The 55,631-nt window shown below is 63.1% G+C and carries 56 protein-coding genes and 2 pseudogenes (1 of these 58 running past the window's edge); 30 read left to right on the top strand and 28 right to left on the bottom strand.

Annotated features, from left to right (window positions below):
• The 8 genes from J7U37_RS11730 to J7U37_RS11695 all read left to right on the top strand — a co-directional run.
• On the top strand, positions 1-538 hold the 3' portion of the coding sequence (locus tag J7U37_RS11730; RefSeq protein ID WP_056181774.1) for a D-alanine--D-alanine ligase. 386 nt of this gene lie to the left of the window's left edge; the window shows 538 of its 924 coding nt (coding positions 387-924); its start codon lies off the left edge, out of view; the stop codon is at positions 536-538.
• Positions 505-1,491 carry a cell division protein FtsQ/DivIB gene (locus J7U37_RS11725; RefSeq protein WP_247635843.1) on the top strand — a complete coding sequence of 329 codons (987 nt, stop codon included), beginning with the start codon at positions 505-507 and terminating at the stop codon, positions 1,489-1,491. The genes J7U37_RS11730 and J7U37_RS11725 overlap by 34 nt, the downstream gene beginning before the upstream one ends.
• A 66-nt stretch (positions 1,492-1,557) precedes the next feature.
• Complete coding sequence (ftsA, locus tag J7U37_RS11720) at positions 1,558-2,880, top strand: cell division protein FtsA (protein WP_056181771.1); 1,323 nt, start codon at positions 1,558-1,560, stop codon at positions 2,878-2,880.
• A 124-nt stretch (positions 2,881-3,004) separates the two neighbouring features.
• A complete protein-coding gene (gene ftsZ, locus J7U37_RS11715) occupies positions 3,005-4,789 on the top strand; it encodes a cell division protein FtsZ (protein ID WP_247635842.1) in 1,785 nt (594 codons plus the stop codon).
• Positions 4,790-5,116: 327 nt separating this feature from the next.
• The gene (lpxC, locus tag J7U37_RS11710; protein ID WP_247635841.1) at positions 5,117-6,064 is read left to right on the top strand and encodes a UDP-3-O-acyl-N-acetylglucosamine deacetylase; all 948 of its coding nucleotides are present in this window, start codon (positions 5,117-5,119) and stop codon (positions 6,062-6,064) included.
• Positions 6,065-6,284: 220 nt separating this feature from the next.
• Positions 6,285-7,163, top strand: a complete 879-nt coding sequence (locus tag J7U37_RS11705; protein WP_056181763.1) for an outer membrane protein assembly factor BamD — start codon at positions 6,285-6,287, stop codon at positions 7,161-7,163.
• A 142-nt stretch (positions 7,164-7,305) separates the two neighbouring features.
• Positions 7,306-8,973 carry a DNA repair protein RecN gene (gene recN / locus J7U37_RS11700; protein WP_247635840.1) on the top strand — a complete coding sequence of 556 codons (1,668 nt, stop codon included), beginning with the start codon at positions 7,306-7,308 and terminating at the stop codon, positions 8,971-8,973.
• 146 nt (positions 8,974-9,119) lie between these two features.
• Positions 9,120-9,329: a hypothetical protein gene (locus J7U37_RS11695; protein ID WP_244477027.1), complete on the top strand. Its 210-nt coding sequence runs from the start codon at positions 9,120-9,122 to the stop codon at positions 9,327-9,329.
• A gap of 6 nt (positions 9,330-9,335) precedes the next feature.
• On the opposite strand, the gene J7U37_RS11690 is transcribed toward J7U37_RS11695, so the two are convergent.
• Both J7U37_RS11690 and J7U37_RS11685 read right to left on the bottom strand, forming a co-directional pair.
• On the bottom strand, positions 9,336-9,578 hold the full coding sequence (locus J7U37_RS11690; protein WP_056181753.1) for a hypothetical protein: 243 nt from the start codon (positions 9,576-9,578) through the stop codon (positions 9,336-9,338).
• Between the two features lie 133 nt (positions 9,579-9,711).
• Complete coding sequence (locus J7U37_RS11685; protein ID WP_247635839.1) at positions 9,712-10,233, bottom strand: GcrA family cell cycle regulator; 522 nt, start codon at positions 10,231-10,233, stop codon at positions 9,712-9,714.
• Positions 10,234-10,627: 394 nt separating this feature from the next.
• Here J7U37_RS11685 and J7U37_RS11680 point away from each other — a divergent pair, with 394 nt between their 5' ends.
• Complete coding sequence (locus J7U37_RS11680) at positions 10,628-11,308, top strand: HAD family hydrolase (RefSeq protein WP_247635838.1); 681 nt, start codon at positions 10,628-10,630, stop codon at positions 11,306-11,308.
• A gap of 99 nt (positions 11,309-11,407) precedes the next feature.
• On the opposite strand, the gene J7U37_RS11675 is transcribed toward J7U37_RS11680, so the two are convergent.
• The 7 genes from J7U37_RS11675 to J7U37_RS11645 form a co-directional block, all read right to left on the bottom strand.
• A complete protein-coding gene (locus tag J7U37_RS11675) occupies positions 11,408-12,124 on the bottom strand; it encodes a DUF4142 domain-containing protein (RefSeq protein WP_247635837.1) in 717 nt (238 codons plus the stop codon).
• Between the two features lie 265 nt (positions 12,125-12,389).
• A complete protein-coding gene (locus J7U37_RS11670; protein ID WP_247635836.1) occupies positions 12,390-12,803 on the bottom strand; it encodes a hypothetical protein in 414 nt (137 codons plus the stop codon).
• The gene (locus tag J7U37_RS11665) at positions 12,794-13,678 is read right to left on the bottom strand and encodes a ParA family protein (protein WP_247635835.1); all 885 of its coding nucleotides are present in this window, start codon (positions 13,676-13,678) and stop codon (positions 12,794-12,796) included. The genes J7U37_RS11670 and J7U37_RS11665 overlap by 10 nt, the downstream gene beginning before the upstream one ends.
• 104 nt (positions 13,679-13,782) lie before the next feature.
• A complete protein-coding gene (polA, locus tag J7U37_RS11660; protein WP_247635834.1) occupies positions 13,783-16,872 on the bottom strand; it encodes a DNA polymerase I in 3,090 nt (1,029 codons plus the stop codon).
• 48 nt (positions 16,873-16,920) lie between these two features.
• Entirely contained in the window at positions 16,921-17,265 is a 345-nt protein-coding gene (locus J7U37_RS11655) for a HepT-like ribonuclease domain-containing protein (RefSeq protein WP_056181738.1), read from the bottom strand.
• Positions 17,255-17,551: a nucleotidyltransferase domain-containing protein gene (locus J7U37_RS11650; protein WP_056181735.1), complete on the bottom strand. Its 297-nt coding sequence runs from the start codon at positions 17,549-17,551 to the stop codon at positions 17,255-17,257. Before J7U37_RS11650 ends, J7U37_RS11655 begins: the two co-directional genes overlap by 11 nt.
• A 44-nt stretch (positions 17,552-17,595) precedes the next feature.
• The gene (locus tag J7U37_RS11645) at positions 17,596-18,729 is read right to left on the bottom strand and encodes a YihY/virulence factor BrkB family protein (protein ID WP_247635833.1); all 1,134 of its coding nucleotides are present in this window, start codon (positions 18,727-18,729) and stop codon (positions 17,596-17,598) included.
• A gap of 370 nt (positions 18,730-19,099) precedes the next feature.
• Here J7U37_RS11645 and ybaL point away from each other — a divergent pair, with 370 nt between their 5' ends.
• On the top strand, positions 19,100-20,914 hold the full coding sequence (gene ybaL, locus J7U37_RS11640) for a YbaL family putative K(+) efflux transporter (RefSeq protein WP_247635832.1): 1,815 nt from the start codon (positions 19,100-19,102) through the stop codon (positions 20,912-20,914).
• Between the two features lie 127 nt (positions 20,915-21,041).
• Here the strand turns inward: ybaL and J7U37_RS11635 are convergent, their stop codons facing one another.
• The 3 genes from J7U37_RS11635 to J7U37_RS11625 form a co-directional block, all read right to left on the bottom strand.
• Positions 21,042-22,598, bottom strand: coding sequence for a UdgX family uracil-DNA binding protein (locus tag J7U37_RS11635; protein WP_247635831.1), 1,557 nt, complete (start codon positions 22,596-22,598; stop codon positions 21,042-21,044).
• Between the two features lie 2 nt (positions 22,599-22,600).
• The gene (locus J7U37_RS11630) at positions 22,601-23,815 is read right to left on the bottom strand and encodes a putative DNA modification/repair radical SAM protein (protein WP_056181727.1); all 1,215 of its coding nucleotides are present in this window, start codon (positions 23,813-23,815) and stop codon (positions 22,601-22,603) included.
• Between the two features lie 84 nt (positions 23,816-23,899).
• Positions 23,900-24,499, bottom strand: a complete 600-nt coding sequence (locus J7U37_RS11625; RefSeq protein WP_056181724.1) for a regulatory protein RecX — start codon at positions 24,497-24,499, stop codon at positions 23,900-23,902.
• A gap of 81 nt (positions 24,500-24,580) precedes the next feature.
• Between J7U37_RS11625 and J7U37_RS11620 the strand changes: the two genes are divergently transcribed.
• A complete protein-coding gene (locus J7U37_RS11620; RefSeq protein WP_056181722.1) occupies positions 24,581-26,011 on the top strand; it encodes a TAXI family TRAP transporter solute-binding subunit in 1,431 nt (476 codons plus the stop codon).
• A 3-nt stretch (positions 26,012-26,014) separates the two neighbouring features.
• Here the strand turns inward: J7U37_RS11620 and J7U37_RS11615 are convergent, their stop codons facing one another.
• From J7U37_RS11615 to J7U37_RS11600, 4 genes are all read right to left on the bottom strand, one after another.
• Positions 26,015-27,505, bottom strand: coding sequence for a carbohydrate porin (locus tag J7U37_RS11615; protein WP_247635830.1), 1,491 nt, complete (start codon positions 27,503-27,505; stop codon positions 26,015-26,017).
• A gap of 128 nt (positions 27,506-27,633) precedes the next feature.
• Positions 27,634-28,944: a Gfo/Idh/MocA family oxidoreductase gene (locus J7U37_RS11610; RefSeq protein WP_247635829.1), complete on the bottom strand. Its 1,311-nt coding sequence runs from the start codon at positions 28,942-28,944 to the stop codon at positions 27,634-27,636.
• Between the two features lie 157 nt (positions 28,945-29,101).
• On the bottom strand, positions 29,102-29,875 hold the full coding sequence (locus J7U37_RS11605) for a phosphatase PAP2 family protein (RefSeq protein ID WP_056181716.1): 774 nt from the start codon (positions 29,873-29,875) through the stop codon (positions 29,102-29,104).
• Positions 29,876-30,085: 210 nt separating this feature from the next.
• Positions 30,086-30,616: a 2'-5' RNA ligase family protein gene (locus tag J7U37_RS11600; protein WP_247635828.1), complete on the bottom strand. Its 531-nt coding sequence runs from the start codon at positions 30,614-30,616 to the stop codon at positions 30,086-30,088.
• Between the two features lie 244 nt (positions 30,617-30,860).
• Between J7U37_RS11600 and J7U37_RS11595 the strand changes: the two genes are divergently transcribed.
• Entirely contained in the window at positions 30,861-31,844 is a 984-nt protein-coding gene (locus J7U37_RS11595; RefSeq protein WP_247635827.1) for a hypothetical protein, read from the top strand.
• Positions 31,845-31,885: 41 nt separating this feature from the next.
• A pseudogene (locus J7U37_RS11590) lies at positions 31,886-32,422 on the top strand (glutathione S-transferase family protein); the annotation flags it as partial.
• 442 nt (positions 32,423-32,864) lie between these two features.
• Here J7U37_RS11590 and J7U37_RS11585 read toward each other — a convergent pair.
• Entirely contained in the window at positions 32,865-33,968 is a 1,104-nt protein-coding gene (locus tag J7U37_RS11585) for a hypothetical protein (protein ID WP_247635826.1), read from the bottom strand.
• Positions 33,969-34,449: 481 nt separating this feature from the next.
• On the opposite strand from J7U37_RS11585, the gene J7U37_RS11580 reads away from it, so the two are divergent.
• Both J7U37_RS11580 and J7U37_RS11575 read left to right on the top strand, forming a co-directional pair.
• Complete coding sequence (locus tag J7U37_RS11580) at positions 34,450-35,253, top strand: hypothetical protein (RefSeq protein ID WP_247635825.1); 804 nt, start codon at positions 34,450-34,452, stop codon at positions 35,251-35,253.
• 69 nt (positions 35,254-35,322) lie between these two features.
• The gene (locus J7U37_RS11575; protein WP_247635824.1) at positions 35,323-35,904 is read left to right on the top strand and encodes a hypothetical protein; all 582 of its coding nucleotides are present in this window, start codon (positions 35,323-35,325) and stop codon (positions 35,902-35,904) included.
• A gap of 17 nt (positions 35,905-35,921) precedes the next feature.
• Here J7U37_RS11575 and J7U37_RS11570 read toward each other — a convergent pair whose 3' ends face one another.
• Genes J7U37_RS11570 through J7U37_RS11560 form a run of 3 tightly spaced genes read right to left on the bottom strand, consistent with a single transcriptional unit; the run spans position 35,922 to position 37,655 of the window.
• A complete protein-coding gene (locus J7U37_RS11570) occupies positions 35,922-36,362 on the bottom strand; it encodes a hypothetical protein (RefSeq protein WP_247635823.1) in 441 nt (146 codons plus the stop codon).
• 31 nt (positions 36,363-36,393) lie between these two features.
• Entirely contained in the window at positions 36,394-36,633 is a 240-nt protein-coding gene (locus J7U37_RS11565; protein ID WP_247635822.1) for an NUMOD3 domain-containing DNA-binding protein, read from the bottom strand.
• Between the two features lie 44 nt (positions 36,634-36,677).
• On the bottom strand, positions 36,678-37,655 hold the full coding sequence (locus J7U37_RS11560) for a hypothetical protein (protein WP_247635821.1): 978 nt from the start codon (positions 37,653-37,655) through the stop codon (positions 36,678-36,680).
• A 125-nt stretch (positions 37,656-37,780) separates the two neighbouring features.
• Between J7U37_RS11560 and J7U37_RS11555 the strand changes: the two genes are divergently transcribed.
• The 7 genes from J7U37_RS11555 (at position 37,781) to J7U37_RS11525 (ending at position 42,144) form a co-directional block, all read left to right on the top strand.
• The gene (locus J7U37_RS11555) at positions 37,781-38,212 is read left to right on the top strand and encodes a lysozyme (protein ID WP_247635820.1); all 432 of its coding nucleotides are present in this window, start codon (positions 37,781-37,783) and stop codon (positions 38,210-38,212) included.
• A 29-nt stretch (positions 38,213-38,241) separates the two neighbouring features.
• Positions 38,242-38,532 (top strand): endodeoxyribonuclease, encoded by a 291-nt coding sequence (locus J7U37_RS11550; protein ID WP_247635819.1) that lies wholly within the window; start codon positions 38,242-38,244, stop codon positions 38,530-38,532.
• Entirely contained in the window at positions 38,532-38,834 is a 303-nt protein-coding gene (locus J7U37_RS11545) for a hypothetical protein (protein ID WP_247635818.1), read from the top strand. The genes J7U37_RS11550 and J7U37_RS11545 overlap by 1 nt, the downstream gene beginning before the upstream one ends.
• Before the next feature lie 123 nt (positions 38,835-38,957).
• Positions 38,958-39,284 carry a hypothetical protein gene (locus J7U37_RS11540; protein WP_247635817.1) on the top strand — a complete coding sequence of 109 codons (327 nt, stop codon included), beginning with the start codon at positions 38,958-38,960 and terminating at the stop codon, positions 39,282-39,284.
• A 121-nt stretch (positions 39,285-39,405) separates the two neighbouring features.
• Positions 39,406-40,542, top strand: coding sequence for a hypothetical protein (locus J7U37_RS11535; RefSeq protein ID WP_247635816.1), 1,137 nt, complete (start codon positions 39,406-39,408; stop codon positions 40,540-40,542).
• A 696-nt stretch (positions 40,543-41,238) separates the two neighbouring features.
• Positions 41,239-41,703: a hypothetical protein gene (locus tag J7U37_RS11530; RefSeq protein ID WP_247635815.1), complete on the top strand. Its 465-nt coding sequence runs from the start codon at positions 41,239-41,241 to the stop codon at positions 41,701-41,703.
• Between the two features lie 108 nt (positions 41,704-41,811).
• On the top strand, positions 41,812-42,144 hold the full coding sequence (locus J7U37_RS11525) for a hypothetical protein (protein ID WP_247635814.1): 333 nt from the start codon (positions 41,812-41,814) through the stop codon (positions 42,142-42,144).
• Here the strand turns inward: J7U37_RS11525 and J7U37_RS11520 are convergent, their stop codons facing one another.
• Positions 42,145-44,022, bottom strand: coding sequence for a DUF4209 domain-containing protein (locus J7U37_RS11520; protein WP_247635813.1), 1,878 nt, complete (start codon positions 44,020-44,022; stop codon positions 42,145-42,147).
• A gap of 413 nt (positions 44,023-44,435) precedes the next feature.
• Between J7U37_RS11520 and J7U37_RS11515 the strand changes: the two genes are divergently transcribed.
• The gene (locus J7U37_RS11515) at positions 44,436-45,146 is read left to right on the top strand and encodes a recombinase family protein (protein ID WP_247635812.1); all 711 of its coding nucleotides are present in this window, start codon (positions 44,436-44,438) and stop codon (positions 45,144-45,146) included.
• A gap of 149 nt (positions 45,147-45,295) precedes the next feature.
• On the opposite strand, the gene J7U37_RS11510 is transcribed toward J7U37_RS11515, so the two are convergent.
• From J7U37_RS11510 to J7U37_RS11490, 5 genes are all read right to left on the bottom strand, one after another.
• The gene (locus J7U37_RS11510) at positions 45,296-45,844 is read right to left on the bottom strand and encodes a hypothetical protein (protein WP_247635811.1); all 549 of its coding nucleotides are present in this window, start codon (positions 45,842-45,844) and stop codon (positions 45,296-45,298) included.
• A gap of 66 nt (positions 45,845-45,910) precedes the next feature.
• Entirely contained in the window at positions 45,911-46,243 is a 333-nt protein-coding gene (locus tag J7U37_RS11505; RefSeq protein ID WP_247635810.1) for a hypothetical protein, read from the bottom strand.
• 53 nt (positions 46,244-46,296) lie between these two features.
• Positions 46,297-46,701, bottom strand: a complete 405-nt coding sequence (locus J7U37_RS11500; protein WP_247635809.1) for a DUF5681 domain-containing protein — start codon at positions 46,699-46,701, stop codon at positions 46,297-46,299.
• Complete coding sequence (locus tag J7U37_RS11495) at positions 46,691-46,960, bottom strand: hypothetical protein (protein WP_247635808.1); 270 nt, start codon at positions 46,958-46,960, stop codon at positions 46,691-46,693. The genes J7U37_RS11500 and J7U37_RS11495 overlap by 11 nt, the downstream gene beginning before the upstream one ends.
• A 66-nt stretch (positions 46,961-47,026) precedes the next feature.
• On the bottom strand, positions 47,027-47,263 hold the full coding sequence (locus J7U37_RS11490) for a hypothetical protein (protein WP_247635807.1): 237 nt from the start codon (positions 47,261-47,263) through the stop codon (positions 47,027-47,029).
• A gap of 237 nt (positions 47,264-47,500) precedes the next feature.
• Here J7U37_RS11490 and J7U37_RS11485 point away from each other — a divergent pair, with 237 nt between their 5' ends.
• Positions 47,501-47,896 carry a hypothetical protein gene (locus J7U37_RS11485; RefSeq protein ID WP_247635806.1) on the top strand — a complete coding sequence of 132 codons (396 nt, stop codon included), beginning with the start codon at positions 47,501-47,503 and terminating at the stop codon, positions 47,894-47,896.
• 48 nt (positions 47,897-47,944) lie between these two features.
• Here the strand turns inward: J7U37_RS11485 and J7U37_RS11480 are convergent, their stop codons facing one another.
• On the bottom strand, positions 47,945-48,667 hold the full coding sequence (locus tag J7U37_RS11480) for a hypothetical protein (RefSeq protein ID WP_247635805.1): 723 nt from the start codon (positions 48,665-48,667) through the stop codon (positions 47,945-47,947).
• A 107-nt stretch (positions 48,668-48,774) separates the two neighbouring features.
• Between J7U37_RS11480 and J7U37_RS11475 the strand changes: the two genes are divergently transcribed.
• The 6 genes from J7U37_RS11475 to J7U37_RS11450 all read left to right on the top strand — a co-directional run bounded on the left by J7U37_RS11475 (position 48,775) and on the right by J7U37_RS11450 (position 55,447).
• Positions 48,775-49,581 (top strand): MICOS complex subunit MIC60, encoded by an 807-nt coding sequence (locus tag J7U37_RS11475; RefSeq protein WP_247635804.1) that lies wholly within the window; start codon positions 48,775-48,777, stop codon positions 49,579-49,581.
• Positions 49,582-49,626: 45 nt separating this feature from the next.
• Positions 49,627-50,502 carry a Shedu anti-phage system protein SduA domain-containing protein gene (locus tag J7U37_RS11470; RefSeq protein WP_247635803.1) on the top strand — a complete coding sequence of 292 codons (876 nt, stop codon included), beginning with the start codon at positions 49,627-49,629 and terminating at the stop codon, positions 50,500-50,502.
• A gap of 90 nt (positions 50,503-50,592) precedes the next feature.
• Positions 50,593-51,981, top strand: a complete 1,389-nt coding sequence (locus tag J7U37_RS11465; protein WP_247635802.1) for a hypothetical protein — start codon at positions 50,593-50,595, stop codon at positions 51,979-51,981.
• A gap of 39 nt (positions 51,982-52,020) precedes the next feature.
• The gene (locus J7U37_RS11460; RefSeq protein WP_247635801.1) at positions 52,021-54,120 is read left to right on the top strand and encodes a hypothetical protein; all 2,100 of its coding nucleotides are present in this window, start codon (positions 52,021-52,023) and stop codon (positions 54,118-54,120) included.
• A 9-nt stretch (positions 54,121-54,129) separates the two neighbouring features.
• Positions 54,130-54,411 carry a hypothetical protein gene (locus J7U37_RS11455; protein ID WP_247635800.1) on the top strand — a complete coding sequence of 94 codons (282 nt, stop codon included), beginning with the start codon at positions 54,130-54,132 and terminating at the stop codon, positions 54,409-54,411.
• Between the two features lie 31 nt (positions 54,412-54,442).
• Entirely contained in the window at positions 54,443-55,447 is a 1,005-nt protein-coding gene (locus tag J7U37_RS11450; protein WP_247635799.1) for a hypothetical protein, read from the top strand.
• Positions 55,448-55,511: 64 nt separating this feature from the next.
• Here the strand turns inward: J7U37_RS11450 and J7U37_RS11445 are convergent.
• Positions 55,512-55,631 (bottom strand): annotated as a pseudogene (locus tag J7U37_RS11445) (IS630 family transposase); the annotation flags it as partial.

Genomic DNA, 55,631 nt, shown 5'->3' with positions numbered 1-55,631 from the left:
GCCGCCCTACGTGCTCAAGCCGGTGGCCGAGGGCTCCTCCATGGGGGTCATCATCGTGCGCGACGGGCGCACCCATCCGCCCCAGGAAGTGGGCCGGGCCGATTGGGGCTATGGCGATGAAATCCTTGCGGAAACCTATGTCGCCGGGCGCGAGCTGACCTGCGCCGTGATGGGGGACAAGGCCCTCGGGGTGATCGAAATCAAGCCGGCTTCCGGGGAGTGGTACGACTTCGATGCGAAGTACGCCGAGGGGGGGTCGATCCACGTCCTCCCGGCAGAAATTAAACCAAATCTTTACCAGCGTGTCCAAGAGTTGTCGTTAACGGCGCATCAAGCACTCGGGTGCCGGGGCATCAGCCGTGCGGACCTTCGTTACGACGACACACCGGGTGGAACCGGTGCCCTCGTCGTCCTGGAGGTCAACACGCAACCCGGCATGACGAAGACGAGCTTGGTCCCGGAGATGGCAGCCCATGCGGGCTATGGTTTCGGTGAGCTCGTCCAATGGATGGTGGAGGACGCAACGTTGGGCCGGTAGGGGCCGAAGGTCCGCTCGGCGGTCCTGGCCCGCTGGGTCAAGGCTCGCTGGGGCCCGCCGCCGGCACGGTCGCCTCCGTCCGCGGGGCGCTCGCCGCCCGCCTGCGCCGCTTCACGCCCCCCGGCCGCCGCTCCCGCCTCGCGCTTCCGATCGAGCGCCGGGTTCCGCGCCACCTCGGCACGGCGGCGATGTCCGTTTCCTTCGCGGCCCTCGCCCTCGCCAGCTTCGTCGGCACCGGCGCCTACGACCGATTCGTGGCCGAGAACGGCCGTCCCCTCGACGTTCTGGCGCGCCTCGCCGGCTTCGGCGTCGAGCGCGTCACCATCTCGGGCATCGCCCGGCTCTATGAGCGCGAGGTGCTGCAGGCCGCCGGCATCGACGGCCACTCCTCCGTGGTGTTCCTCGACGTGGCCGAGGCCCGCGAGCGCCTGCTGGCGGTGCCGCTGATCGCCAGCGCCTCCGTGCGCAAGGTCTATCCGAACGAGATCGTCATCACCCAGGTGGAGCGCGAGCCCGCCGCCCTGTGGCAGCGCAACGGCGAGATCGCCGTGATCGCGGCCGACGGCACGGTGATCGACCAGATGCGCGACGACCGCTACGCCGCCCTGCCGCTGGTGGTCGGCGACGACGCCAACCTCAAGCTCAAGGACTACCTCGCCCTGATCGAGGCGGCCGGCTCGCTCGCCGAGCGCGTCAAGGCCGGGACCTACGTGTCCGGCCGGCGCTGGACCCTGAAACTCGACGGCGTCGACATCCGCCTGCCCGAGACCGGGGCGACCGAAGCGCTGGCCCGGTTGGTCAAGCTCGAGCGCGACAATCGCCTGCTCGAGAAGGACATCATCGCGGTGGACCTGCGCATGCCCGACCGGATCGTGGTGCGCCTCACCGAAGAGGCCGCCGCGGCCCGCGCCGAATCCCAGAAGAAGTCCAAGACCAAGGGGACCAGCACATGAGCCGCACGATCCGTCCGGCGCATCCCGCGTCCCGCCCCCGCCACACCCGTTCCGCCCGGTAGCCCGATGCACGACCCGCACGGCCTCACCCCACGCCTGAAGCCTCTCTCCGCCCGGCGCAGCACCACCCTCTCGGTGCTCGACATCGGAACGAGCAAGGTCGTCTGCCTCATCGCCGAGCTTCAGCCGGCCGAGGCCCTCACCACCCTGCGCGGACGCACCCATTTCGCCCGCGTCATCGGCATCGGCCACCAGCGTTCGCAGGGGCTCAAGGGCGGCGTCATCGTCGACCTCGAGGCTGCCGAGAGCGCGATCCGCCAGGCGGTCCACGCCGCCGAGCGGATGGCCAAGGTCGAGGTGCAGTCGGTCATCGTCAACATGTCCGGCGGCCGCATCGGCTCGCAGCACTTCGAGGCCCGCGTCGGCACCCGCACCGGCACCGTCACGGGCTCCGACGTGGAGCGCGTGCTGGAGACCGCCTCCGCCCACGGCGTCAGCCCCGGCCGGGCCGTGCTCCACGCCCTGCCCACCGGCTACGCCATCGACGGCCAGGGCACGGTCATCGATCCGTCGGGCATGATGGGCGATGCCCTCGGAGTCGACCTTCACGTGGTCACCGGCGAGGCGGCGGCCGCCCGCAATCTCATGCTCGCGGTCGAGCATTGCCACCTCGGCGTCGAGGCGGTGATCGCCACGCCCTACGCCGCCGGGCTCTCGGCCCTGGTCGACGACGAGGCCGAAATGGGCGTCGCCGTGGTCGACATGGGCGGGGGCACCACCAGCGTCGGCGTGTTCTCCGGCGGCCATCTCGTCCACGTCGATGCGGTCGCGGTCGGCGGCCATCACGTCACCATGGACATCGCCCGCGGCCTCTCCACCCGGGTCGCCGCGGCCGAGCGCCTCAAGACTCTGTACGGCTCGGCCATCGCCACCGCCTCCGACGAGCGCGACATGATCGCGGTCCACGGGGTCGGCGAGGACGAGGGCGACGCCCCCACCCATGTGCCGCGCTCGCAGCTCGTGCGGATCATCCGCCCGCGCGTCGAGGAGGTGGTGGAACTGGTGCGCGACCGCCTCCGGGCCGCCGGCTTCTCGGCCCAGGCCGGGCGCCGGGTGGTGCTGACGGGCGGCGCCAGTCAGCTCGTGGGTCTGCCCGAGGTGGCCCGCCGGGTCATGGAAGGCCAGGTCCGCATCGGCCGCCCCCTGGGCATCCGGGGTCTGCCGGAAGCCGCCAAGGGCCCCGCCTTCTCGGCGGCGGTGGGCCTGCTGGTCTACCCGCAGGTGGCGCATGCGGAACATTTCGAGCCGCGGGGCCATGGCGCCTTCGCCGGCACGGGAACGGACGGCTACCTCTCGCGCGTCGGACGCTGGATCCGCGAGAGTTTCTGAGAACGACCGCCGTCGCGCCCCAAACCCCGGGTATCGGGGTGGGTGCGAACGGCCAGACGAGAATCGGCGCCTCCCTCAACCGAGGCGTCAAATGAAACGTGAAAGGCACGAGAGGCTCGACACCATGGCCATCAGTCTGCAGGCGCCGGATATCCGTGAACTCAAGCCCCGCATCACCGTCTTCGGTGTCGGCGGAGCCGGCGGCAACGCCGTCAACAACATGATCGAATCCGGCCTTCTCGGCTGCGAGTTCGTGGTCGCCAACACCGACGCCCAGGCGCTCACCTCCTCGAAGGCCGAGCGCGTGATCCAGATGGGTCTCGGCGTCACCCAGGGGCTCGGCGCCGGTTCGCACCCCGAGGTCGGCTCGGCGGCGGCCGATGAGGTCATCGACGAGATCCGGGACCAGCTCTCGGGCGCCCACATGTGCTTCATCACCGCCGGCATGGGCGGCGGCACCGGCACCGGTGCGGCCCCCGTCATCGCCCGCGCCGCCCGCGACATGGGCATTCTCACCGTCGGCGTCGTGACCAAGCCGTTCCAGTTCGAGGGCGTGCGCCGCATGCGTACCGCCGAGGCCGGCATCCAGGAGCTGCAGGCCGCCGTCGACACCCTGATCGTCATCCCGAACCAGAATCTGTTCCGGGTCGCCAACGAGAAGACCACCTTCGCCGACGCCTTCGCGATGGCCGACCAGGTGCTCTATTCCGGCGTCGCCTGCATCACCGACCTGATGGTCAAGGAAGGCTTGATCAACCTCGACTTCGCCGACGTCCGCGCCATCATGCGCGGCATGGGCAAGGCCATGATGGGCACCGGCGAGGCCTCGGGCGAGAACCGCGCCAATCGCGCCGCGGAAGCCGCAATCGCCAACCCGCTCCTCGACGACGTCTCGATGAAGGGCGCGCGCGGCCTGCTGATCTCGATCACCGGCGGCAACGACCTCACCCTCTACGAGCTCGACGAGGCTGCCACCCGCATCCGCGAGGAAGTGGATTCGGACGCCAACATCATCCTGGGCGCGACCTTCGACGAGAGCCTCGACGGCATCATCCGGGTCTCGGTGGTCGCCACCGGCATCGAGCCGGCGCTGATCGCCGCCAACTCCCAGAACAACCCCGACATCGTGCAGACCGAGCAGCGCATCGCCGAAGTCGCCGAGCGCCTGCGTGCGGAAGCGAGGGCGCGGGCCGCACAGCCCGCGCCGACCTTTCGCCCCGCCGGACAGGACGGTTCCGTAGCGGCTCCGTCCGCCCCGTCGGCCGCTCCGGCTCCGGTTCAGGCCATTCCGGCCCAGGCCCCGGTGCAGCAGACCCTCCGTGCGCCCGAGCCGGTGGCCCTCGCCCCCGAGCCGATGCGGGTGGAGCTGCCCCAGGCTCCGGTGATGCGTGACGAGGTGATGCTGACCCAGACGCAGCCCCGCGCCGCCATGGCCTACGAGCCCGCGCCGCTGCCGGCGCCCGAGCCGGTCCTGCAGCATGCCGCCGGCCCGTTCGTGCCGCCGCGCCCGGCGGTGGCGGTCGCCCGCGCGCCGCGCATGCCGCAGATCCAGGACCTGCCGCTGCCGGCCCAGGCCCAGCTGCGGGCCCGCGAGGAGCAGCCGGCGGCGGAGCCGGCCGGCGACTCCAAGCGCATGACCCTGCTGCGCCGTCTCGCGACGGTCGGCTTCGGTGGACGCCGCGAGGAGACCGAGGCCGCGCCGGCCCCGCAGATGCGGGCGCCCGTCGCTCCGGCTCCCCAGGCGGCCGCTCCGGCCGAGTATCCCAAGCGCGCCCCCGTCCAGGCTCCGCCGGCCTACCGTCCGGCTCAGGGCAACCTCGATCCGCAGGGTCGCATCGCGCCCCAGTCCCGGATGATGGACGACGATCAGCTCGAAATCCCGGCCTTCCTGCGCCGTCAGGCCAACTGAGACGGGGGCCGATCGACCCTCTACCCGCCGGCTGAGATATTTCAGCCACAGGCCCGGAGCCTCACGGCTCCGGGCTATGCTTGTTGTTAACCTACTGTGCCAAAATGGGTTTCGGATTCGCTGTCGGAAACCGGGACTGTAACAGAGCGTAAGAATCCGTGATTTGGCCTGCCTTTGAGGCGCGGCTATACGAATTTTGGAACGAAAAGGCGCGGCGGTTTCGGCCGTCAAGCGCCGGCAGGGGCTTCAAGCAGCGGACGGATCGACAAGGGCGAAAAGCGCATCTCAACGGGATGGGCGCGCCTGATCACGGCCGAGGGCTATGGAATGCGAACGAACCAACAGACAACTCTCAAAGCCCCCGCGACCCTGAGCGGCATCGGCGTCCACTCCGGGAACCCGGTCGAGATCACGCTGCATCCAGCGCCCGCCAATCACGGAATCGCCTTCCTCCGCACCGGAATGGCCACCGGCAACGACCGGCTCATCAAGGCCCACCACGCCTGCGTCTCCGCCACCGAGCTCTGCACCGTGATCGGTGATGTCGAGAGCGGCGCCGTCGCCACCATCGAGCACCTGATGTCGGCGCTCTACGGTCTCGGGATCGACAACGTTCTGGTCGAGATCGACGGCCCCGAGATGCCCATTCTCGACGGCAGCGCGCGTCCCTACGTCGAGGCCATCGACGCCGTCGGCATCGGTCCCTGCGGCGCCCCCCGTCGCTGGATCAAGGTCCTCCGCTCCGTCCGCATCGAGGTCGGCCGCGCCTTCGCCGAACTCCGTCCCATCGACCGGGGCTTCCGCCTCGATGTCGAGATCGATTTCGAGAACCCGGTGATCGGCCGTAGCCGCAAGGCGATGGACCTGACCCCCGCCGCCTATCGCCGCGAGATCGCCGGCGCCCGGACCTTCGGCATGATGCGGGATGTGGAGCGCTACTGGAAGGCGGGCTTCGCCCTCGGCGCTTCCCTGGAGAACACCGTCGCGGTCGGGGAGACCGCCGTGGTCAACCCCGAGGGCCTGCGCTACGCCGACGAGTTCGTCCGGCACAAGTTCCTCGATGCGGTCGGCGACCTGGCTCTGGCCGGCCTGCCGATCCAGGGCGGCTACCGCTCCTATTGCGGCGGCCATCGCATGAATGTCGGCATCCTCACCGCCCTGTTCTCCGATCGCGCCAACTACGCCATCGTCGAGGCGCCCGGCGCCCGCCGCGAGACCAGCCTGACCGAATTCGGAGCCAGCCTCGGCATGGCCGCCTTCGTCGGCGATCTGTAGCGCCACCGACACATCGGTCGTTTCTGTTAAGGGTTCGGCCCGCCCGCCGCTTTCACGCCCAAATCGCGCTTCACGGTGGAGCGAGCGTGAAACGGGACGTCCGTCCGGTGTGCAGCGCACCCGGATCGTGGCATGAGGCCGTCAGCCACGCGACCGACCTTTAGTGATGGCGTGACGACGCGCGTCCGAAAACGGACCCGTCTGTTGGGGGAAGACCGGAATGCGCCTTACTCATCCCAACCGCGGTGCGATGGCGGCCGTGCTGGTGACCGTGATGGGCTTCGGGCTCGGCGGCTGCGATGCCCTCGATTCGATCAATCCATTTGCCGAAAAGTACAAGCCCGAAGTCATCCCGGATGTTCCCGCCGACAAGCTCTACAGTGAGGGCTTGGCGCGGATGGAGGACAAGGACTACGAGGGCGCCTCGAAGAAGTTCGGTGAACTCGACAAGGCCTACAGCTACTCGGACTGGTCGCGCAAAGCGCTGCTGATGACCGCCTACTCGAATTACGAGGGCGCCAAGTACGACGACGCGATCAACGCGTCGAAGCGCTACCTTCAGCGCCATCCGGCCAGCAAGGACGCGGCCTACGCCCAGTACCTGATGGCGATGTCGCACTACAAGCAGATCCCCGACGTGACCCGCGACCAGGACCGCTCCGAGAAGGCGCTGGCCGGCCTGCAGGAGCTCGTCCAGAAGTATCCGACTTCGGAATACGCCGCCGACGCCAAGGCCAAGATCCAGATCACCCGCGACCAGCTCGCCGGCAAGGAGATGGAGGTCGGTCGCTTCTACCTGGAGCGCCGCAACTTTCCGGCAGCGATCAACCGGTTTCGCGACGTGGTCAGCAAGTACCAGACGACCCGGCACGCCGAGGAAGCCCTCGAGCGTCTGACCGAGGCCTACATGGCTCTCGGCCTGACCCAGGAGGCTCAGACCTCCGCCGCCGTGCTCGGGCATAACTTCCCCGACAGCCCCTGGTACAAGGACGCCCACGCGCTCCTGCAGAACGGGGGCCTGGAGCCGCGCGAGGAGAAGACCTCGTGGATCAGCAAGGTCTATCGCGGCGTCATCGGGCGCACCGCCGAGGCCCAGTAGGCCCGACGCCGTTCCGGCGCCCGTCCGGCGATCCGCGTGCCGCTTTGCCGCTCCCCGTGGGGGCGGCATCTTTTTGCGTGAAGCCGGCGGCACTTCGCCGTAAAGACAGCGCCAGCGTTCACAACGGGACCCCAGACGCGGCATGCTGAGCCAGCTTGCGATCCGCGACATCGTTCTCATCGACAAGCTCGTCCTGAATTTCCGCGAGGGCCTCAGCGTCCTCACCGGTGAAACGGGTGCGGGCAAGTCGATCCTGCTCGATGCCTTCGCGCTGGCCCTCGGCGGCCGCGGCGACGGCCGCCTCGTGCGTCATGGGGAAGGGCAGGGCGCCGTCACCGCGGTGTTCGACGTGCCCCTCGACCATCCGGCGCGCACGCTCGCGGCGCAGGCCGAGATCGACACCGAGGGCGACCTGATCCTGCGCCGCGTGCAGATGGCCGATGGGCGCACCCGGGCCTTCATCAACGACCAGGCGGTGGGCGTGCAGGTCCTGCGGGCCATCGGCGCAGCCCTGGTGGAGATCCACGGACAGCACGACGACCGGGCCCTGGCCGATCCCACCACCCACCGGGCCATCCTCGATGCGTTCGGGGGCCTGCAGGTGCCTCTGACCCAAGTCGGCGAGGCGGCCCGGCGGGTGAAGGCTGCCCGCAGCGCCCTGGCCGAGCACCGCGCCCGCGTGGAGGCCGCCGCCAAGGAATCCGATTTCCTCCGGCACGCCGTGGCGGAACTGGAGACGCTGGCTCCGGAGCCGGGCGAGGAGACGACGCTGGCCGAGCGCCGCACGGTGATGCAGCAGAGCGAGAAGGTCGCCCGCGAACTGAACGAGGCGATCGAAGCCTCGGGCGGCGGCATCGTCTCCCACCTGTCCTCGGCCCTGCGCAAGCTGGAGCGGCGGGCGTCGCAGCTGCCGGCCCTGGTCGAGCCCTGCGTCGCCGCCCTGGATGCGGCCCTGACCGCCCTCGACGAGGCCCACACGGTTCTCGACGCGGCTTTGCGCGAGGCGGAGTTCGATCCGCGCGAGCTGGAACGGGTGGAGGAGCGCCTGTTCGCGCTCCGTGCCGCCGGGCGCAAGTACCAGGTGCCGGTGGACGAACTCGCGGCTCTGCGCGAGCGCTACGCGGCCGATGTGGCGGCAATCGACGCCGGCGCCGAGGCCCTGGGTGGACTCGAGGGCACCCTCGCGGCAGCCGAGGCGGCCTACGCCAAAGCGGCCGCCAAGCTGACCGAAGGGCGCAAGCGCGCCGCCAAGGCTCTCGACGCGGCGGTCAAGGCCGAACTGCCGCCGCTCAAGCTGGAGCGCGCCCGTTTCATCACCGAGATCGCCACCGATCCGGACTCGCGCGATCCCTCCGGCTACGACCGCGTGGAGTTCTGGGCCCAGACCAATCCGGGCACCCGGCCGGGACCGATGATGAAGGTCGCCTCGGGTGGCGAACTTTCGCGCTTCATGCTTGCCCTCAAGGTGGTGCTGGCCGACAAGGGCTCGGCCCCGACCCTGATCTTCGACGAAATCGACACCGGCGTCGGCGGCGCCGTGGCCGACGCCATCGGCGCCCGGCTCGGGCGCCTCGCCACGCAGGTGCAGGTGGTGGCGGTGACGCATGCGCCGCAGGTCGCCGCCCGGGCGGAAACGCATTTCCTGATCGCCAAGGACCCGGTCAAGGGCAGCGACCGGGTCGCCACGCAGGTCTCGTCCCTGGAAGCCCCGGCCCGCCGTGAGGAGATCGCCCGCATGCTCGCCGGCGCCACCGTCACCGACGAGGCCCGGGCCGCCGCAGCCCGCCTGCTTCAGGCAGCCGAAGCCTGATGGCCAACGTCTGACCGCCAACGCCTCTCGCAGCTGGGCAACCCAGAGTTAACGTTTTCTTAACCATGTTCGGTGACACTCGCTAAACCACAAGTGCGCTCCGATTCGGCGCCGGCGTTGGATCGCTCGAACGAGGGACTGAGACGTTGGACCAGAGAGTAAGCGACGGCGACATGCGGGAGGACGGTATGAACGCCTGCCAGCCCAGCCTGACCGACGACACGCGTCATCGTCTCGGGACCGCGCTCCGTTCGATCTACGAGGAGACCTGCGACACGCAGCCGATCCCCGACAGCCAGATCGACCTTCTCCTGCGCCTTCGGCACAAGGAGCGCGACCGGCGTCGCTTCGACTGAGCGCGTCTACCAGCGTCGCGCGTTCGGCAGGCGCTTATATTCGGCGGCTCGGATCAGAGTCATGACCCGGTCCAGGCTGACCAGCAGGGACTGCTCGTCGGCCGTGGCCTGATCGATCGCATCCTGACCGGGGCCGAACTGCCGCTTCAGCTGAACCAGCGCCAATTGCCGCTCCAGTTCCTCGCGCTGCCCATGCAGGTCGAGGAAAGCGGCTTCGTCGGCATCGATCGTGCTCGTCGGCTCCGTCACGGCGCGTCACCTTCTTGCGCCGATCGGGAACCGGCGACGGGGATCAACGCACGAAGTCTCGAAACCGTGCCGTCTCGCGGGACTTTGCCGGCAGGGCTTTTGGCCCCTCTGCCTCGGCCCGCAAGGTGTCGGATCAGCGAAAGCCGCCCACGCGCCGGTCGCGCTTGCGCTCGGCCGCCGGCTGATAGGCGATCTGCGCGTGGGCGGTGCAATAGGGCAGGCCGGTGATCGCGCGATCGCCGCAATAGTGGAAGTCGGGCGAGGTCGGGTCGCCGATCGGCCAGCGGCACATCGACTCCCGCAGGTCCATGATCGTCACCCGACGGGTGATCGACAGGGACACCGGTGCCACCAGCGTCGGTGCGGCGGGCGCGCCTTCGAAGCGGGCAGGCGCGCCGTCCGTCTCGGCGACAGCCGCGACGGGCATCTCCGCCTCCGGCTCCGTCTCACGGCCGATCTTGCGCGGCGCCACGCCGGGCGTCTCCGCCGACTTGACCCGGCCCGAGAGCCCGAGCCGGTGCACCTTGCCGATCACCGCATTGCGGGTGACGCTGCCGAGCTGCGTGGCGATCTGGCTGGCGCTCAGGCCGTCTTCCCACAGGCGACGCAGCAGCTCGACCCGCTCGTCTGACCAACCCGGGACCGTTTCCATCATCGCCCCCTCCGAAATCGTCCGCATCTGCCCCAGCGACTCGCAAAACGCCCCGAACCCCGGCCGATGGCACGGGCAGAAGGGCGATTCTCGGTGATGGGCAGCGGCCCCCCGGCCGTCGATGGAGGGGACCGTACAGGAGCCTGAGACGCGGAGGCAAGTGCGACGGCGACGGAGGTTCCATACCCGGCGCACCTGTCCACCGCCAAAGGCCAAGCTCTTCGCGGCGCGCGGCAGCAAGCCCTTCGCAGCGCGTGGCAGCACGCATCTCGCGGCGCGCGGCAGGATGGGTTACAGCCCGGGCATCCGCCCGGCCTCACGCCCGCGGCGGTGTTCCCCGTCCCGATCCGCCTCGCGGCGCCTTACCGTCCCGCGTGCGTCCCTTCTGCGAGTGCCCATGACCGCCCTGCCGCCCATCGCCGTCTTCGACCTCGACGGAACCCTGGCCGAGACCGCCGGCGATCTCATCGGCACGCTCAACGTCATCCTGCGGCGCGAGGGGCTTCAGGCGCTGCCCCTGGAGCAGGCCCGCGACATGATCGGCGCCGGTGCCAAGGCGCTGATCCAGCGCGGCTTCACCACGGCGGGCGAGCCCCTCACGACCGAGCGGCTGGAGGCCCTGTTCTCGGACTTCATCGCCCATTACGGCGACCACCTGTGCGAGCAGTCGCACCTGTTCCCCGGCGTGGTCGAGGCGCTCGACGCGCTCACCGCGCGCGGATTCCTCCTGGCCGTCTGCACCAACAAGTACGAGGGGCAGGCCATCCGCCTGCTGCAACTGCTCGGCATCGCCGACCGCTTCGCCACCATCTGCGGCCGCGAGACCTTTCCCTACTTCAAGCCCGACCCGCGCCACATCACGATGACCATCGCGCAGGCCGGCGGCGATCCCGCCCGCGCCGTGATGGTGGGTGATTCCCGTGCCGACATCGACGCGGCCAAGGCCGCCGGCATTCCGGTGGTGGCGGTGCCGTTCGGCTACACCGACCGGCCGGTCACCGAGCTCGGCCCCGACCGTGTCATCGCCCATTTTGACGACCTCGGCGCGGCGGTGTCGGCTCTGGTGCCGGCCGCCTGAACCTGGGCGAAAGCCGCCGCGACGGGCTGCGTCCCCGGCGCAACGAAAAAGGGCCGCCCATGGGGCGGCCCTTCGGCGTTCAGGACGGAGACGACGCGCTCAGTTGATGCGGTCGGCTAGGTTGGCCGAGTGGGCGTGCTCGCCGGCGATGTAGGGCAGCGCCTGATTGGCGAACTCACGGCCCTGGGCGCTGTCGCCGTTGCGGGCGTAGGAGGCGTAGAGACCGAGGGTGCGGGCGTCCGACCGGGCCTGCTGGTCGACATAGGTGCGGTCGAAGTCGCGTCCGGCGCGGGCCGACTTCAGGCGATCGATGCGGCCCTGGCCCTCGGTGCCGATGGCGACGCGGCGACCCGGCTCGGAGGGGCTGTTGTCGATGAGGCCGACGCCGCCGAGGACGCCACCGACCACACGCTGGGCGATGCCGGCCGAGATGGTGACGGGGGCGAGGATCACGCCGACCGGGTTATCGAGGCGGGTCTCGAAGGGCTGGGAATCCGACACCACGGTGCCGCCGGCGGTCAGCGAGGTGCCCTCGGGCAGCAGCGCCTGGGTGGTGGCCTTCCGCTCGACGAGAACGTTGTGGGCGTACTGGCGCACGCGCGGGTTGCGCGACCGCTCGAGGGCGATGCGGCTCGACTCGATGCTCACGGCGTCCGAGCGCAGGGCAGCGGCGCGGAAGTCGGAGGTGTCGGTCACGGCCGGCTGATTACCGTCGAATTGCGGGGCGACGCGGAACGACAGGGGCTCCTGGGCCAGGGCCGGCGTGGCGAGGGCGGCGACCGATAGGCCGAGGGCGGCAAGGAGGGACTTGTTCATGGCAGCGGTTGTCCTCACGCGCCCTTGCGGCGCTTGGTTGAACAAAGGATTAGCCCGGCATGAACGTTTCGCTATCAGAGCAGTTCCCGCGCAGCACGCATGGGGGGCCTGCAACGCTTCGCCTCTTTGGATGTCATTGTAAAACCTATGGTTTGAACGGGCTGCTTGGCGATCTCAAATTACCTTCTATGCCTATGCCGCAGAATTTCTCGCGAAAAATTAATATTCGCATCTAAGTTTAAGCACGGATTTATTTGAGGATTGGTCAGTCTGTGTCGCGTGTTGCGACGTTAGAAAATAAGGCTGTTTCGCTAATCTGTCGTGCGACAAAGCGGCGAAGGTGTTTTTTGTCTTCAGAGCCAACCTTATAATTTAGCTCTTTCATGATTTTCATCAATGATTCGGTTGATGGTCCGGCTTCATTGAAATATGATAGTAATTCGTCATAGCTCATTCTCATTAACGTCTCTGTAGGCTTTAGGGAGCTTTGAGTGACATGGTCTACTAGCATGTTGATCAATTCCATCCTCGAGTTCGTTGGAACTCTCGCCAATTTTTCCTTTGTGGCGATAGTTTTGAGCACAGAAGTATTAACATCGCTTTCTAGTAGCCCTGCGACTGCTCCCTTCGGGCCAAGAATTTTTACCAGCCGTTTTACTTCCGTGAATGTCATGGGCATTTTGCCAAAAACTCCACAGTTATTGCATCGACTTGCGCCGTCTGCTTTCGCGCATTCGCCATACCGATATTTCGAACTGATGTTCGATTTTGCGCGGCTCGTCTAATGCCATCACCCTCAGTGATGTAGTGCTGGAACATGGTTCCGAATCGGTTTAAGCGACGATACTCTGTGTCTTCTGAGTCTTTTAAGTCGCCGGCATACTCTCTTGCCATCATTCCAATAGCTCCAACAAAATTCGTCGGATTGTAGGTCAGGGCCGTTCCGAGGGTGGATTGCATAACTGATACATCGCCATTGACGCCATTGATCTCAGCTATAACCGTTGGAACGCCAATAGAAGATTGTAAATCCAATTTTACCGGAGAGACGGCGTAATCACTTGCAAAGATTGCAGCACGCAGCAGGGATGAAACCTCTGGGTGGGAGTCGATTAGAATATAATCGTATTGATCCTGAAGGCCAGACAATACTTTTGCAATTACCATTAGATGTTCAAAGAATAATTCGCTATTTTGTCTTATGGTTTTGCCGCTCGGAAGCTTATCCTCGGAAACTGACGCTAGCCTTGGGTCTGCTGGAATAAAATCGATATTAAAGCTGCTCGATCTGATATCTATACCACTAGTCGTAGGGCTTGCGCTATAGAGTTGTTGGAATTTATGAAATAGATTTATGCCTGGCATTGATCCAGCAGTAAAGTTCTTAATCAAGGAAGAATCAAGTCTTCCTGTAATCCCGCCGCGTTGATAGTCTGCGTCAACAATTAAAACTCTCAAATTATGAGTTCTTTTAAGCGCTATTGCGATCTCAAAACAGGCAGTCGTTTTTCCGACTCCGCCTTTTTCGCTTATGAAACAAACCGTACGCGCCATCGATGCATTCCAACTCTAAACATCTGCTCTAAATTGTATTGCCTCTTACACCGCAATCGCAGAAGGGCAAAATTAATCCTGATTTTTGGTTGCAAAGGTCGTTCTCAGTGCGCCTCCTCCCAGTTCAGGGCGGCCCGGGCCTCGACCACCAGCGGCACCTTCAGGGTCAGGGCGGGAGCGGGGGCCTCGACCATGATGCGGGTGATGACGGGCAGCGCCTTCTCCACCTCGTCCTCGGGGGCCTCGAACACCAGCTCGTCATGCACCTGCAGCAGCATGCGCAGGTTCAGCTTTTCGGCCTTCAGAGCATCCTCCATCCGGATCATCGCCCGGCGGATGATGTCGGCGGCCGAGCCCTGGATCGGGGCGTTGATGGCCTGACGCTCGACGGTGGCCCGCTCGTTCGGGTTGTTCGATCGGATCTGCGGATAGTGGCAGACGCGGCCGAACAGGGTGGTGACGTAGCCGAGATCGCGGCACCGGCGCTTGGTGTCGTCGATATAGGCGCGGATGCCGGGGAAGCGCTCGAAATACTGCTTGATGAAGGCGCCGGCCTCCTCGCGACCGATGCCGAGGCGGTCGGCGAGGCCGAAGGCCGAAATGCCGTAGATGATGCCGAAGTTGATGGTCTTGGCGCGCCGCCGCAGGTCCGGCGTCATCTCCGACAGGGGCACCCCGAACATCGCGCTGGCGGTGGCCGCGTGGATGTCGATGCCGTCCGCGAAGGCCTGGCGCAGCTGTGGGATATCGGCGATGTGGGCGAGCAGGCGCAGCTCGATCTGGCTGTAATCGGCCGAGATCAGGCGGTTGCCCTCCTGGGCCACGAAGGCGCGGCGGATGCGGCGCCCCTCCTCCGTGCGGATCGGGATGTTCTGCAGGTTCGGCTCCGAGGAGGAGAGCCGGCCCGTGGTGGTGGCGGCGAGCGAGAACGAGGTGTGGACCCGGTCGGTCTCGCGGTTGGCGTGGACCTGCAGCGAATCCGTGTAGGTGGATTTCAGCTTGGCGAGCTGGCGCCATTCGAGGATCTTCTTCGGAAGGTCGTGACCGGCCTGGGCCAGCTCCTCCAGCAGGGTCGCGGGTGTGGCCCACTGCCCGGACGGCGTCTTCTTGGCACCGGGCAGTCCCATCTTGCCGAACAGGATGTCGCCGATCTGCTTCGGCGACGAGACCTGGAATGTTTCGCCCGCATCCGCCTGGATCTCCTCCTCGAGGCGCACCAGGATCTGCGAGAAATCGCCCGACAGGCGGCTCAGCATGTTGCGGTCGATGCGGATACCCTCCGCCTCCATCCGGGCGATCACCGGCACCAGCGGACGCTCCAGGGTCTCGTAGACCGCGACCCGCTTCTCGGCCACGAGGCGGGGCTTCATCATCCGCCACAGGCGCAGGGTGACGTCCGCATCCTCGGCCGCGTAGGCGGTGGCCTTGTCGAGGGGCACCCGGTCGAAGGTGACCTTGGCCCGCCCGGTGCCGGCCACGTCCGAGAAGGTGATGGGCTGGTGACCGAGATGGCGGCGGGCGAGCTCGTCCATGCCGTGGCCGCCCTTGCCGGCATCGAGCACGTAGGAGATCAGCATGGTGTCGTCGAAGGGCGCCACCCGGATGCCGGAGCGGCCGAGCACGGCGAGGTCGTATTTCAGGTTCTGGCCGACCTTGAGCACGCCGGGATTTTCGAGCAGCGGCTTCAGGCGCTCGATCACGACCTTGACGGCGATCTGGCCCGCCAGCGGCTGGAACACGTCGGTGGCCGCCTTGGCGTCGCCGAACAGGTCGCCCTCCGCACCCGTCACGGGCTCCACGTGCCGGAGCGGGATGTAGGCCGCCCGGCCCGGTGCGACGCAGAGCGAGATGCCGACCAGGTTGGCGCTGTTGGCGTCGAGGGAATCCGTCTCGGTGTCGACGGCGATCACGCCGGTCTCCTCGGCCTCGGCGATCCAGGCATCGAGTTGTTCGACCGACCCGATCGTCTCGTAGGCCGCCGTGTCGAACGGCTTGACCGATTCCGCCGCCCGGGCCGCCACGAGGTTGGCGGGCGTCGGCTCGGACGACCCGCGGGGCTTCGGGGCGACGTCGGGCAGGCCGAGATCGGCGAAGGGGTCGACCTCGGCCTGCCCGGCGCCGGACGCGGTCTCGGGATCGACCGGAACGGGATCGCCGTGAGCGTCGGGGAAGAACGGTGCGTCGGGCTCGGGCTCCCGGTTCGGCAGCAGGGCCGGGTCGGGCTGCACCGCCTCCGGGTCGACATGGAGCATCTGGGCGATGCGCCGCGTCAGGGTGTTGAACTCCATCGCCTTGAGAAAGCCGACGAGCTTCTGCGGATCGGGCTTGGGCAGCCGCAGGTCGTCGAGGGGGATCGGAACCGGCACGTTCTCTTCGAGCGCCACCAGCTTTCGCGAGAGCCGGGCCTGATCGATGCTGGCCAGCAGGGTTTCGCGGCGTTTGGGCTGCTTGATCTCGGCGGCGCGCTCCAGCAGCGCGTCGAGGCTGCCGTATTCCTTAATCAGGGCGGCGGCCGTCTTCAGGCCGATACCGGGCACGCCCGGCACGTTGTCCGAGGTATCGCCGATCAGCGCCAGGGCATCGCCGATCTGCTCCGGCTGAAGGCCTTCCCACTTGGCGATGATAGCGTCGCGGTCGAGATTGCGCTCGGGCCGGTAGCCGGCCTTGCCCTTGGAGCCGGATTCGAAATCGTAGAACCGCACGAGAGGGCCGACGAGCTGCATCAGGTCCTTGTCGGAGGACACGATGATGACGCCGGCGCCCCGCGCCTCGGCCTGACGCGAATAGGTGGCGATCAGGTCGTCGGCCTCGTAGCGGATCAGCTCGATCGGCTGCAGGCCGAAGGCCCGCACCGCGTCGCGCATCAGCGGCATCTGGCGCTTGAGGTCGTCCGGCGCATCCGGCCGATGGCCCTTGTAGTCGGGAAACATCTCCTTGCGGAACGAGCCTTCCGACTTGTCGAACACGATGGCGAGGTGCGTCGGCATCACGCCAGCGGCCCCCTCCTGCACGAACTGGGCGATCTTGGTGCAGAACAGCCGCACCGCCCCGGTTGGAAGGCCATCCGACGGCCGGGTGTTGTACTTCTGGTCCTGGTTGATCGACTGGAAGTAGGCCCGGAAGATGAATGACGAGCCGTCGACCAGGATGATCTGATCGCCGGGGCCGACGGGAGCGGAGGCGGGAGCGGTCATCGATCCATCAATGGAAAGAGAAAGGAAATGGCGATGGCGCCACGACAATCATTCGTCGGCGTGCAGTTCGTTCCGACATACCGTGAGAATGTCAGGCAATGCCTCATGGACGGTCCCCCAGAGGAGCTTTGCCGAGACACGCTCGTATCGATGCCGATAGACGTTCCCCGAATCGGCGATCTGCCGCCATGGAATATGGGGGTTCCGTCTCCGTGTTTCTTCGTCGACGCGCCGGCTCGCCTCCGAAATGATCTCGAGGCAACGCGTCACGCCGTAGAGGAGGAGCCGGTTGTCGGCAAAATCTTCGAAGCTCAGGTCTGCGGTGAAATCCTGAGCGGCCTCGACGTTTTCGATGATGCCGAGAAGGGCGCGACGTCCACGCTCAGAAAGCATGGATCGCGTCGCGCTCGGCTCTGGGACGTACGTGAGGTCTCAGCATCGAGCGCGTTGCAACGTCCACTTCGATGGGGAACAGATCGGCGATGAACCCGATGACGCCGACATATCCGTAAACATCCCGGATGGTGGTCTCATCGATGTCGATCAGAATATCGAGATCGCTTCCGGCATGCGCCTCGCCGCGCGCAACCGAGCCGAAGAGGGCGGCATGCAGGACGCCACGCTCGCGCAACGCAGCCTCGTGTGCACGAAGGATATCAAGGGCTGTGCTGCGATCCATGCCGCGACCGTACTCGAAATCGGTGCCGAGCTGAAGGGCTCCCTTCAGGTCGCCGCCCCCACCGTATCGGCCATCTGGGCGTCGCGGGTGCCCAGCGGCTGTTCGGGGCCGCGGGTGGTGTCGGCCTCGGTCTGGTGCTCCATCTCGGCGTTGATCTCGGCGCCGACGAGCACGATCGTGGTCGAGATCCAGATCCAGGTCATGAAGCCGATCACGGCGCCCAGCGAGCCGTAGGTCTCGTTGTACTTGCCGAAATTGGCGACGTACCAGGAGAAGCCGAGCGAGGTGACCAGCCAGGCCACCGCCGCGACGGCGCTGCCCCAGGTCACCCAGCGCCAGCGCGGCGCGTCGCGGCTCGGGCCGTAGCGATAGAGCAGGGCGAGGCCGCCCAGTACGGCGGCGAGCAGCACCGGCCAGCGCAGCAGGGCGATGTACCAGGCCTCCGAGCTCAAGCCGATGATGTTGATCGCGGCCGGCACCACGACGATGCCGACCAGCGCCAGGATGATGAACAGCAGCGCGCCGCCCGTGAAGGCGAGGGAGCGCAGGTTGAGCCAGATGAAGCTGCGCGTTTCGCGCTCCTCGTAGACGATGTTGAGCGCGGAGAAGACCGCCTTCATGCCGCCGTTGGCGCTCCACAGCGACAGCACGATGCCGGTGAAGAAGGTCAGCCCCAACGTGGTGTCGCCCTTGGCGGCGATGCGTTTCACCTGCTCGCCGATGATGTCGAGGGCGCCGGAGGGAACCACCCCCTGCAGGGTCTGCAGGTGCTCGTTGATGGTGACGACGTCCGCCACAAGCCCATAGCAGGACACCAGGGCCGCGATGGCGGGGAAGATCGCCAGCAGCACGTAGAACGTCACTCCGGCGGCGACCGAGACGATGTTGTTCTCCGAGACGTCGTGGAACACCCGCAGGCCGATATCCTTCCAGCCCTTGGCGGGAATGTCCGAGGGAGTCCGGGCGCCCCGGCCGCGGTCGGCCTCCCGCGCCGCCACCTGCCGTGCCTCGGGGCCGGCATGGGATGGGGAAGGCTGGCGGGAGGGAGAAGGCTGGCGGGACGGGTCGTTCGGCGTCGCTGGAGAAGACCGTGCGACCGCGCCCCTCGTCCGGCGCGGCAGGGCGACCAAGCCCAGCAATGCGCTGGCGAGCGCGACGGTCCAAAGCGTCGAATGCATGTCCCTGGTTGTATTCGTGGTGGTCGATGTCTCGTCGGGTAATGTCATCGATCGTCTGTTCCGCCGGATGGAGCGTACTTGCAAGATGACGCATGAATTCGTCACGCGCGCATACCTTGCCTCGACAACGGAGCGTAGCGGCTGAGAGTTTCATCCGCCCTCACGGAATCGCGAGGCGGCGGCGCGCGGCGGGTTTATTCCCCGAAACCCGCCGCGCGCGCCGAGCGTTGTGCGTCGCGGCACCCGAGGCGCCGCGGGCTGCGGAATTTCGGGCGCATCTCGGACGTGAAGCCGGTTGGCCGCTTGCCCTGGCGGGCGGCAAGCGGCACGGCCCTTGAGCCCCTGTCCCTCGACCCGGAAACCCAGACCCGTGCCGCACGCGACCGAGCTGATCGCCATCATCGCCCTGGGCCTCGTGCTGGCCTTCGTCTGCGGAATGGCGGCACAGCGCCTGCGGTTGCCGCCCCTGGTCGGGTATCTCCTCGCCGGCGTCCTGGTCGGCCCCTACACGCCGGGCTTCGTCGGCAACAGCCAGCTCGCCGGCCAGCTCGCCGAGATCGGCGTGATCCTGCTGATGTTCGGCGTCGGCCTGCACTTCTCGATCAAGGACCTGATGGCGGTGCGCGCCATCGCGCTGCCGGGTGCCATCGTGCAGATCGTGGCGGCGACTGCGATGGGGGGCGCCCTGGCACTGGCCTGGGGCTGGGGCCTCGGGGCCGGCCTCGTCTTCGGCCTCGCTCTCTCGGTGGCGAGCACGGTGGTGCTGCTGCGCGCGCTCGAGGAACGCCGGCTTCTCGACAGCGACAAGGGCCGCATCGCGGTCGGCTGGCTCATCGTCGAGGATCTGGCGATGGTCCTGGCCCTCGTTCTGCTGCCGGCGCTCGCCCCGTCCCTCGGGGGCGACGGCGCGGGCGCCGCGCACCATGCGGGCGACGGCAACCTGTGGCTCACCCTCGGGCTCACCCTCGCCAAGGTCGGGGTCTTCGCCGCCGTGATGCTAGTGGGCGGCCGCCGCTTCGTGCCCTGGCTCCTCGACCAGGCGGCGCGCACCGGTTCGCGCGAGCTCTTCACCCTGGCGGTGCTGGCGCTCGCCCTCGGCATCGCCTTCGGCTCGGCCGAACTCTTCGGCGTCTCGTTCGCGCTCGGCGCCTTCTTCGCCGGCATGGTGCTCGCCGAATCCGACCTCAGCCATCAGGCGGCGGCGGATTCGCTGCCGCTGCAGGACGCCTTCGCGGTGCTGTTCTTCGTCTCGGTGGGCATGCTGTTCGATCCCGGCATCCTGATCCGCGAGCCGCTCTCGGTGCTGGCCGTGCTGGGCGTCATCCTGGTCGGCAAGTCGCTGGCGGCGGTGGCGATCGTGCTGGCCTTCAAGCATCCGCTCGGCACCGCCCTCACCATCGCGGCGAGCCTGGCCCAGATCGGCGAGTTCTCGTTCATCCTCGTCAGCCTCGGCCTGTCGCTGAAGCTCCTGCCGGAGGAGGGGCGCGACCTCATTCTCGGCGGCGCCATCCTGTCGATCACCCTCAACCCGCTGTTCTTCGCGCTCACCGACTGGGTCGGGCGCAAGGTCGCGGAGCGGCCCGACCTCGCCGCCCGCTTCCAGCGCAAGGATGTCGCGACGCTGGCGGTGTCGACCGAGGGCGAGCCCCATCGCGGCCACGCGATCATCATCGGCTACGGCCGGGTCGGCAGCACCATCGGCAAGGCCCTCAAGGCCTGGGACCTGCCCTACATCGTCCTCGACCGCGACCGGCGTCGGGTGCTGGATCTGCGCCAGGAGGGGATCGAGGCGGTGTTCGGCGACGCCACCGCGCCGGGTATCCTCCAGGCCGCCGACATCGCCCAGGCCCGGCTCATCGTGGTGGCGACCCCCGAGGTGCACACGGCCCGGCGCATCGTCGAACTGGCCCGCGAGGCCCGGCCCGACATCGACACGCTGGTGCGGACCCACAACGACGGCGAGCGCCGCCACTTCGAGGAGCAGGGCGTCGGTCTCGTCCTGATGGCCGAGCGCGAACTGGCCTTCGGCATGACCCTCTACGCCCTGCGCAGCCTCGGCCTGAAGGAGGGCGAGGCCCGCATCTTCGTCGACAGCACGCGCGTCGAGAGCCGTTCGGCGCCGGTGGAGACCGCCATCGATCAGGTCACGCCGGAACTGCGCCCGCACAAGGAGGAGGGAGCCTGACAGGGCGTCCGTTCGCTCGACACGGGCGGCCTGTCGGCGAGCCCGTGCAGCGCGTAAGCGGGATCGAACTCCGCCATCGCGACGGTGATGCCTCTCCGAAGGACTCGATGAGAGTTCGGACGAGGCCTCAGGCCGCCAGCGATTGCCCGAGATCGTGGACCCGGCGCAGGTCGTCGACGAAGGCGGCGTAGGCCTCGGCCTTCGCGGCGTCCGGCAGGCGCAGCAGATAGGACGGGTGCACCGTGATGAAGCCCTGGAACGGCTTGGCGAAGTCGGCGGGGCCGCGCGCCCGGGTGATCGGGATCGCCTTGCCGGTCAGGGCCAGCACGGCGGTGGCGCCGAGCGCCACCACGAGCTTGGGCGCGACGAAGTCGAGTTCCCGCTCCAGCCACCAGCGATAATGGCTGACCTCGCCGGCGGTGGGCTTCTGGTGAATGCGGCGCTGGCCGCGCTCCTCGAACTTGAAGTGCTTGACCGCATTGGTGAGGTAGGCCGCGCCGCGCACGATTCCCGCCTCGCCCATCGCGCGGGCCAGCAACTGCCCCGCCGGCCCCACGAAGGGCCGTCCCTGGCGGTCTTCCTGGTCGCCGGGCTGCTCACCCACGAAAGCGATGGTGGCGCCGACCGGGCCTTCGCCGAGAACGGCCTGGGTCGCGCCCGGCACCAGCGGCTCCGAGCGCCGAATGACGGCGTTGAGCGCCTCCAGCGAATCCGGGGCCTGATCGGCCATGGCCGCCACGGCGCGGGCGGGATTGCGCTTGACCGGCATTTGCGGCTCCCTCTCGATCATGGCGCCCGTGCGGGCCGCCGCCTGCCGGACGAGGCCCGGAATCGCGGCGGTCTCCGGCATGTTGCGCCAGTACTTCTTCGGCATCTCCGCCCGCATCGCCGCGAGGTTGGTGCGGGCGGGATTGAAGGTGCTCTCGTAGTAATCGCGCCAGCCCGCCTCGAAGCCGTCCGCCTCGGGTGCGTCCTCGCGTCGCCCCGGCGGACCGAAGGCGAGGCTGGTGCCGTCCCAGCGGGCCGAGCCCTCCGGCGTCAGGATGGTCCAGTTCAGGGAGCGGAAACGCTCGACGAAGAACGGGGCGGCCGCTCCCAGGATGTGATGGTCGGGCTCGAACCACGCCACGAAGCGCTCCGGACCGTCGCCCTCGACCCGGCGGAAGCGCAGGAAGGCGTGCATCTTGTGCAGGTCGCGGGCGATGGCCTTGCCCATCCGCTCGAGCCGATGGACCAGGGGATCGCTCGACACCTCCAGGAGCCGGCGCTCCCCGTGCAGGATACGCCAGATCAGCCCGTAGAGCAGGGCATAGCGCTCCGGGTCGCGGTGCGGCACCACCCTGCCGACCATCGCGCCGACCCCGCGCGGCAGGCTCAAGGGTGGGTCGTCGGCCAGGGCCGGACCCTGCGCCCCGAACAGCCCAGGCGTCTCTCCGATGGACCACAACACCCGCTCCGGCGGAACGCCCCGACCCGCGAGACGGCGGGCTGCGCCGCGGAAGCCGTCGAGATCGGCGCCCGGTCGCAGATCAACGGCGTCGAGGGACGAGGTCCCGAACCCGCCGCCCTCCGCAGGCGAGTCGCCCCGGCCCTCTTCTTTCGGGAGAGGGGCACCGTGCTGCCCGCGTGCTGTCTGGGTATGGCCGTCCTCCACCGTCGGATCGGAGGGCGCTCGCGTCTTCATCCTCAGAACAGGCTCAGCTGCTTCGGAGGGTCGGCCAACCGTGCCCGAAGATCGAGCCGGTCGGTGAGCCCGCCCGCCGGGTGATAGTCGGCGGCGATGAGAAAGGGCCTTGCCCGCTTGAGGGCCGAGGTCAGGCGGGCGACGTCGTCGAGACGCAGGCGCGTGTGGCGCCGGGCGCGGATGATCTTGTCGACGGCGCGCGCCCCGAGACCCGGCACCCGCAGCAGCATCTCGCGGTCGGCGGCGTTCACGTCGACGGGAAAGCGCGCCCGGTGCTTCAGAGCCCAGGCCAGCTTCGGGTCGATGTCGAGGGAGAGCATGCCGTTCTCGGTGGCGTCGGCCACGTCGTCGGGCGTGAAGGCGTAATACCGCAGCAGCCAGTCGCCCTGGTACAGACGGTGTTCGCGCTGGAGCGGGGGCGCGGCCAGCGGCAGGATGGTGGAGCCGTCGGGAATCGGACTGAAGGCCGAGTAATAGACCCGCTTGAGGTTGTACGAGCCATAGAGCAGCGCGCTCTTGCGGATCAGCGCCTCGTCGGTGGTGGCGTCGGCCCCGACGATGACCTGCGTCGATTGTCCGGCCGGCGAGAACCGGCGCTTCTCGGATTTCGCCTCGGCGATGCGCTCGCCGATCTGCGCGATGGCGTTCTGGATGACGGCGCCGTCCTTCTCGGGGGCCAGGCGCTCCAGGCTCGCCTCGGTGGGCAGTTCGACGTTGATCGACAGCCGGTCGGCATAGAGGCCCGCCTCCTCGATCAGCCAGGGGCTCGCCTCCGGGATCGACTTCAGGTGGATGTAGCCGCGAAAACCGTGGTCGCGCCGCAGGGATTTGGCCACCCGCGTCAGCAGTTCCATGGTGTGGTCGGGCGACTTGATGATGCCCGACGAAAGGAACAGGCCCTCGATGTAGTTGCGCTTGTAGAACTCCACCGTGAGGGTCACGACCTCCTCGACGGTGAATTTCGCCCGCTGCACGTTGGAGGAGCGCCGGTTGACGCAGTAGGCGCAGTCGAACAGGCAGTAATTCGTCAGCAGGATCTTCAGAAGCGAGATGCAGCGCCCGTCCGGCGTATAGGCGTGGCAGATGCCGGCGCCGGTGGTCGAGCCGAGCTCACCCTTGCCGGCCGTGCGCTTGGGCGCCCCGGACGACGAGCACGAGGCGTCGTACTTGGCGGCATCGGCGAGGATGCGCAGCTTCTTCGCGAGGAGTTCGTCCATCGACACGAAATGCGCCTCGTTCGCCTTTCGTTCAAGTTTTCGCGCGCGAATTCCCGCCTCGTCCGCTGGCGCGATGTCGCAGCCTCAGACGTCCGCCTCGCCGCCATCCTCGGCCTCGATCACCCGCCGTCCCAGGGCGTAGCCGAAGCCGGCCCGCGCCATCGCGGCGAGGTCCCGGTCGCGATGGGCCTCGCGGGTCCCGGGCCGCCGCCAGGGGCCGAGCCGGCGGCGCTTGGCATAGGCCTGCGCGGCCGCCTCCTCGAGGTCGACGCCCTCGTCCGCCGTCTCGCGCTCGTGCTCCATCGCGCTCGCCACCTGCTCGCGCGACACGCCCTTGGCGGCGAGCTTGGCCGACAGGGCGCGGGCGGAGGCGCCGCGCCGGCGCAGGGCCGCGAGGCGGCCGGCGGTGAAGCGGGCATCGTCGACCAGGCCAGCGCTGACGGCGCGGGCGACCGTGGCCTCGATCGCCTCGGCGAAGGCGCCCGCCTCCTCGCCGCGCAGGCGGCAGCGCTTGTCGACGCGCCGCTTCAGGGTCTGCCGCAGCATCGCCACGGAGGCGCTGTAGCGTTCGAGATAATGCAGGGCGGCCCGCTCGAGATAGGCGGGCGTGACGGGGGGCGGCGGCTTCGCCTCGGTCGATCCATCCGGGGCGGACCGGCGGGGCGCAACGTTTCGCGGTGTCATCGGTTCTTCACGATCCGGACGGGTTGCGGAAGTGGGCTCGGCAGATATGGTGATCACGCTGGATAAAGGCTCGATCCTGCCATGCCGGCAATCGTCGTGAGACGCGAGTGGCTCCTCGTTCTCCTGGCCCTGGGCTTCGCCCTGGTGGCGGGCATGCTGGTCTATCTCTCGCGTCCGACCACCCTCACGGTGGCGGTCGGCCCCCGTGACGGCGCCGAGGCGACGCTGCTCCAGACCTACGCCCAGGCGCTGGCCCGCGGCCGCGAGGATGTCCGCCTCAAACTCGATTTCTACGACGACGTCCGCGACAGCGCCGAGGCGCTTCAGCGCAACAAGGCCGATCTCGCCGTGGTGCGTCCGGACGTGCTCCTGCCCGAGAACGGGCTGACCCTGGCGATCCTGCACGACGAGGCCCTGCTGATCGCCGCGCCGGAAGCGGCCGGCCTCGAAAACTTCCCGGATCTCGCGCGCAAGCGCCTCGGCGTAGTCGAGCGCCACGCCGCCGACCTGCCGTTCCTGACCAATCTCCTCGCCTTCTACGATTTCGTCTCTCAGCCGGCGGCCGAGACGGTCCCCGAGGGGAGCGTCGGGCCGGCCCGCGTGGCGCTGGTCCCGCTCACGCCCCAGGAGGTGACGAGCGCCATCGCCGAGGGCCGCGTCGATGCGGTGGCGGTCATCGCCGCCCCGGCCTCGAAGGCGGCGATCACGACGGTGCGGGCGGTGGAGGCGGCCTCGGTCGACAAGAAGATCAACTTCGTCTCGGTCCCCGACGGCGAGGCGATCATCCAGCGGATGCCGGAATTGCAGTCGGTGACGATTCCCGCCGGGACCTTCGGGGGACGCCCCAAGCGCCCCGACGAGGACGTGAAGACCGTGGGCGCCTCCTACCGCCTGATGGCGCGGGGCGGCGTCAGCCGCTTCACCGTGGCGTCGGTGACCCAGCACCTGTTCGAGTGGCGCTCGAAGCTGGCGCCGCGGGCGCCGATCGCCAACCTGATGAAGGCGCCCGATTTCGACTCGACGGTGGCGGCCACCAGCGCCCGCCTGCCGAACCACCCCGGCGCGGTGGATTACTTCGAGCGCGAGCAGCAGACGGTCTTCGAGCGCTACGAGGATTACATCTACCTGCTCGCCTTCTTCGGCGGCACCGTCGGCTCGGGCGTGGCCTGGCTCGCCCAGCGCCTCGCCCGCAAGCGCCGGGAGCGCATCGACGTCGTCCTCGACCGGCTGCTCGACATCCTGCGCGAGGTCCGGGCCTCGACCTGCAAGGCCGATCTCGACGGACTGGTGCGCGAGACCGACGACCTCGTGGCCGACGTCGTACAGCATGCCCGCGAGCGCAACATCGACAACCGCACGGTGAGCGCCCTCATCCTCGCCATCGACGCGGTCCATGCTGCGATCAACGACGAGCGTCGCACCCTCGGGGATGCCGGCCCCGAGACCGGTCGCGCCGTGGACCATGCCCGCACCGCCCGGCTCCTGTCCCTGCACACGCCGGCGGCCGAATAGGCTTCAGTACCGGATCGTCCCCCGCAGCCCGAACACCGCCGCGTTGCGGATGCGGGCGCCGTTGGCGTCGCGCGGGTTCGGGAGGCCGCCGCCGGGGCGGAAGACGTACTGGAAATCCGGCTGCAGGGTGATGCCGGGGCCGAGCACGGCCTGGTAGGTCGCCTCCAGCACCGCCTCGCTGCTTCGGCGCGTCCTGGCGACCCCGGTCGCCAGGACGGTGTCGGTGTCGAGGCCCCGGGCCTGGGGCGAAATCCGCGACAGGCCGAAGGCGAGGCCGACCGTGTCGTCCGAGCGGCCGGGGAGCAGCCCCTTATAGGCGATGCCGATATCGGCGTAGACATCCACGAGGCTGCGATCGGCCTGGGAGCCCGAGACGCGCACGAACACGCTGGCGCCGTCGTTCGGGTCGTCGGGCTCGCGATAGACGGTCTGATCGATCAGGCCGTAGAGGCCGGCCTGGCCCCGGAAGCGCCGGGCGATCCCGGAGCTGGCCGGATCGGCGAGCGACACGCCGTCCCCGTCGAAACGCAGGTGGTCGAAGCGGCCGAAATGGTACCAGCCGCCCAGCGTCACCGTCCCGGCCTCTCCGGCACTGCCGGGCGCGATGTTGTAGGCGTAGGAGGCCTCCGCGATCACCAGGGCGGGATCGGTGGTGCGGAAGTTGGTGCCGGTGCGGTTGCGCCTTTGCGGGTCGGGATCACGGCTTCCGCGCGCCGGCCCGGCCGGATCGCCGTCGAACACCCCGACCTGGAACGACAGATTGGCATTGGGCACGTATTTGGCCCGTACGCCCGGCACCGCGAGGGGGTAGATCGGCCCGCCGCTCGGGATCACCACCGCCATGTTGTTGGGCCAGCCGAAAGTGGAATTCACGAACACCGTGCCGGTCTGGGTCACGGCGAACTCGGTGTCGGCGGCGATCTGCCCGATCTTCAGGCCGAATTGGTCTCCGAAGGCCTTCTGCTCGAACCACAATTCGTAGACCCGCGAGGACGGCAGTGCTTCGATGCCGCTCACCGTGATGAGGTTGCCGATCGCGCTGCGCGAGAGGCCGGCACCGTGGATCTGGAACAGGTTGGTGTGGAGCGCACCCCCCTGCCAGCCGATCAGGGGTCCGAGATCGACGTCGATCTCGAGATCGAGCAGTCCTTCGGTGATGCCGCGCCGGCGCAGGCCGCCCGAGACGTTGCCGAGGCTCTCGGCGATGTAGGTCAGACTGTAGGTGACGCCGCGATCCTTGAGGTAGGCCCGGAATCCGAACGGGTCGGCATAGGGACCGAGCTGGTCGGCGATCGAGGTGTCGAGGTTGGCCGATGGGCGCGACGAGGTGACCGACTGGGCGACCGAAGTCTGCGGATCGCCGCCGGCGCCCCGGGGCGAGCCGATGGCGCGGCCTTCGAGCGCCAGGCGCGCGGCCGTCTCGGCCGGCGTCTCGGCCCGCGCGAGCCCCGCCAGGTGGCAGAGCAGGAGAATCCCTCCGGCGAAGGCCGTCATCGGCCGTTGCCGGAGGAAAGGGAGGTGATGGGGGGCCAAGCGTCTCGTCATCCCGGGGCGCTGGGGTGCCGCCGCGATCTGAGCCTATTCGTTTCAAATGACGGACTGGCAACCGTCTGGCGGCCGGATCAGCCCGCGTCGTCGAGTTCCGGCCCGCGTGTGACATCGAGGCCGCCCGGCGCGCCGGCCGGCGGGCCGACGGTGACCGGCCGTCCCGTGCGCGCCGCCTCGTAGATCGCCTCCATCAGGACATGGTCCTGAAGGCCCTCCTCACCGGGGGTACGGGGGCGCCGGTCCTCCTGGATGCAGCGGGCCATGTGGTCGATTTCGAGGGCGAACTGGTTCTTCTGAGGCAGGATGCGGATGTCCTGCGATTCCACCGCTCCGTCCGGCCGTGCCACCACGAGGCGCTGGCCCCGATACGCGAAGGCGTTCTGGAGATCGATGTCGGCCCGTTCGGTGTGGAGCTGGAGCCGACGCGACTCGTGCACGCCGTAGCTCGTCATGCACTGGGCGATAAGGCCGGACGGGAAGCGCAGGGTGAAGGAGACGGATTCCTCGACCTCGGCGAATTTCGCGTCGCCCGGAGGCGAGTGGATCTGCGCGTCGATCGAGACCGGCTCCTCGCCGGTCAGCGCCCGCACGCCGTTGAGGCAGTACAGCCCGATATCCGGCAGGGCGCCCCCGCCCGCCAGCGCCTTCTTGAGGCGCCATTGCTGCGGCAGACCGGTGGTCTGGCCGTTGAAGGCCTGGATCAGGCGCGGCTTGCCGAATTCGCCGGAGCGGGCGAGCCGCACCACCTCGCGGTTATAGGGCTCGTACTGGCAGCGATAGGCGATCATCAGCTTGACCTTGGCCGCCGCGCAGGCCGCGATCATGTCGCGCGCCTCGGCCGAGGAATTCGCCATCGGCTTCTCGCACACCACGTGCTTGCCGGCCTTGGCGGCGGCCAGCACATCGCCCCGATGGATGGCGTTCGGCGTCACCACGTAGACGGCCTGGATCGCCGGATCCTTCGCCAGCCGGTCCCACTCGTCGTAGCCGTAGACCGCCTCCGGCGCGATCCCGTATTGCTCGGCGACGAGCTTGGCCTTGGCCGGCGTGCCCGACATCAGCGCCACCACGCGTGCGCGCTTGGTCTCGCCGAAGGCCGGCAGGATCTCCTCCAGGCTGAGCCGCCCGAGGCCCACGATGGCGAAGCCCACCCGCTTGCCCGGCGGCATGGGAGCCGGCGGCGGCGGAGGCGCCCGGTCTCCCGGGCCGCGCCAGTTCGGGAACAGCACCTTGCCGCCCTGAACCGCGCCGGTATCGGCCGGAACCGAGGGACCGGGCGGTCCGGATTGCGCGGCCGCGCTCGTCGCCCCGAGGGCGAGGCCGGTCAGCGTGGCGCTGCCGGCCCGAAGGACGTTGCGGCGGGAGAGCGGGAGGTCATCCGTCATGAAACTCGCTGCGGGTTCCGGGGAGGGAGCGGCGTCCGGGAGCCCCGAAGCGCGGGGGCCGCAGGTCGCCTGTCCCCCGGGAACGTCAGCCCGGCGGGGCGAGTTCCGACCCCTTGCCGACCTCCTTGCCGGGTGCCCCGCCCGGCCGGGCGGGCGTTCAAGCGTCCCGGGAAGGGTCGCCGGAGCCGGTCGGAGCCTCCACCTCGCCGCGCTCCTGCAGGACCAGGGCGACGAACCAGCACAGGGCGGCCCAGGCGGCGCCGACGCACCAGCCCGCCACCACGTCGCTCGGCCAATGCACCCCGAGATAGATCCGGCTGATGCCGACCAGCAGGGTGGTGGAGACGCCGATGATCAGCACCAGCAGCTTGACGGCGCGCTGGCGGTCGACGCGGGCGATCAGGCTGGCCAGGGTCAGGTAGGCGATGGCCGACATCATGGCGTGCCCGCTCGGGAAACTCGCGGTGAACACCTCCATGCCGTGGGGCACGAGGTCCGGCCGCGGCCGGTGGTAGAACAGCTTCAGCACCGTCGAGGCGAGTTCGCCGCCGCCGATCGCCGCGACCACGAAGACGGCGATGCGCCGGCGCCCCGTCATCGCCAGGTAGGCGCAGGCCGCCGCCGTCACGAACACGATGGTGAAGACGCTGCCGAGCCCGGTGATGTCGCGCATGGTCTCTTCCAGCCAGCGCGGTCCGATCGGGTCCGAAAGATCGGCCGGGTTGCGCAGGGCCAGCAGGACCTTGCGGTCGAGGGCGGCGGTGGAGCCCTCGCCGACCTCGTTGGCCAGGGCGAAGAAGCCGTAGCCGAGCAGGCTGACCGCCAGCAGCGCGATGACGGGGCCGACCTCGTTGAGGCGAAGGGCCAACCGCAGGGCGTTCACCCGCGTGACGAGCGGGTTGTTCCGGTAGCCGGAGGGCAGGACGTTCATGCGGGCGACTTCTATGGATCGTGCGTCGGTCGGGACCGGGAGCGTGCCGGCGCGGGAGGCCTCCGACGGCGCGAAAGCTCCCCGAGACACCAACGCCCCGCTCACGGAGCCGTTCGGCATAGACGAACGGCGGACAAGGCTCCATCCCGACACGGTTTCTGAGCGCGCGACGTCTCTCATCGGTCGCTCGCCCCTCGAAGCCTGATGGGCCTACCCGAACGAAACGCTGGCCCGGCGCTCCCAGGGGCCGCCGAGATAACGCCACAGCAGCAGGCCGGGCGCCGTGAATCGGAACGGCGTGAATTCCGCCTCGAGTTCGGCGTGCAGGGCCCGCGCGGTGGCCGGGTCGACCTTGTTCTGCACCGTGACGTGCGGGCGCCAGCCCTGCCGGTCCTGCGCGGTCAAGCCGTCTTCCAGGGACTCGAACTGCTCGGCGAGGCGAGCCCGGAAGGCCGAGAGGGCGTCCGAGGCCAGCACGTAGGCCACCCCTCGCCCGGTGAAGCGCAGGCCGGTCACCGCCACCTCCGGCGGCGTCTGGCTGCGCATGAGTGCCGCCAGGGTCTCGACGATACCCGGCTCGCTCAGGCCCGGCAGGTGATGGAACAGGGTCGCGTGGGCGGGGATGTGGTTCAGCGCCTTGGGGAAGTGCCGGCGCCGCAGGCCGTCGAAGCGCGCGAAGGCGTGGGGCTCCATCGCCAGGGTGAGGATCAGCGGGTCGGGCGTCGGGCTGCGGTCTGTCATGATCCGTTCGAGATGGCGCGGCCGCGGCCGCATTCCAGGGCTTGGACGGGCCAAGGCTCGGGCGGGCGATGTCTCCGGCGCGCGAAGTCTCGGGTTAGGCGAAGTCTCGGGCGGGCCAAGTCTCGGGCGGGCCAAGGCTTGCGTGCGCCAAGGCTCGGCCGGGCCAGGTTTCGCGTGGGGCGCCATCGTCCCGGCCCGAGCGTCCGACCTGTTCAGAGGCGCCCGGGCCGGGTAGACAGCCCCCATGCGGCGCAGACACCGGGAGATCGTACATGTGGGGCGGGATGGCTGGCTCTTCCTGATCGGAGGCACCAACGGGGTCCTCGAGCAGTATCGCGCCACCCTGTCCCGCTGGTGGCGCCTGCGCGGCTGGGTCAAGCTCATCGAGACGCGGGCCGCCCGCGCCCAGGCGCTCGGCATCCGCTACCTGCACGTGGTCGTGCCGGAGAAGCTGTCGGTCTACGACGACCGCACCGTGGATCTGCGCTACGATCCGCGCCAATCCCCCGCCCGGGTGCTGGGGCGGCGCCTCATCAACAACCCCGCCTATGTCGACCTGCTGTCGCCGATGCGGGCGGCCCGCGACGGGCCGGTGCCGCTGTACTACCGCACCGACACGCACTGGAACTACGAGGGCTGCCGCTTCGCCTACCGCGAATTGATGCGGGCCTGCGGGGCCGTGCCCCCGGCCGATCTCGACGCGCGCCAGCGCTACGAGACCACGCGGGTGCGCGACCTGGGCGAGAAGCTGCCGGACAAGCCGGTCGAGACCGCGAGCCACGCCGTCCTCGACCGCGACGCGCAGCGCGTCTACGCCAGCCCCCTGGTCGCCGCCTACGAGGCTGCCGGCCGCGCCCCCGACCTGCATGTCGGCGCCCATGTGTGCTTCCGCAACGACCGTCCCGACATCGATCCCCGCACCCTCGTGCTGTTCGGCGATTCCTACGCGCATTTCGCGCCGATCATGCTGACCGGCATCCTCGCCGAGAGTTTTCGCGAGGTTCACTTCGTGTGGTCGTCGAGCATCGACTGGGCCTATGTCGAGCGGGTGAAGCCCGATCTGCTGCTGTTCGAGATGGCGGAGCGCTTCGTCACCCGGCTGCCGGACGACACTTTCGACATCGCCACCTATCAGACGGGCCAGCACCTGGCCGCCGCCGATCCGGTGGCGCCGCCGGTCCAGGCACCAGAGGGCGAGACGCCTGAGGGACTTCCCGTCCAGGCCTGAACGCCCATGTTGGGCCTCAGGCGTGACGAAGGGACAGGATCATGGGGCTGCTCGTCGACGGGGTCTGGCAGGACACCTGGTATGACACCAAGCGCACCGACGCCAAGTTCCGCAACTGGGTGACGGCGGACGGCGCCCCCGGACCGACCGGGGCGGGCGGCTTTCCGGCCGAGGCCGGGCGCTACCACCTCTACGTCTCCCTCGCCTGCCCCTGGGCCCACCGCACCCTGATCGTGCGCGCCCTCAAGGGCCTGGAGGACGCGATCTCGGTCTCGGTGGTCGACCCGCATATGGGGGCGGAGGGCTGGGTCTTCGGCGACTCGCCCGGCGCCACCCCCGACACCGTCAACGGTGCGGCCCGTCTCTACGAGGTCTACCTCCGGAACGATCCCGGCTTCACCGGCCGCGTCACCGTGCCGGTGCTGTGGGACAAGCGGCGCGCCACCATCGTGTCGAACGAATCGGCCGAGATCATCCGCATGCTGAACGGCGCCTTCGGGGGCGCGGGACCGGACCTCTACCCGGCCGACCTCGCCGAGGCGATCGATGCCGTCAACGCCCGCGTCTCCAAGCGCGTGCGATTGCACATGCACTAGTGTGAGGTTTTGAGCCTGCTCGCAAGCCAGTTTTAAGCCTGAGTTAACACCTGTGATCACGCGAACGGTGAGAACAAGAAAAGGCTGGCTATAGAGCGGATTTTTTTCCTAAGTGGCTCGCTCTGGAAGGAGAAAGACAGTCTACTGACTTTGCGGCAACGCAATGGAGTAGACAATGTGCAATGCAAACGCAGTTGAAGTGGTAGGACGCAGCCGGAAAGGTGGCTTTAAGCCGGTACAGAATACTAGCGCGGACGCGCTTACTGTGTGGGGTGAGATCGACGGACACGCTTTCCGCAGAGTGTTCAGTAGTTCCCGCGCTTGGCGTGCATGGCGCAACATGCAGCGCAGCCAAATCGAGGTGCGCGGCATGCAGAGCGGAAAGCATGCTTAGTTTATAGTTCTACTTCGCTGTTTTGTGCGCTTACCGCCGGGGTAAAGAGGTGAGCGGGAGGCCAAACGGCAGCGTAAAAAATACCTCGGGATTGTTCTTTCTGTCGAACGGCGTGCGGTCATCACTTGGAGGGGAAACGGTCGATCCCGCGATACGCCCACGACTACGCCGACCGAAAGTCGATCGGCCATGGCCCTGATTTAGGTCGCAGTCACCGAATGCAAACTTCGTGGTTGCAGGACACGGGATTTTTGTAACACCGACCGCTCCTCCATCTGCGGCTACAGAAATGGGTGCGTAGTTGGTGTTGAAGATGAACCTGAAGGTGCTGGTACGTTCCAAAGATACGGTGGGCTCAACACTGAGCGGGTTCCACACCTGTGCGATTAATTCGTATCTTCCATCAACACCTAGTTTATAACTCAGCGAAAATTCATAAGAAATCTGTCCTGGAGCAAGTATTTCTTTGTTGTCAACTGAAGTGAGATAGTTTTTAGCCATATTGGCAGTGAGGCCTTGGAGCCAAGATGACAGCGTGAGATCTGCGCTAATGCGAATTCGCTGAAAGTCAGAACCGTATTCATTTGCGGCCACACGCCTAAAATCAAGATCTTTTCCTTCCGGCAAGCCTTTATAGCAATCAAAATCTGGCGCCGATGGCCTATGTTCCTTGATATATGAAGTGTGATAGGAAGGGCGGTATATCTTTGCACTTTGCAGCAAAGCAAAATTTTGTTTAACTTCGAAAGTATCGGTGAGTGTTGCCGAAGGTCCCGCCCCGAGCGTTAAGGATTTGAAGTCACCTAGCCTTGAAATGCGATTAAATCCAACAGTCAATGATTTCACATCGACTTCCTTGAGATTGACATAAATTCCGGCGAACAAATCGTCAGCAATATCTATGTAAGGATGTTCGTAGGCTCTTGGATTACCCGCGCGATAGAAATTTCCAAAGTATTCTCTCTGCTGTCTATTTGTCTCAAGGAAAGTAATCATTTCGCATTTTATTGATTTCAAGATGCGAGGCACCGCGATACCTTGTGCGGGATCAACCACTTCATATGGCGTAGCGCATGCTGCCAACTGCAGGCTAACAGCAATAAAAGAAACTGATCTGACGAATTCGCTGCGCATGCTTGGCTACCCCCTTTTGCATACTTGAAAATAAAGTCTACGCGTCGTCCAGGGGTTTTCGTGCAACAGTATCTTTGAATTTTCGCTTTGCAGTTACACGCTAAGGCTGAATTTCTTCAGTAGGGCAACCCTCGCGGGATTAGTATTCGCTCCAAAATTTTCTGCCTTCTGCACCTGTCGCGCCTGCTTAACTCCGCGTCAAAGCCCTTGCACCCACGCGCACCCTATCGCGTGTCCACATCGCAAGGTTAACCAAGCACAAACAGGCCATTTGGCAAAAGTTGTTCTTGATCTGCCGCGCGACTGCTGGCATAAAGCAGGGGTCGCCAGCAACGAGGATCAGGCGACCGAAAAAATCAACAAGTGGCACGGGGTTACACCCTGCGCCGTGAGCACTGACGGGAACCAACACCGATAAGGCCGCAAGGCCCTCGTTGTTGGGACATCTCATCAACCCACAAACTTGTTGGTAGTAAGTCTCATGACCACCGCTGTTGTTGATACGAAGACCGTTGATCTCAAGTCCTCCCTCATGGAGGCCCTGGGTCAGCAAAAGGGGAGCACCCAATTCAACGTGGGTGCGAGCATCGTTGCCATCAATACGGTGGCAGCCGCTCACTCTCTCGCGAACATCGATATGGCGGGCCATCGCGTCTCGTTGATGTACAGGGCCATTCTTGAAATCCAAAGGGACAAGAAGAACCTTGCTGCTTTCGACAAGGAGCGAGTTCGCCATCAGGTGACACCGGCTCGAGCCGGGGCCAACGAGTACTATCCATTCGTTCGCGTAATGGATGGGCACTGGGCGGACCTGGCTGAGAAGACTGTGACCTTTGAGAACATTCCCAATCTGCGTAAGTGGTACCCGAACCCCAGCAGCCTCAAGTATGCGGTGGTGATCGCCGAATTGATCGCCCTCGGTATCAGCCCAGAGGACAGCGAGAAGTTCATCCAGGACTACAAGTTCTCTAAGACGGGCCAGACCCGGCTCAGAGGCTTGGAGGCGGCGAACAAGGATCGGCGTAACCCACCCAAGCGGAAGCGGGGCGACAAATGGCCAGCGGCTGACAAGGAGGCTGCTTACAAGGCCCACGGGCTTTGTGAACTGGATCCTGAAGTGGCAAAGTCGCTCACGTTCGAGAGCGACTTTGCCCTAGCCATTGTGCGGTTTGTGAACGGGCGAATGGAGATCATCTGCGATGCCGGTCTCGACGGCAACGCAGTGATCAAAGCGGTAAAGGCTCAGCAGAACGTCTGGGCCAGCAACCCCGCTCCCACCCCGTAATTCTCAATCGATGTGCAACAAGGGCCGTGCTGGGCAACTGGCACGGCCCTTCTTCGTGGAGAGCCACCGATGAACCTTGCTGTGATGATGAAAGTGGTTGCCCTGGAGGGCTTGCTGGCCACAATCCAAAGTGACCCAGCGCTGCACTTCCAGGCCACCGAACTGCGGCCCCACCTGACGGATGCGGAGTACGAGGAGTACATCCGCGAACTCAGGAGGAACCGCGAGGAGAAGAAGTCGGATGTGGAACTGCTGCTGAGCAGCGAAGCCCTGGACTACTGGACCGAGTTCAAGGACCTGTACCACCGGGCAACGCTGATCCAAGGTCTGCGGGAAACCGCAAGGCTGCTGGATGACGCAGCGGAACTCTCCGAAACGTTCGAGCAATTGGCACCTGCGGATCGCTACTTCTTCCGACCCGCACAAGCGGGGGAGAAGTGGAGCAAGATGCAGCACGCGCTGGAATACGACTTCGAAATCCTCAAGAGCAGCACGGACCTGTACTCGTGGCTGGATGCGCTTGAGAACCACACCCAAAAGCAGTTTCTGGCCGATCTGATTGAACGGCTGGAGCCATCCAAGCCGGTCACAAAGAAACCAGGGCAACGAGCGCCCTGGTTCCGAGAGTACATCAAGCGCAACGCTCGATAGCGCAGTGTGAACGTGCCTCAGGGCACGTTCACATGCTCGATGCTTTCCCCGCTGAGCAGCGCGTTCACGTCATCAATGATCTTGTTGAGCGCCTTCAACTGCTTGATGGTGAAGTCCTCGCCCTTGCGACCACGGATCGCCGGATGCGGCTTGCTCAGTTTCTCAATGAACCCATCGAGCAGTTCGCCCTTGGTCTGCTTGCTCTGGCTGCGACGGCCATAGAGCCCGCTGGGCATGTCCAGCACCTGTCGAAGTTCCTTGCGGAAGTGGTTCAGCGCTTCAATCACTGCGCGGGTGTAGGCGTGGTCGTCCTCGCTGAGCCGAGCATACTCCACGTCTCTGCCGAACGTGCTCGTCTTGGTGACCACGTGGGAGCAGATGTTGGCCGCGGGCAGTGACTTGCTGCGGGTCGCTGGGGTTGCTGCGGCAGCGGCCGGGAATTGAAATAGATCGTTCATGTGCGTTTCCTTTTATTGCTTTTTTTGTTGTTTAATTCTTGGCATCCTGCGCAGCCATTGCAGCGCGGACACGAGCCCAATACTGGCGGGCGGCCTCAGCGATAGCAGCCTTGTGGGCCTCGCTCTTGGGCTTGCTCAGTGCAGCCCGGTGTTCCTCGGTGCGGTAGCGGCCCTTGAGGCTGCTGCTGATTGCTTGGCGAGTGGCGTCCGTGTGTTTGGCTCCGGTACGTGCCGCTGCGATCTTGTTCTTTGTTTCCTGCGTGTGCTTCATGTTGTCCTCCGAGGCTTGCTGCCTTCTTGTTGTTGGATTTGCGATTACTTCTTGATGCCCATCTGCTGCAAACGGATGGTCTCCATGAGCGTGTTGCCGCCCTTCCTGTTCTCGAACTCCTCGCGCTCAGGCTTCATTTCGGGGTTGAGCCAGATGCCGTAAGCGAGCAGGTTGTTGCCCACGCGACCACCTGCGGGTCGCTTGTCCAAGGTCACTTCCATGTTCCAGCCCTGGAGGCTGAGTAGGATCGTGGGGTTGTCCTCTGCAACGTCCCAGAACACGATGGCCGCTGTGTAGATGATCACCTTGTTATCAGCGTCCTTGAACTTGGCTCCCACTGGCTTGATGTGCCACTTGGCCTGTCCCAGGTTCGCCTTGTCCAGCGTGTGATCGATTTCCACGTAGAAGGGATCGCGCTCGTAGCCCTCGGGTACGTTGTTGCGGAAGCCGCGCGCCACCGGGTGGAACGCACCCAGGTAACTGAACACGTCGCCACCATCCTCAAACACGAGGTGGATCTTGACCTTGTACTGGTTGCTCTTCTTCTTGCCCGGCTTGCCTGCGCCGTTGTCGAATAGGTCCACCTTCACATAGAATGGAGTAGGCATAATGGATGCACGCGCGCCGTCATCCTCTACCCCAATACTATCTTCTAGAGCCGATGGCAGTGCGGGGTTGTTCGGCTCGTCGTCCTGAGTGGCGAACGAAGGCGCGAGCCCGTTAGTCGTTACTTCCTCCTCGATGGCAACAGCCAGATGTTCCTCTGGTACAACGCCGATGGCGAAGCCATCAGGCGTGTATCCATTATTAACATTATTCTCATTAGTAAGAGCCGTTACTAATGGATACACGCCTTGTGCAGCCACTGGCTCATCTTCTAATGGATACACGCCTTGGCCCGTGATTAGGCTCTGCACGGCCATCTGCTGCTGGTGCTGCTCAGTGCGCTGGAAGTTGGCCACTTTGAGAGGATCAAAGCCAGCAGCGCGTAGACGTGCTTCGATGTCATTGCTGTTGTACATGTGTGTCTCCTTGTGCAGGCATAATGGTTGTGCGCCTGTCTTCATTCCTATTTATAGCACGAGGTTAGTTTCGGGCGTCAAATAAGAAAAGAACAGGCCATCTCTCATGCTGGGTAAATACTGGCATGAAGACGAGCATCGCAGGCTTGAGCCTGATCAAATCATTCGAGGGCTGCGAACTCACAGCCTACAAGTGCCCCGCAGGGGCACTCACCATTGGCTACGGCCACACCGGATCGGACGTGAAGCCCGGTCAGGTGATCACTCCCCATCGCGCAGAAGAACTGCTGCAAGGGGACCTCGCCAAGTTTGAGCAGGCCGTGAGCAAGGCCCTCAAGGTTGCGGTATCACCCAACCAGTTCGGTGCCCTCGTCAGCCTTGCCTACAACATCGGTGGCACTGCGCTGGCTCGGAGCACGCTGATCAAGCGGCTCAACGCTGGTGACACTCAGGGTGCAGCGGATCAGTTTTTGGCCTGGAATAAAGCGGGCGGCAAAGTGCTCAAGGGCCTCACCCGACGCAGGGAAGCAGAGCGCGCTCTGTTCCTGCATCCGTGAGCGGCTACCGAAACAAACTAGAGGCTCGGGTGGGTGCAGCGCTACCACCGGAGTACGCCTACGAGAGCACCTACCTCCCGTACACACTGGCGCATCGGTATTTGCCGGACTTCATTGACGCGGAGGCAAAGCGCATCGTGGAAGTGAAGGGCCGTTTTCCTGCCAGCGACAGAGCCAAGATGAAGGCCATCCGGCAGCAACACCCGAATTATCATATCGAAATCCGCTTCCAAGAACCCAACACGAAAATCGCAAAGAACAGCAAGACAACGTATGCCGCGTGGTGCGAGAAGAACGGAATTGCGTGGAGTAAGGCTTAGTGACTGATCTGATCACCAGAGAAAAGAAGATCAAGGGCAACTTTCAAACCCATAAGACCGCGTGCAAGAACTCGGGTACATTCTTCGCGATCACGCAGGATGAATGGCTGGCAGTTTGGCGCAGCCGCCCCCTGCGAGAGGGCACCGGCTATGTGGTCAAGCGCGATGATGCAGGCGAGTGGGTTCCCGACAACATCTGCTTCAAGCCCATGAAGGCCAAGGCACCCAACACTATCAAGCCCAAAGAGAGCCGCACCCTAACAGTGCGGCAGTGGGCGCAGGAGATGAGAGCCAAAAGGTAAATAGAATTGTGGGAAGTTGTGCTCCTGCAGACATGTGAAACTCCTTAAGTCGGTCGGAAAGCCCTGGTTCAGCCCAGGGCTTTCTTTTGAGTTAAGTAAATATCTGACAACCGGAGGTCGGATATGAACATTCAAATGATTATCGCTGCCGTGGTGTTCACCATCATTGCTGGACTATCCACAATGGTATACGTGCAGTACCAGCAGAACAGCGCAAAAGACGCGAAAATTAGTCAGCAATCTCAAGCACTCACAGTGCAAGAACGCACCATCAGCAGTCTCACTGCACAAGCGGCAGAAATTGAGAGCAAGCACTTAGTTCTGGGTGAAGCCTATGCGGAAGCGGAGCGTCGCCTACGCGCTCGTACTCGCAAGCCCGAACCCACCGTGGGTGCTCGGGATGAGTACATCAACGATCTAGGCCGAGCAATCGAAGGAGCCGCACGATGAAGCCGCATGCTCTCCTAGCCCTGGTAGGCCTCACAGCAGCCCTGGCAGGCTGTCAGACTGCAAGTGTGGCGGTGACCACTCCCTCGCTCAGCGTGGCCCCTCAGCGGCCCCGTGGCGTCACATGGAAGCCCGTGGACATCCGCAGGGAGACCCAGGACCGCTACGTGATGAACGGCAGCAGCCGCAACAATCTCAGGGACAACCTTGCGGACATCGCGCGCAGCCAGGAGCAGTGGAACGCCTTTGGCGACTACTATGCATCTGGTACAACCGAGCGCTAGAAGCCCATCATTTTTGCGGAGAGCATTTTATGCCGCCAACGAGAGCGCTGATCAGTTTTGCCCGAGCCACCGAAGACGACTTTCGGCAGGAAGAGGCTAAGTTGGCGTTCTTATGGTTTGAGGGGTTGATTGTTGAAAATCTAGGAGACTTTGATAAGGACAAATTCGTCAACAGTCTTATAGACGAGACAACGAGTAGAAGGGATAGGCACCTCATACACGATCTCACAGCGACCGTTGAGGAGGTTCTGGGAAAGCCTTCGATTGAAGAGCGTCTAGCAAAACTAGAGCATGGCTATCCGCGATGGGGTCAAAATGGCGAGAACTATGATTATCCCGAACCTGAAAATGCTTATGATTATGCGCACAACCAACTATTACGTGCTATCGAAATTGAGAAAGGAGTGGAAAGGTTCGTTGATGGCCATGAAATCGAACAGGTTGAAGGTCGCGTAAGGGTTGCTGTTGATGCCGTCGGCCTTTGGGACAAGGTGAATAAGGCTAGATCCTGCGTGCTGCAGGCAACTCTCGACGAGGATGCGGCTCTGAAAGCGGCCAGAAGTTTTGGCAGACCATCAGGGTCTGAAGCCTTACCATTTCATCTATTCAACAGTTCAATTCCGTCGTTGAAGGCTGTCCCATGGAATGAAATAATAAAAATCAAATTTACTGGAGCATTTGACGAACTACGCCAGAAAATGTCTGACATCGCCGTAGATGCGGATGGAGATCTAGATAGTGCAAGAAAATCTCTCGACACTCATGTTCAAGAAGTGATGGACGAAATTGTCGAGAAAGCAAAGCCGCGACCGTTCCTAGTATCGATGCTTTCTATCATCGGAAACTTACCATTCCCTGTCGCGAATCCAGTGGGGGTTTACACTTCTGTGAGGGATGCAGCAAGCGAAGTAAAGAAAAAAGATGATTATAATTGGCTCTATATGCTGCGAGAACTGAAGAAAAAATCTTCGCCGTGACTTCCTCCGAGGGACGCGGAAAGCGGTCTCAGATCGGAAAGTCTGGCGGCATATCGCTCTCTAGGTCACTCGGCCAAACGTGAAAGCGCGGGCTCATCTGCGTGCCCCTGTTGCGATGCCGGGGGCAGTCCTTACTGATCTGCACCCTCACATGATCCAGGCTGGCCTCCGCTCCGAAGCGCTCAGCCAGTCTAGCCAGACGGTACACACCTGTACGCCACGGACAGAAGATGCATTCGAAGCGCACCGCCACTTAGGGGTATTGGCTCAAACGCTCCGGGACCCTCATCGCCCGGAGCGAGCGCCTTCCTTCACGAAGCCAGCACCGATGCTGCGCCACTTCACCAACTCACGAGCATGAGCCGCACGGCGCTTGCAGATGTCATCCGCTATGGCAGCCTGGAGCGCACGAACCGTGTTCCCGCCGTTGGGCACAAGGTAGGGCTCAGCGATGCTAGCAAGGTCCCTGGTGGTACGCCGAATGGGGATGGTGCTCATGAACCGGCCTCCTTGGAACAGAACGGGAACAACACCATCCCGTTCCCACGGTCAAGCCTCCATAATCTCATTGCGTGATCAAACGCCCTCACCCTAGCGCCTGCCAAAGGCGGCAGTCATTTCGCAGGTTACGGCAGCCCGGATATGATCTGACGCAGAGGTTCACCAGAGTGGAGGGCGACATCAGTGACAGCGCAGATGCCCGACCGCATCCTCATTGACGGTGAGTGCAAAACCCTGAAGTTTTGGGGATGGCCTTTCCCGCCGGAAGTGCGCCTCACCAAAGGCTGTCATTTCGCAGGCAGTTCCACCGCCACGCAGCGAGGATACTCCTCCACATGGCAGGTCATCGATGGTCGGCTGTATCTCGCTGGGTTTGGCGGCACGATCAGGTGCTTTGGCTCAGACGAGGTACGGCAGGTTTCCAAGGAGACATTTTTCCCAGGCACCGAACCCACCTTTGCGTATTGGATGGATCACACGTTCAAGATCGGCATCGGGGACGTCGTTGGATACTCGCACGGCGGTGCAGGCTACCATTACGATAAGTACCGCTACCTCTACATCCACAGGGGGATAGTGGTACGTGACGAGATTAGGTTGAACAGCGAAATTAGCGAAGAAGATAAGGCACGCTATCGAAAACACGGCAATCCCTGGTAAGCGCGGCCGCAGTCTAAGATTGTGTATCCGGGTAGTTTTGAGCCCTTATGAGCCCAATATGAGCAAGACCAATTAAATATGAGCGGGACACAGCAAGGATACCCGCACATGGCACACAAGGTTACATTCGAGATCGAGTTTCACGACGAAGCACAGCAGGCAGCAGCCAGCCCCAGCAACACCGGCATGATCAGAGCCATGCTGGAGTACGAGATGAATTGGCCCCGAGTTAATCCGGGTCACTACGTGCTGGGCAGCATGAACGGTGACATGCTGGAGTGGCTGAACACCTGCCGCGCACTCCGTGGGGATAACCGACTGGGCTTCGATCAAGCCCGCACGGGTGACCTCTCGTTCACCCGCAGCCTCTACGTGGAGTTCGACGACCGCCGCGACGCCATGCTGTTCCGGCTCACCTGGGGCTGCACGAGCAAATTCTGACTAGGAAAAACGCTCTCGCTCCAACATTGCTTTCACGTCATCCCACCTTGATATGAGAGGTGCCATCATCAATTTGTATATAAGCCAACACGCAAAAATATGGGTTGCAGACCAGAACTCATGATCTTTTACGGTCCCGTGCGCGAGAGAATTTCGCAGATTGAAGCCCTGCCTACTGTGAAAGATCATTTCGATCTGAAACATCATCGCTTCGCCGAAAATTTTATCGAGTTGATCACGAAATCTGTCTAGTAGGACTGAAAGCATCACGTCCTCTTGTGTGGAGGCGTTAGTAATTTTTGTTACATCGGTTCCGGTCTGTTTGAGCACATACCGAAGCGCATTCTCTAGTTGAGGAATGAGCAAGCAGCACGCCTCAATGTTTGCGCCTGAGAAGAACCTGCTCAAACCGATGGAAAACACGCCTTCGTGGCCCGGCGGCACGAACGGGCTCATTTTTGCAATCAGGTAGAACAATTCTTCCGATAGAACATGCTCACTTCTCATTGTGTGCAGCACCGGCCGGATGGCTCCCTGAACCCCTGCCTGATGCTCAAAGCCCATCACCTGTGCGCAACGTGCCCGAACATCTTCGTCACTAATGTTTCCACTTAGGTCCAAGGCTGGAATTCTCGTGACGATCTTACCCTCATCATCATGAACCGTTGTATCGATCACTGATGCGAAGGAAAACTCTTCAGCAGACTGGCGGATCTCCGCTCTGTATGCCTCGATGCCTTTGGGTCGACCAATGTGGGCGAGGCCCAGAAGACAGTCGCTCAAAGCCTTACCGCTATAAGCAGTTATTGCTTTGTTCACCTCATCTGTGATGTCTGCGGACTCCTCAAAGGTGGACATCTCGTCCCTGAGTTCGGCTTGTTTGGCTACTAACAAAGCCTTAAGTTCTTCAAGGCGCCCTGCGGGCCGATATTGGCGCTGAACCTCTCTGTATTGTTCGATGGCCCGCATCAATGAACTGGTCGCATTCATGGCCGAGCCGGCCATGGCCACGGCTTCAGCGACATGACATTCGGCTGCTCGAATTAAGCAATCCGCCTGTCTCTTTTGATCTCTGGCAATCTCATAGGCTTGAGCCGCAATGAGCCAATTACGCCCTGCGCCATCGAGGTCCTTGTTAGCCTCATTGAATTCTGCATAATCTACAGCGTCGGACGCCACGAGATTGACATCGGATACTCCGTAACTGAGATCCAGTTTGGCAGCGCGCCCGAATATGCTTGGTATTTTCTCTCCCAAACCTATCGTTCTCATCTGGACAAGCAGGGCATTAGTTTGCGTCTGAAGTGATGGATCTGTACCTCGAGTACTCCCTATAGATAAGGCGCGTTGAAGATACTTTACACCCATCCACGTATGATTTTCTTCCTTGCCACCGTCAAAATATGCACGTTGATCCAGAACAAGCGCTACGCTGTCATTCAGGCCAGCAATCGCGTTTGTCTTGGAAACAGCATCGCTGCGTCTATTGAGCCAGGCCACATCGGCCAGCCTTGCTCTCAAGGCCGGGTTCTGAGTTCTTGCCGCTATCTCACCAAACACTACCGACTGCTCACCGCGAAAATCTGCAGGTATTAGGCTGCGTCTGCCGTCGCCGGACACAAACATGGGTCCATAAGGCTCACCACGATCTTCGGGCTTCGAGTGAAAACGGCATATGATCGAGAGCAAAGCAAAGGCATAAGCCTCGATCATCCTGCCTTCGCTTTCAGATTTTTCGCGCGCAACTCGAAACATCTCGCTGAGGTCATGGTATCCCACACTGTTGCTGTCCGATATTGGCTCCTCGAAATCAAACGAAAGAAACTGGGAAGTCGTTACTGGCTGAAAGGGAATGTTTTGGTTGTCTTCTGACGACATTGATAGAATGTTCCTCAGCCGCATCTTGATGCAATATGCTTTTCAGCACAGGATCAAATGCAGGTTAGCACGAAGGTGCAAGGGGTACACACGATTTCCGCAATCCTATTGCTGGCATCGTATTACGGCCTGGCCTGGGTCTGGTTCACTCATAGCGAAGCGGTCTCCTACACCCAACGAGTGTAGAAAACTGCATCTAAACGTCAATGTTATCAGCGAGTTAGAACAGCAACTTTCGTGCTCTGGTGCCAAGTGCTGCTGAGCACCTTTTGTGCTGTTCTTGTTATCGCTATTCAACAGCCATCCCAAGGCGCAATCAACCGAAGACTTTGCTATTCCCACGGTAATCTTGTGTCGCATCCACATGAGCACGGCTGTAACAACGAACGTGCGTTCAACGTTACGAGGAGCCGATGAGTTACGTGGCCTACTACAGAGTAAGCACTGCCAAGCAGGGAGCCAGCGGGCTTGGGCTTGAGGCTCAGCGCAGCGCCGTGCTTGCCCACATGCGGGATCAGCCGCTTGCGGAGTTTGTGGAGGTGGAGAGCGGTAAGCAGGACGACAGGCCTCAACTCGCCGCTGCACTGGAGATGGCCAAGGCCAGCAACGCCACGTTGGTGATTGCCAAGTTGGATCGCCTCAGCAGAGACGTGCACTTCATCAGTGGCTTGATGAAGGCCAACGTTCCCATCCTTGCATGCGACAATCCCACGGCGGACAAGTTCACACTGCATCTCTACGCGGCGCTGGCCGAGAAGGAGCGGGATCTTATCAGCGAGCGCACCAAGGCCGCACTGGCAGCAGCCCGTGCTCGTGGAGTGCGCCTAGGGACGAACGAGAAGCGCGTACAGCGGGCTGATGCTCACGCGGCTAGCCTTGCAGCAGTGCTCAACGAACTGCGCTTGCAGGGCATCACAAGCACACGGGCAGTGGCAGCAGCGCTCAACGCGCAGGGCATTGTCAGCCCCGGTGGTACGCAGTGGAGTGCCATGGCAGTCAAGCGGCTAATGGATCGCCTAGCCGATCAGGAGATGGCATCACTCACTCAGTCACTGAGGAATTATCACACGCCTGAGCAATATGCGGTTGCTCTTAAGTCGCACGGTGTTAGAGTAGTTGAGTGATGCAATAGATGTTTATGGATAGTGGAGCGATCCAATAGGGCTCGCTCCACTCCGCTGCTGGTCCAGGGCAACTGCCCAGGGGGCACCCCCCAGATTGGCCTAGCGATCCATTCGAGGTTGCTCAATAACCTTTTGATACGATTTTTGTATTACGGTTCCGGCGTCTGAACTTCTATCAAGCCCTTACGCAATCCCACATCTCTGAGCAAATTCAGAAGCGTTGCTCGGCCTTTTATAAGCCGGTTGCATACCAAGCCGATCTCATGTGCTGTTGCCTCTTTGTTGTATTTCGGTGCTATGGAATGAGGGCCTAAAAACACTCGCGCCGCTTCATCTGCATCGTGATCAGAGATCCAAGCGCTTTGATGAGCCACAAGGTTTCGCATCATCCGGCTTTCACTCAGCACGGTATGCACCTCGTTCCATGTTGTCTTTTCTTCATCGGTGCACTGCATTTGCACGAGAAGGTCAATTAGGTTGATCTTCTTCTCTGATGATTGCTGATCTTTCAGAACTTTGAGGGCATTGGCGTCGTCCGTTGGGGCCGTGAGCGCCATGAAAAACAAGCGTAACTTGTTCTCCATATCGCTGTTCATGATCACCAACTTGCCCACCTCATTCTGCAGTTGGCTCATCAAAAGCCATATTTCCTGCTGCCGCCGGAACATGCCCTTCAGTTCGTCATGCCATTCATCCAAGATCGCGGCTCCTAAGTGCTTACTCGTTTTCACCCGCTAGATCGGCGTTTTACGCAGAGTGAAGGCCTACCTCTTATTCCACTTGAGATCGAGCACACCCGCATTGCTCAGTTTCAGTTGCGCGATGTGGCCCGTGGTTCGCCGGGCTGCTTCTTTGTCAGTGGCACTCTCGTGGATTTCAAACTTGAACCTCAGAGGCTCCTCGGGCTCCGGGTTCTGCGCCACTCCGCTGAGTAGGGCTTGGCCACGCTCATCCAGCCGCCATTCACCGTGCTCGTTGTTGTCCCTAAGCCACTTGGCGATCGTGGTCACCTCTGGGCCAGCAGCGATGAACCTGTGCTCCAGTGCGCCGCTGCGCTTGGGGTTCTGCGGACGGTAGTGGGTGATGCTGGTCTTCATCGTCGGGCCTTTCTTCGCAGGGGAGGCTTACCCGAGTGCGGTTTAACAGGCGGTCATTTTTCGGCGGGGCGCTCCGCGATGATCTCACCCTCGATGATGTTCACGCGCTGAGCATCAATGGCTGTCTGCTGCCGGTCCATCTCCGCCATTCGGCGCTGCATGGCGTTGATCGCATCCGCAATGCCGCTGGCGTTGTGATCCACCTTCACGTCCACGCTCTGCTTGGGCCTTCCCCAGCCTCGGTCCAGCAGCGCCACGCTCGCTTGCACGCGGGCACTACCGTTGATCGTCGTGTCCATGGCGATATCGAAGAGGTTGGTCACCAGTTGCGGTGTGAGTTCCCTGGCCATCTCCTGCACTTCGCGGATGATGGGTGGTCGGCCCTTGGGATTGCCGCTGCTGCCCTTCTGGAAACCACGGCTCTTGCAGGCCTCGGGCTCGTTCTGCTTACGCGGCATCAGTGACCTCCTGGCCACCAATTGCTGCCTGGAACACCCCAGCGTGCTCGCGGCTGGAGAACATCACGTCGAACTGCGCCACGCTCACGCTCTTGAACGAGAAGGCCTCTGTGATGTTGGCGGTGATCCAATCGCCATAGCGCCGTGCCACCCACTGCTGGGCCGCTTGATCCGGCGTGGTGCCTGGGTTGGCCTCCACGATGGCGTCCACCTGGGGCTTGTGGCCGTTGGCGATCTTTACGCGAATGATTGTTGCCATGGTTCTCCTGCATGAAAAAGGCTGCGCAGTATTTACGCAGCCCGGCAGGAAATCACGTCGTTGGGCTCAGGTGCGAGCATGCACCATCGTGAAGGGAAGCCTGAACAACTCGCTCATGTCCGAGTATCGTACTTCCAGAGCCCAATCGGCCCACGTGCAGGCTGAGGCATCGCAGGCGCTGCGAAACTGCGTGATCATGGTTTTGGCTTGCTGGAAGGCTGCACCAAGGCTGTCGCACTCGACATCGATGGTATCCGCGATGCGCTCGCCCTTGTCGCACACGTTGAAGTAGAACTTGGCCACGATGTCGTCTCCGTTACCGGCCGCTTATCTCGGGCCTGTAACGGTGCTGTGACGCGGCCTCATGAGCGCACTTAGCCTCATGCTCTGCCGGGTCGCTGTCGTTATCTTGCCGAGCGCTTCCTTGCTCATGCAAGATGGTGCAGAAATTTGCAACAACAAGGATGGTCTTCGGTTGCGAGCGTGGAGCACGGCTGTATCCGGAACGAACAGCGCAACCGGCGCTGAGAGGACACAGCAATGGCCACCAAGTCACTGATGGATCAGTTCATTTCGTTCGCGGCCCCGGCTAACTCCGCGTCAAAGCCCGGTGATCCCGTCTCGGTATTTTTCGGGAAGATCGAGCGTCAGATCGGTTTTGCAGAGCAGGCCAAGCGCGGGGACAAGATCAACCAGCGCAGTGCTTGGTTCCGCCCCGAGGGTGCGGGCTACCGGCTCAAGATCGGTCGCGAAGCCCTCAGGTTCGGCGAGCACCAGTGGTTTGCTGCTGCCAACCTCGATGAGGTCGTCGAACGGCTCAAGATGGCTCGGCAGGTCATCGAGGCCAGCGACACACTACGGGCTCAGATCGCCGCCAACAGCAAGGCACGGGGCGAGCGCATGCAGGGAGCCCGCAAGGCCCGCAAGCCCGCGTAGCGCCCTTGTAGGGCACTGGAAGGCCCACACTAAGCGGGCCTTCACCGTCTAAAACGGTACATCATCGTCGAAGGCAGGGCTGCCTCGGCTTGATCTCTTATCCTCGATCCTGGCTTGGGGCTTCTCAATCTGCCGGCGATCTCGCCAAGGCAACAACTTATCCGCAATCTTGTCTGCCTTCTCGATCCACTTCGATATGCGATCGAGCCGATCGAACACTGGCTGCAATTCATCGGAGGCTTCCCGGATCGCGCGGGAAGCCTCAATCATGCCGGCGTACAGCGCCTGAGTTGAAGTTTTATCCTTATCAACCTCGGCTGCAAAGGCATTGAGTTTAGCAAGAAGCGAATGCCTGAGTTCGTCCGAGATGTTGATCGCGTATATCTGAACCCTTATCTCGCCAATCAGACGATGTATTGCGGCTTTTGAAGGGTGGGACAGGCTAACGACCGTGTTAACACCGCTTTTGGTGCGGCGGGCAGCCTCCATGAGTACCTTCATAGCCGTCATCTCGCAGTGCCGGCGAAAGTTGGCGAAGTATGGATCAAAATCTCTGTCCTCGATGGGCGGGTTTTTGAGATCCGACAGTATATCAAGCCCGTGAACGTCATCGAAACTTATCATGCAATCTACGTAGGCGCGCTCCATCCAGCGCCCGCCTCGGTTTTCCTCGTAAGCAAGTTCGACTTCTTTCATTTTTCTCTTATGAAGTACGGCAAATGCTTCCTCGCTGTTGTCAGGGAGCGTGTTAAATTCGTTGTCCTCGTCCATGCCCATTCGTCCAAGCCGTTCGCCATTTGTCCCTTCATAGCCCGTTTGAAGCGCGTGGTTGAGTGCGATTGGTAAATAACCGGCAAAACCACACAGGAGGACCGCCGGTGGACGATGAAATGGACACCGCCTGTGAGGGCTCCCAGCAGCCAACTGCACCCGCTCCACGCAAGCGCAGGAGCCCCAAGGCCGCGCCCTACAAAGACCCTGGAGCGCTCGCCAGCGCCTTTGGCAGTGTGGTTAGCGTGTTCTCCCGCTATCCGGTCTCTGCGCTGCTGGTGACGCTGATCGCTGGCGTGGCCGGCGTGGGATATGCCACCTACCAGAGTGACGACTTCCGCAAGTTCGTGACCTCGATCGTACCCACCTCACAGGCAGCGCTGGAGCAGCAGGCCAACAAGGCACGCAAGGACATCCGCAGAGAGGACGAGGTTTGCAGCCTCGTGGAAGCCGTGGGCAAGCGCATCAGCGCGCACCGCATGATCTACTTCCGCTACACTGGGGAGGGCGTTGCCAGCGCACAGACCCCCATCCCGTGGCGCTACGTGAGCGCTGTGTGCGTATATCCCAAGCCGGGTGTGGACTACGACATCGCGGGCGCACAGGCGATGCCAGCGAGCCTCAGCACGGAATTGCAGATCAAGATGTTCCCCGATGGCAAGCGCGAGGGCGCATGCGGCACGTGGCACCAAGAGGACATCAAGGGCGCTTACCTGCGCAGCCGCTTCGAGAAGAACGGCACTGACATGAAAATCGCGTGCGGACAGGTGAGCCCGCAGGGGCTACCCACGGGCTCGCTGGCTGCGGATTGGCTCAGCCGTCACGCCATCACTGAGGCTGAGGACGAGGTTGAGCGCGTGATCCAAGAAGCGCTGCGCAACATCACGGAGTTGCAGAACAAGCCCGCTCAATGACATGCTTCCCTGAGGGATGAGCCAACCTGGTGGGCAAAAACGAGCATGCGTGAGATGTTGCGGAAAACCTACGAAATCCAGAGGGGCGGTCCCTCCGCACTCGATTGGGATCAATACAGGGCCCTAATCAAATCCGACTGGAGGAAACTGCTTGATGATTATGAAGCAACGGAGGAGGATGTTTATCAAGATTTTCTAGAACAGCATCCTTGTCTTGTTCCAGGTTGCTCAGGAATGATGGGGACCTCCGGCCATGCGCCTATACTTGACGCATTGTTCTCACAGCCAAAATTGCCCGATTTCACATGCAAAATTCCTGATTTCATGTGGATTGCTAAGGATAGCCAGAGCGTATATCCGATACTTATTGAAATCGAGGCCCCTTCAAAGCGGTGGTTCAACAAAGGCGGCGATACCACTTCTCATTTTAATCACGCAATGGGCCAACTTCTTGAGTGGAAAACGTGGTTCGCGAACCCGTTGAACCGGATTGCTTTTGCCAAACATTATGACCTAAACCTTGAGTTCCGCCATCTAAAGCCTCATTATGTTCTCATATATGGAAGAAGACACGAGGCTAATCGTGACAAGATACTCGCAGAGAAGCGCCAACATCTGCAACACGCTGATGTGACTACCATGACGTTCGATAGGCTTGAGCCCAATTGGACTGCGCATCGGTTCATGAGTGTTCGAGCCAAAAAAAACGGCTATGTCGCCCGTTACGTCCCAGCGAGTTTTCAACTTGGTCCGATGAACGCTGATGAAGTTGCGAAGATCTCTGAGTTCGATGAAGCAATCAATAGAAGTCCCTATTTAACCCCGGAGAGGCGCGCCTTCTTAATTTCGCGTATCCCATATTGGCAGAGATGGGCAAGAACAGAAAATATGTGCGTCCGCAATCCCGGAGACGTTGAATAGTATCGCTTGCCTTTAGGGGTGCGATTTATCATGCAACCATAAATACCGGAGTTGCATCAATTCCGGTATTCCATGGCGTCAGACAACGACTTGGCACTGCTGTTCGCGCAGTTCCACAAAGACATTCCATTCTTCGCCCAGCAGGCTTTTGGCACCACGCTCACACCCAAGCAGGTGGAGTTCGTCACCAAGTACCAAGCCAACAAGCGCATCACGTTCCGAGGCGGTATCGGCTTCGGCAAGACGTTCAGCATGGCAGTGCTGATCCACTGGGCTCTGCTCACGCATAACGATGTGCAGGTGACCATTTTTGGTCCCAGTGAGGACCAGATCAAAGCAGGTATCTGGAAAGAGGTGGGCAACCTCTATGTGAAGTTGCCACCATTCCTCAAGGACACACTCGATTACACAGCCACCAAACTTTACCGCGTCGATAATCCCACGGGTGCTTTTGCGGAAACACGCCTAGCCAACAAAGACAACATCGAAACTGCTCGTGGTATCCACCAAGTCAACAACTTCGTGTTCGTTGACGAAGCCACGGGTGTGCCCGATCCGGTATTCGCGGAGTTGAAGAACATCTTCACCGACCGCAATCCCAAACTGTGCATCATCTCAAACCCATCCAAGACCAGCGGCTTCTTCTTCGACACCTGGGAGCACCCAGAGATCAGCGTGGGGTGGACGCGGGTTCACGGCAAACTCACCGACAACCCCAACATCAAACCGGATGACCTTGCAGCGATCACGGCTTCCTTCGGAGGCATTGGCACCAACGAGTACCGCGTAAAGGCGTTGGGTGAGTTCCCGCTGGAGGACGAAGACGGCGTAATCCCCCGTGACATCGTGGTGGAAGCCATTGAGCGCGATGTAACGCCCACGCCCAAATACCCCGTGGTTTGGGGCTTTGACCCCAGCGGCACCGGCAAGGACCGCAGTGTCCTCATCAAGCGCCGCGACAACCTCATGATGGGCGATCCCATCGTGTACGGCACCATGCTGCCCGAGCAGTTGGCTGCTCGCGTGCGCGAGGAATTCGACCGCACTCCCAAAGCGGATCAGCCCACGGAAATCTGCGTGGATGGCATTGGCGTGGGTCACGGTATCGCTGGCTTGCTGCGCACCATGGGCCTGCCGGTCAAAGAGGTCATCGTGAGCAACAAGGCTCGCGATCCCGAGCGGTACATGAGCCTGCGCGACGAACTTTGGTTCAAGTGCCGGGAGTGGTTTGAAACCGGCAACGTTAGCATTCCCAATCACGCGGAGTTAATCCGCGAACTGTGCCTGCCCTCGTATGAGTTCCAGGGCCTCAAGCACAAGGTTCAGAGCAAGAAAGACATTCGCAAGGCTGGCCGCAAGAGCCCCGATCTTGCGGACGCTCTTTGTCTTACATTCGCAAGCGATGCCCGCAACACTCACTTCGGTAAATACGCTTGGTCGAAGCCAATTCCCATCAATCGTGGGTACAACATTATCTAACGAATAAGATGCGGGAATAACCGCACACGAAAGGCACGGATGGAAGAGGAAAATACCAAGAAGCCAGCAGCATCCAAGGCGCTCAGCGAGCAGGATATCCTCAATCGCGTAAGCAAGGGTGTGCAGCACGCGCAGAACTTCACGCTCGGCGAGATCGAGCGCAAGCGCGTGACTGGCTTGGAACTGTACAATCGCGATCAGTTTGCGGGCGACGAGCAGATCATCGGACGCAGCCGCTACGTCACCAGCGACACCTTCGACAACGTGGAATGGACCCTGGGCAACCTCATGGCGCTGTTCGACAGCCAGGAAAAGGTTGTTCAGTTCTCTCCCACTGGTCCCGAGGACGAGGCACTGGCCGAGCAGCAGACCGACGTTGTGAACTTCGTGGTCACCCAGGAGAACAACCACGCCTTGGTACTGCACGATTGGCTCAAGAACGGCCTCATCGGCGGCCTCGGCATCGTCACCGCGGAATTCTACAAAGACAAGCGCTGGAAGCCCGCACAGGTGCTCCAGGGCGTTCCCAACAGCCACGCGGTGGAGTTGGAGAACAGCGAGGATCACGAAATCCTAGAGGCCGGTGAGGCCTATCCGATCCCGGGCATGGAAATGATCCCCGGCATGGAGATGCGCGACCTCAAGGTGCGCGAGGCTCACACTCGCAGCAAGGTGCGCATCAGCGTGTTGCCGCCCGAGGATTTCATCGTCAGCAAGGACGCTCAGTTCGATTACCAGACCGGCGGCATTGCAGCGGACCTACAGGGCTACAAGCGTACCCTACCGCGCGCTGAACTGCTGGAGATGGGCTACGAAGCCGAGAAGGTGAACCGCATTCCCACCAGCGGTGGTGACACCAGCGAGTACACACAGGAGCGCAACAAGGACCAGGGACACAGCGACGGCACCAGCGATGTCGAAGACGAGGTGGACCTCTACGAGTTGTTCATGCGCATGGACATCAACGGCGACGGCGTTCGCGAACTCGTGCGCCTCACCATCGGTGGCGGGCCATCGAGCGGTGCTGTGCTGCTGGGCCATGAGGAAGTGGAACTAGCGCCTTTCGCGCCCTTCGTTCCCTACATGATGCCCAACACGATCAACGGCATGAGCGTGGGCGATCTGGTTGGCAAGGACCAGCGCCTCAAGAGCCAGTTCATGCGTGGCATCAACGACAACCTCACCCAGGTGCTGCGCCCTCAGCGCGTTGCGGATGTGGAAGGTGTCAACATCGATGACCTGCTCAACGCGGGTCCCGACAGCATCATCAGGGTCAAGGACAAGGACGCTCTCAGCACGATCACCACGCCGTTCGTAGGCAGTCAGGCCTTTGGCATGATTGACGTGCTCAACCAGAGCATCGAGCACCGCACCGGAGTGGGTCCCAACCTCATGGGTGTGGACCCCACGCAGTTGCAGAACACTACGGCTACGGCCAGCAGCCAGCGTCAAACCATGAGCCAACTTCGGGTGGAGTTGATCGCCCGCATGTTCGCGGACACGGGCTATCGTTACCTGTTCCGCATGGTGACCAGCCTGCTCATCGCCAACATGGCGGACACGCAGGAAATGACCGTGAAACTGCGCGGCAACTGGGTTCCCTATGGCACTGACCAGTGGAACCCGGACCTCGACATCAAGGCCAACATCACCTTTGGCATCACCGATAAGCCCCAGAAACTGGCTGCGCTGAGCAACATCCTCCAGCAGCAGATGGAGGCGATGAAGTTGGGTGCGCCCATGACGGACATGGGCAAAATCTTCAACACGCTGGCCCTGATCACCGAGCACAGCGGCTTCAAGAACGCAGAGCGCTTCTGGAACAACCCAGCCAAGCAGGGGCCCGGTGCTGGTGCACCACCGCCAGAGAAGCCCGATCCAGCCGTGCAGGCCGAGCAGGCCAAGATGCAGATGGAGATGCAGAAGATGCAGATGGAAATGCAACTCAAGCATCAGGAGATGGAAATGGAGATGCAGATGCAGCGCGAGCAGTTCGCGGCCAAGATGGAACTGGAAAAGTATAAACTAGAACAGGAACTGGCCATGCGACGCGAGGAGATTGGCATGGAGACCCAACTTAAGGGTCTACAGATTGTCACCAAGCAGAACACGCAGCCGCAGATCCCAAATCAGGAATAAGGAGTACACATGGAAGACAACATCCGCAAGAGCGACCTGTACAAGCAGTATTACAGCGATCCGGTATTCCGCGAGCCTTGGGAAAAGGTTCGTGAGGCACTGATGGATGCGTTCCCCAAGACCGCAGCAGGCGACACCGCCACGCGCGAGCGCATCTACCTCATGCTGGGGCTACTCTCGAAGATTGACGAGTTTGTGGGCCGCACCATCGCCAGCGGCGAAATCGACAAGCGCAATCTTGCTGAACTCACAGAAGCCCGCAAGCGAGGCATTTTCGGGCTCACACACTAAATAGAAGCAACAACAACAATCGAGGTAATCGATGTCAGACAGCAACAATCCCACCGAGGGAACTGCAAGTCTTTCGCTGCACGAAGCAGCAAGCCAGATCAGCGCTTTGATGGGCACCAGTGCTCCTGAGAACGGTGATGCTGAAAACGAGGCCGTTGAGGCTGAAGTACCATCCCACGAGGATGCAGACGCCACTGAGGTACAACCGGAAACGGATACCGACGAGGAAGAGCATACAGAAGGGGATGCAGAGACCGAAACAACTGAGGCAGTCACTCCGAGTGAAGACGCTGAGGTTGAGTTAAATGGTGAACGCGTCAAGTTGAAGGACTTGAAGGCAGGCTACCTTCGCCAGTCGGACTACACGCGCAAGACCCAGGAACTGGCACAGCAGCGCCAGCACGCCGAAAGTCAGGTTCGATCCGAACTCAATGCGCAGGCCACACAGTATCTCTCCCAGGTGGAGCAGAACCTGCGTGACCACTTCCCACAAGAGCCCAATTGGGTGCAGTTGGCTGAGGATAACCCGGCACAATATGCGGTCGAGAGGGAGCAGTGGAACAAGCGTCTATCTGATCTCGCAGCAGTGAGACAGTTGCGCGCTCAGCACGAGCAGGCAGCCCATGCACAGAAGCAGGCAGCCGTGGCTCAGGCACAGGCAGAGGCATACAACAACTTGGTGCAGTTGCACCCAGAGTTTGCCCGCACCAACGATGGCAAGGTCAGCCCAGCCAGCGCAGAATTGGTCAACTTCGCCGTTAACGAGGTGGGTTTGCCCGAAGAACTGTTGCAGAGCGTAACTGACGCAAGGCTTTTCAGCATCATGTACGATGCCATGCGCTTTCGCAAGATGAAGGCTCAGGAAGGCAAGACCATCCAGAGTGTAGCAAGCAAGCCCCCGCTGGCTCGGCCCGGTGTAACCACCGGCAAGAGCACTGTTGCCCAGGCTGATCACGCAAAACAGATGGCGCGTCTCAAACGAACCGGCAGTGTCGACGACGCTGCAAGCATCATCAGCAGCCTTCTCAACAAATAAGGGGAAAACCCGAGAAGGCCAATAATAAGGAGCCAGAAAATGGCCACACTAGAGCTGCACCCGATCAAGTTGGGTCAAAGGCATCGTAGCCTGCGGCCATCAGGTAGTTACGGCATTCGTCCGGTGTGAAGCGGCCGAAGGCTTGCTTGATGGTGTCGGAGAGGTCTGCGAGCGTGCGAGCAGC

Origin of the sequence: Methylobacterium sp. 37f, assembly GCF_023093475.1 — a bacterium.
Taxonomy (GTDB): Bacteria; Pseudomonadota; Alphaproteobacteria; order Rhizobiales; family Beijerinckiaceae; genus Methylobacterium.
The sequence above is the reverse complement of the archived record's forward strand: the minus strand, read 5'-3'. Positions and strand labels throughout refer to the sequence as shown.

Bases quoted from the DNA above. Each gene is read 5' to 3' on its own strand.
- J7U37_RS11725 (WP_247635843.1), top strand. From the start codon at position 505: ATGGATGGTGGAGGACGCAACGTTGGGCCGGTAGGGGCCGAAGGTCCG.
- ftsA (WP_056181771.1), top strand. From the start codon at position 1,558: ATGCACGACCCGCACGGCCTCACCCCACGCCTGAAGCCTCTCTCCGCC.
- ftsZ (WP_247635842.1), top strand. From the start codon at position 3,005: ATGGCCATCAGTCTGCAGGCGCCGGATATCCGTGAACTCAAGCCCCGC.
- lpxC (WP_247635841.1), top strand. From the start codon at position 5,117: ATGCGAACGAACCAACAGACAACTCTCAAAGCCCCCGCGACCCTGAGC.
- J7U37_RS11705 (WP_056181763.1), top strand. From the start codon at position 6,285: ATGCGCCTTACTCATCCCAACCGCGGTGCGATGGCGGCCGTGCTGGTG.
- recN (WP_247635840.1), top strand. From the start codon at position 7,306: ATGCTGAGCCAGCTTGCGATCCGCGACATCGTTCTCATCGACAAGCTC.
- J7U37_RS11685 (WP_247635839.1), bottom strand. From the start codon at position 10,233: ATGATGGAAACGGTCCCGGGTTGGTCAGACGAGCGGGTCGAGCTGCTG.
- J7U37_RS11680 (WP_247635838.1), top strand. From the start codon at position 10,628: ATGACCGCCCTGCCGCCCATCGCCGTCTTCGACCTCGACGGAACCCTG.
- J7U37_RS11675 (WP_247635837.1), bottom strand. From the start codon at position 12,124: ATGAACAAGTCCCTCCTTGCCGCCCTCGGCCTATCGGTCGCCGCCCTC.
- J7U37_RS11670 (WP_247635836.1), bottom strand. From the start codon at position 12,803: ATGCCCATGACATTCACGGAAGTAAAACGGCTGGTAAAAATTCTTGGC.
- J7U37_RS11665 (WP_247635835.1), bottom strand. From the start codon at position 13,678: ATGGCGCGTACGGTTTGTTTCATAAGCGAAAAAGGCGGAGTCGGAAAA.
- polA (WP_247635834.1), bottom strand. From the start codon at position 16,872: ATGACCGCTCCCGCCTCCGCTCCCGTCGGCCCCGGCGATCAGATCATC.
- J7U37_RS11655 (WP_056181738.1), bottom strand. From the start codon at position 17,265: ATGCTTTCTGAGCGTGGACGTCGCGCCCTTCTCGGCATCATCGAAAAC.
- J7U37_RS11650 (WP_056181735.1), bottom strand. From the start codon at position 17,551: ATGGATCGCAGCACAGCCCTTGATATCCTTCGTGCACACGAGGCTGCG.
- J7U37_RS11645 (WP_247635833.1), bottom strand. From the start codon at position 18,729: ATGCATTCGACGCTTTGGACCGTCGCGCTCGCCAGCGCATTGCTGGGC.
- J7U37_RS11635 (WP_247635831.1), bottom strand. From the start codon at position 22,598: ATGAAGACGCGAGCGCCCTCCGATCCGACGGTGGAGGACGGCCATACC.
- J7U37_RS11630 (WP_056181727.1), bottom strand. From the start codon at position 23,815: ATGGACGAACTCCTCGCGAAGAAGCTGCGCATCCTCGCCGATGCCGCC.
- J7U37_RS11625 (WP_056181724.1), bottom strand. From the start codon at position 24,499: ATGACACCGCGAAACGTTGCGCCCCGCCGGTCCGCCCCGGATGGATCG.
- J7U37_RS11620 (WP_056181722.1), top strand. From the start codon at position 24,581: ATGCCGGCAATCGTCGTGAGACGCGAGTGGCTCCTCGTTCTCCTGGCC.
- J7U37_RS11615 (WP_247635830.1), bottom strand. From the start codon at position 27,505: ATGACGGCCTTCGCCGGAGGGATTCTCCTGCTCTGCCACCTGGCGGGG.
- J7U37_RS11610 (WP_247635829.1), bottom strand. From the start codon at position 28,944: ATGACGGATGACCTCCCGCTCTCCCGCCGCAACGTCCTTCGGGCCGGC.
- J7U37_RS11605 (WP_056181716.1), bottom strand. From the start codon at position 29,875: ATGAACGTCCTGCCCTCCGGCTACCGGAACAACCCGCTCGTCACGCGG.
- J7U37_RS11600 (WP_247635828.1), bottom strand. From the start codon at position 30,616: ATGACAGACCGCAGCCCGACGCCCGACCCGCTGATCCTCACCCTGGCG.
- J7U37_RS11595 (WP_247635827.1), top strand. From the start codon at position 30,861: ATGCGGCGCAGACACCGGGAGATCGTACATGTGGGGCGGGATGGCTGG.
- J7U37_RS11585 (WP_247635826.1), bottom strand. From the start codon at position 33,968: ATGCGCAGCGAATTCGTCAGATCAGTTTCTTTTATTGCTGTTAGCCTG.
- J7U37_RS11580 (WP_247635825.1), top strand. From the start codon at position 34,450: ATGACCACCGCTGTTGTTGATACGAAGACCGTTGATCTCAAGTCCTCC.
- J7U37_RS11575 (WP_247635824.1), top strand. From the start codon at position 35,323: ATGAACCTTGCTGTGATGATGAAAGTGGTTGCCCTGGAGGGCTTGCTG.
- J7U37_RS11570 (WP_247635823.1), bottom strand. From the start codon at position 36,362: ATGAACGATCTATTTCAATTCCCGGCCGCTGCCGCAGCAACCCCAGCG.
- J7U37_RS11565 (WP_247635822.1), bottom strand. From the start codon at position 36,633: ATGAAGCACACGCAGGAAACAAAGAACAAGATCGCAGCGGCACGTACC.
- J7U37_RS11560 (WP_247635821.1), bottom strand. From the start codon at position 37,655: ATGTACAACAGCAATGACATCGAAGCACGTCTACGCGCTGCTGGCTTT.
- J7U37_RS11555 (WP_247635820.1), top strand. From the start codon at position 37,781: ATGAAGACGAGCATCGCAGGCTTGAGCCTGATCAAATCATTCGAGGGC.
- J7U37_RS11540 (WP_247635817.1), top strand. From the start codon at position 38,958: ATGAACATTCAAATGATTATCGCTGCCGTGGTGTTCACCATCATTGCT.
- J7U37_RS11535 (WP_247635816.1), top strand. From the start codon at position 39,406: ATGGAAGCCCGTGGACATCCGCAGGGAGACCCAGGACCGCTACGTGAT.
- J7U37_RS11530 (WP_247635815.1), top strand. From the start codon at position 41,239: ATGCCCGACCGCATCCTCATTGACGGTGAGTGCAAAACCCTGAAGTTT.
- J7U37_RS11525 (WP_247635814.1), top strand. From the start codon at position 41,812: ATGGCACACAAGGTTACATTCGAGATCGAGTTTCACGACGAAGCACAG.
- J7U37_RS11520 (WP_247635813.1), bottom strand. From the start codon at position 44,022: ATGTCGTCAGAAGACAACCAAAACATTCCCTTTCAGCCAGTAACGACT.
- J7U37_RS11515 (WP_247635812.1), top strand. From the start codon at position 44,436: ATGAGTTACGTGGCCTACTACAGAGTAAGCACTGCCAAGCAGGGAGCC.
- J7U37_RS11505 (WP_247635810.1), bottom strand. From the start codon at position 46,243: ATGAAGACCAGCATCACCCACTACCGTCCGCAGAACCCCAAGCGCAGC.
- J7U37_RS11500 (WP_247635809.1), bottom strand. From the start codon at position 46,701: ATGCCGCGTAAGCAGAACGAGCCCGAGGCCTGCAAGAGCCGTGGTTTC.
- J7U37_RS11495 (WP_247635808.1), bottom strand. From the start codon at position 46,960: ATGGCAACAATCATTCGCGTAAAGATCGCCAACGGCCACAAGCCCCAG.
- J7U37_RS11485 (WP_247635806.1), top strand. From the start codon at position 47,501: ATGGCCACCAAGTCACTGATGGATCAGTTCATTTCGTTCGCGGCCCCG.
- J7U37_RS11480 (WP_247635805.1), bottom strand. From the start codon at position 48,667: ATGGACGAGGACAACGAATTTAACACGCTCCCTGACAACAGCGAGGAA.
- J7U37_RS11470 (WP_247635803.1), top strand. From the start codon at position 49,627: ATGCGTGAGATGTTGCGGAAAACCTACGAAATCCAGAGGGGCGGTCCC.
- J7U37_RS11460 (WP_247635801.1), top strand. From the start codon at position 52,021: ATGGAAGAGGAAAATACCAAGAAGCCAGCAGCATCCAAGGCGCTCAGC.
- J7U37_RS11455 (WP_247635800.1), top strand. From the start codon at position 54,130: ATGGAAGACAACATCCGCAAGAGCGACCTGTACAAGCAGTATTACAGC.
- J7U37_RS11450 (WP_247635799.1), top strand. From the start codon at position 54,443: ATGTCAGACAGCAACAATCCCACCGAGGGAACTGCAAGTCTTTCGCTG.